Source organism: Bradyrhizobium sp. USDA 10063 (assembly GCF_054063735.1).
The window spans coordinates 4,829,413-4,884,528 of the sequence record NZ_JBSSGP010000002.1; the positions used below are offsets into that span (position 1 = coordinate 4,829,413).

Sequence of the window (55,116 nt, forward strand, 5' to 3'; positions counted from 1 at the left end):
CGCCGCCTTCCACCACAGCGGCTTGCCGTCCTTCAACGGCGGAAACGACCTGAGCCCATCGCCCTGCCCCGGCATCTCGATCTTGAGGACCTCGGCGCCATAGTCGGCCAGAAGCGTCGCCGCCAGCGGCGCGGCGATGATGGTGGCGATGTCGAGAACCTTCAACCCCTCGAGCGGCCCGGCCATCTCATGCTCCGCCGCGAAAGCGTGATGACTTCTCTTCGGATCGCCATCGGATCATTTCGTGGTCTTCTTCCTGGATTGTTCGCGTGGCTCGACGGTCGGCTCGGCTTCGTTGACGAGCGAGCGGATGCTGACGGCGAGAGCCTTGATACGCGGGCCGATCTCGGCTTCGAGCTGCCCGGGCTGCAGCCGGAACGCGGGAATTCCGCAATTGATGGCAAACGACTGCTTCAAGCGCCGCGCGTGAAACAGCGGCGCGGCGACCGCGTGAATCGACGGCATGTATTCGCCGTAGCAGGTGCAGAATCCCCGATCCGCGCATTGCTGAATTCCGGCGCGGTACTTGTCGCGATGCGTGGACCAGGAGTCCGCGTCATCGGTCTTGATCTGCCGCTCCAGCAGCGCAGAATCGGTTGCCGGCAACGTCGCGGCGGCCGCGCGTCCCATCGCCGTACTGACAACCGGAATGGGCATGCCGATGTCGGGGACGTGCGGTCCAACATCGCCTGATCGCGCGGACTCGACATAGACCATCGCCGTTCCGTCGAGCAGCCCGATCGAGACCGTGCCGCGTACGCTCTCCGCCAGCTCCTGCATCAATGGCCGCGCCACCTGACGAAACGGCATGCCCGCAAGCAGCGGGTGGGCCATGCGCAGCGCCCGCGCGCCAAGGCAGTATTTCGCGAGATCCTGGTCGTAACGGAGATAGCCGAGTTCGGCGAGCGTATGCGTCAGTCTGGCAACCGTCGGCCGCGGAATCCCCGTGCGTGCCGAAAGCTCCATGTTGCCGAGCATGGTCGCCTGGGCGTCGAAGGCCTCGAGCACCACGAGCCCCTTTGCCAGCGTTGTTGCGAAAGCCGCGTCGCCGGCGCTCTCGGCAAGCACCGCCTCCGCGGACGGAGATGGAATGAAGGCCGGTTTGCGCCGTGCGGAAAGGGTCATGCGGCTCTGCTAGACCAGATCAGGATTTTTGTCCATGTATTATCTCTATTCGTATATTTTGTCCATTATTCGGACATATCATGATAAGCTATTGATTTAGCTGCCTGGTATGGAGCGTTTACAGGAGAATCCGGCCTGTGGCGTCGAACGCGATGTGACCCATGGCTTGCGCGTCGACGCCTCTGGATATTGGCTCGTCTGGCCAAGCCGGGTGACGGCGGAAAGCTGCTTGACATTCGAATCAGAAGCCTCCCCTCGTCATTGCGAGCGGAGAGAGCGTTGCGCTCCGGCCTAAGCAACAATCAACACGGGGCAAACGATGGCTGGCCGGTTTTTCCCATTCGCAGCCTGGTGCGCGCTCCTCTGGTGTCTGCAGATCAACCCGGTTCTTCCGCGCGATGCCATCGCGGAAGCGGACGGCAACGTCTGGACCGCGATCATTCCCGACGCTTTCCCGCGATACGTCTACACGTGGCGCATGAGTCCGGACGGAAGCTACCGCGAGGACGGGCGTGATGCCGCAAGCGGCAGGCCGATCCAGGCCACGCTTTCGGGACATTGGAGGCTCGATGGAGCACGCATGATCCTGCGGCAGGAGGGATACCGCTTTGTCTTCGACGGGGTGGTGGCCGGCAATACCTATGCGGGCACGCTGTATCTCAACGACCGCTCCCTTTCGCGCTTCTGCGCCGCAAAGGGCGAGAAGCCGCCCGAGCGCTGTGGCAGCGGCGCCGGCGTTGCGATGACGCATGGACCGGATTGATCGGGCGATCGCGCCACGGTCGCCGGGATCTTCGCTCTACCACCGGCGACACCCGAATCAGGCGAGGCCGGAGCACACAGCCTTGCCGTGGTCGCCACAATGAAAAACCTCCGGCAGGGCATTGCCGGAGGTTTCGGAGGTTTAGCATTAAGAGGTCGTGTCTCAGCGAGACCTGACGGGCCGGCCATGCTGCACCGACTTGAGTTCTTACTACCTTAGAAAATTACCTGAGTAAATCATGTTTTTTCAACCATGCACTATGCCAACGTTGCGGAGGTAGTGAATGGTGAATGGCGAATGGCGAATAGGGAATGCGAGTGGGCATCGCGCACTTCCGCGACACCTCTCTTCGCTATTCGCGATTCGCCACTCACCATTCGCACATGAAAAATCCCCGGCAGTTGCCTGCCGGGGATTCTCTAGATTTGCTCCAGATCGGGCGGATCAGAAGTTGCGCTGAGCGCGGACCTGCAAGCTGACCGTATCCTGGTCCTTGTACTGGTAGAGCGTGGCCGGCTTCGGAGCCGGCACGCCGAGAACAGCACCGCCAGTGAACTTCTGGTCGAGGTGGAACCAGATGACTTCGGCCGAGAACGTCAGGTTCTTGACCGGGGTCCAGCGGGTGACCGCACCGAGCTGAGACACGCTGAAGTCCGGGTTGCAGCTATAGTCCGCAGTCACGACCTTGGTGCCGGTGTAGTTGGCGCAGATGAACGCCTTGGCCGTGTTGTCGTAGCTGACGTTTGAGTAGCTGCCGAACAAGCTGGTCGACCAGTACGGGTCCCAGTTGTGGTTGAATGCACCACGGATACCCCAGGCCTTGGTCAGATGGATCGAACCATCACCGCCGGCCGCGACCGGGAGATACACGCCATCAGTGGTCGCACCGAAGCCGACGCTCTGATAGGCACCGGGCATGCTCGTGCTACCGAACATCGCAAAGCTCGGCGAGGCCCCTGACGTCGAGATCACCTGCTTGGTGTCGCCGACGGCATAGGTCGCATCGAACTTGATGTCGTCGCCCGGGCCGGTCGGGATGTTCTTGATCTGCAACGCAGCCATCACCGCGCCGCCCCACTTGGTGTCCGGGTGACCCGAGATTTCCGACAGGGCCGTCGGCGCCGCACCGGGCAGACCAACGCCACCCGCGGGAGCAGCCGCCGTGTTCAGCGTGTTGTAGGAGCCGCTGACTTCATGCGCGGCGCCCGAAATCTGGAACAGACCCCAGGCCTGGTCGATGCGGACGTTACCGACGACGTCGGGAGCATGCACGCCCGCATAGGCGTTGGCGATACCGCCGGTCGCGGTGAGAGGCACCGTCAGGTTGGCGACCGCGGTACGGTTGAAGACGGTCGGATCATCGAGGCCGATGGTGGCCGAAATGCCGTTGCCGAACTGCGCGGTGTACTGGATGTTGTTCACGCCGGTGACGGTGTCATGACCGCCGAGCAGGTTCGACGAGATGTTGCCCGGATAACCATGCCACGGCGTCGCGAAGGCCGAAGACGATTTACCGAAGGTGAAGCCCGCGAACTGGATGAACACGTACTCGACCGCGACATAGCCGCCGCCGGGGGTGTCAAGCAACTGAGAACCCGCGACCGGGAGCGAACCGTTGATCGAGTTCGGGCTGTAGGTGGTGTTGCCGAGCGTCGAGAACTGGAAGTCGCCCTGAGCGAAGGTGCGGACGACGCCATATTCCGTCGCGGTGCGGGTATCGACCGTCAGCGCCATACGCGAGCGGGCGGCGAAGTAGTCACGGTAGCGGTTGCCTTGGCCGATATCACCGGACCACGCCTGCGCACCGTAGATGCCGCCGTTGAACGTGGCGTCGACGCGCAGATAACCACCGATCTTCATGCAGGTATCGGTGCCCGGGATGTACCAGAAACCGGCACCGTAGAGCGAACAGACCTTCACGTACTCGACCGCTTTGGCCTTGACGGGAAGATCGGCTGCCTGAGCCCCGCCCATGGCGAGCAGAGCCGCCGCTGAGCCGAGGATAAGGCTCTTAGCCACCTTCATTGTTAACCTCCAAGTAAGTGCTGTGCACGAACCCCCGTGCAAAGCGGATTAGACTGCCCTCGAAAAAAACGTTGAGGATCAACGCATCTCTCAAGCCGGTGGACTGATGCGAACCACCTGAGACGAGACGTCGGGAGCCCCCCTCCGTCGGAATGAAAGTTATGCATGTGCTATTTAGATAATCAAATTAGTTTACTCACTCATATATTGATTGCGAATCTGATGTGTCTTTTCGGCAACTAAGGTGCAGACGCCGGAAGACGCACTTGTTGCCAATTTCCCGTGCAAATTGACGCATATAACGGATTACCGGTGTCGTTTCCGCCGGACATCCGCTATGGAGTCTGCAAGGGGGATGAGTACGGTGCCGATGAATGAGTCCGCCACCAAGAGTCAGGATGTCATTCGGCGATTCGCCTGGGAGATCGCTGCGATCAGCGTTCATCTCGAGGAGATTCGTTACTTCTGGGCCAAGAAGCTCGGAATCAGCGGGCCGCAATGGATGATGATCGTGGCGCTTGCCGACCTCGATCAGGGCGACGGCGTGCCCGTCAATGCCGTCTCAAAAATGCTGCATGTCGATCCGTCGTTCGTCACGACCCAATCGAAGCTCCTGGAGAAGAAGGGTTTCGTCCGCCGCAGGCCGGCCAAGGAAGACGCCCGCATCGTGAAGATGTCGCTGACCGACAAGACCTATAAGCAGCTCGCGAGCCTGACATCGCAGCAGGAAAGCCTGAACGAGTTCATTTTCGCCGAATTCAGCCCGCGCGAGCTGGATGATCTGACCAACAAGCTCGCTGTCCTCAAGAAGCGGCTGGAGAAAGCGCGTCTGAAAGTCGCCGCGGATTTCTAGGGACACGACGGTCGGGGCGCGCTTGGAGGCTATGCTCCATATATTAAAGACTACGCCCCGATGCGGGACGCGATCCAATCGAAGATGAACTCCTTGGCGAGGATTGGATTGTCGGAGCGACCCTGCGCCGCTGCGGTCTCCGCGCCCTCAGATATTTCGAGCGTGACATCCCGGTCGCGCCGTCCAGCCCGCAACCGATCCGTCAATTCGGCGATTCGATCCGCGCTGAGCCCGCCGCGCTTGCTTGCAGCGACCAACAACGGACACCTGACGCGCCTCAGGATGCGGTCGGCTTCCAGCTCCGGACAAGGCTCGACGCCGAACGGCCTGTTCTGCGGATCCAGAAATGATCCCAAATGCAGATCCCAAATACCGCCGTCGCAAACGGCCGCGGCGAAGCGATGGTCGAAGGCGATGCCGCGCGCGACAAAGGATGAACTCCAGCCATCGGCGAGAATCGCGACCCGTCGCGCATCGACGTCGTCTCTGCCGATGAGATAATCCATGATGGGCCCAATGGCCCGCTCCGGCCTGTGGTGGAGCGATACCTTTTCGAACGACAAGCCCGTGCCGTCGCCCAGGACGTCCACTGCAAGCAGCGCCATCCCGCGCTCGGAGGCGTGGCGTGCGAGCTTGAACAGAAACTCTTCCTTGTGATGCCCGGGTTCGCCGATACAGATGACCACCGGCGCACCACCGCCGCTTGCGGGCGCCGGCAGATAATACCCTTGCAAGGTGAACTCGCTCAGCCAAGGTATCGAGACGACTTCGCCACGAGGCTCACGGCAGTTGAGATAGCTCGCGGCGCATTCGCGCATCGATGCCATCGCTGATTGCCGCTTGTCCGGCGCAAGATCAAACGGATAGGCAGCGGTAAGATAATAATTGATGGCGCGAAGCCAATTGCTCCTCGCCGTCGCAGGATGGCCTTGCGCTGCCGCTGATGACGCCCGCTCGCGATTTACCTCCGCGGCAGCGGCCCATTCCCGGTGCCAAGAATCGTCGCCATCGTCGCCGGTCAAATCGATGCGGCTGGCGGTGCGCCAGCATTCCGAAAAGGTCGCGCCGCCTTCCTGAGCGGAAGCCAATAACCGCGTGAACTCGAGCGAGAGATCCTCACGTTCAGGCCACCAGATCCACCCTTGCGGGCTCAGATCAGAGTCCATGGCCGGAGCCGCTTTCGCCCCGGAGAGAAGATCGCAAGGACTGCGATCTCCGCAATCGACAACCGGCAACAGCAATTAGCGCGCCCCCAATAAAAGTGTCAGCCAACTTCAACAGCCCAATGAGCGCATTACAAAACGTTCACGCGCGCTGTTCTTCCCCAACTCTGCGCATAGAAGAAGCGCGCCTTCTTTCGGCGCAAATCACATCGCTGTCAAAACGAATGATGCATGGCGGGGTTGCGCAACAGGAGGGAGCAGAAACATTGCGCGATGATTGCGGCCGACTGTGCTCACCAATTCATCACCATGACAGCACGGCGACCTGAGACGTTGCGAACTGCACCATGGCCGACAGAGAGACGACCAGCGTCAGCAAAAGGGTGAGAAGAATTCGGCGAGTGCTACGACAAGTTAGGCGATCGCGGCGCCTGCCGTCGTAGCAACGTCGCGAGTCAAACAGCGGACAAGTCAGACCGCGCAACCGGACGCGGCCTTTGGAATCTTCACCAGTGGCGGCGATAGTTCTTCGCGTAATCGGGGACGGCGATGCCGGGCCTCAAGGCCGGACAATTACGGGGCTCGCCGGCGGCGAGCTGGAGTGGGATCACGCCCGACCACGTGTCGAGTAAATAATCTTCCTCAGGGTCCACCACGCCCTGATTCCTGATCTTGACCGAGACTTCGGTCAGCGGAAAGCGCATGAACAGCGTGGCGGCGATTTCCTTCGGCTTCGGCGGACGCACCTGGTGGCCCGGGCAGATGTCCTCGATGAACGCCGCGACCAGGCGCTCCTTCTCGCCGTGATCGACGATCCTCTCGGCCGTCGCGAATATCATGACCGAGCGATAGTCCATGCTCATTCCAAACCCCGATCGTCCCGCAACGATCGAGTCGATCAGGGTGACCGTGATGCAGGCCGGGGCGCCGGCGGCCAACGCCGCGAGCGACTGATTGGCGGGGCTGCCATGGATGTAGGCGAAGTCGCCGATCCTGACGATCGCGGTCGGAAGCACGCGCGGCGCGCCATCGACCACGACACCGACGTGACAAACCAGCGCCTCGTCGAGGATGCGATACATCACCTCGCGATCATAGACGGCGCGCTCCGGATGAAGCCGGACGCGGGTACGTTCAGTCGGCGATAATTTCGAGCCTGTCATGGCTGCCCTCACATCGCGACGGCCTGACCGGCATCCTTGCGATGCGTCAGGTGATCGCCCTCATAGGCATTGCGCTCGGCTACCCGCTTGCCTGCGATGTAAAGCTCGATCGAGTCGTGGAGCGATTTCGGCACCAGCACGCCTTCGACCTCGGTGCGCTTGCGCGCCTCGTAGCGGCGATCGGACGGCAACCGGGCCCCCTCCTGTGCCAGCATCTTGCCGAACAGCAGTTCGGCGTGTTCGAGCTGGTTGGCGCGATCGCCGTTCGCCATGCAGCGGACCGGATCGATCGCGATCACAAGCTCTCCGCCGCACGGGGCGCCCGTGCTCGCCTGGTCGCGCTCGCCGGCTTCGAAGCTGAGGACATCGCCGAGCAGCGGCCCCGCCAGCAACTCCACCATCATCGCGATGTTGGAGCCCTTGAAGCCCCCGAACGGAAGCTGCGCGCCCGCCAGCGCCTGGGCCGGGTCGTTGGTCGGCTTGCCGTCCGGTCCAATGGCCCAGCCGTCGGGCAATGTCTTGCCGTCACGAAGGCGGAGCTGGATCTCGCCGCGGGCGCTGGCGCTCGACGCCTGATCGAACACGACCGGAGGTTTGCCGTTTCGCGGCCAGGCGAATGCCATGGGATTGGTGCCGAACAGCGGCTTTGTGCCGCCGGCCGGAGCGACATAGGGACTGGCGGCGACAAAGGCGAAGCCGACCAGGCCGTGCTCCGCCAGCCGTTCGACTTCCGGCCAAAGCGCGGCGACGTTGAGCGCGTTGTTCACCGCCATCGCCGCGATCCCCATCTTCTTGGCGAGCGCGGCCAGCGGCTCGGCACCGCGCTCAAGCGCCAGCGGCGAGAAGCCGTATTTCGCATCGACCTTGATCACGCCGGGCGCGAGTACAGACAGTTCGGGCTCGGCGTCTGCCGACGCCTGACCCGAGTGCAGCCCGTTCATGTAGAAGGGCAGCCGGAACAGGCCGTGATGGCGGCACTCGTCCCGTTCGGCCATGGTCACGGTATTCGCAATCGCATTTGCATGCGATGCACCAAATCCTTGCGCAAGCAGCGCGGCCTTGGCCGAGCTATGCACGTCAGCCAACGACATCCGGACGGCGTCCGACATCCCCTACTCCTTGTTTTCTTAGCTTTTCCGACACCAATGGCCGGACTGGCTTGAAAGAAGGATTTTGCATATTATGCAAATATCGTCCAGACTATTTCGTAATCAGCAAATGCCATTAATTTAATCCTGCACAAAAGTGCACAATATGCAAAATTGAGCGACGAGATATCGTAAACGTCGTCCCTGCCCAGCGAATCCAAGGAGAAACAAGATGCCGTCACTGATGACATTCCTCAGGCTCGCAGCCGTACCGATCGGCCTGGCGCTTGCTGCGCAACAGGGCCGGGCCGCCGAACCCGCCATCTCGGACGGTTTCGTCAAAATCGGCATCATGAACGACCAGTCCGGGCTCTATGCGGACCTGGCGGGTCCGGGCTCGGTGGTCGCGGCCAAAATGGCGATCGAGGAATTCGGCGGCACTGTCCTCGGCAAGAAGATCGAGCTCGTCTCCGCCGATCATCAGAACAAGGCCGACATCGGCGCGGCCAAGGCGCGCGAATGGTTCGACCGGGATGGCGTCGACATGGTCGCCGACTTCTCGAACTCGTCGGTCGGCTTTGCCGTGCAGGCGCTGGCAAAGGACAAGAACAGGATCGCCATCATCATGGCGGCCTCTTCCGACTTCACCGGCAAGGCCTGCACCGCGACCTCGGCGCAATGGGTCTACACCAGCTATTCCAATGGCTACAGCCTCGCCAGGACGATGACCGATGCCGGCGACAAGAGCTGGTTCCTCCTGACCGTGGATTACGCATTCGGCCATGCCTTCGCCAACGATATCCGCAAGGCGGTGACCGAAGGCGGCGGCACGGTCGAGGGCGAAGTGCGCCACCCGCTCAACACCGCCGACCTCAGCTCATACCTGCTGCAGGCGCAGTCATCGAAGGCCAAGGTGGTGGCGCTGGCGAGCGCCGGCGCCGACATGGCCAACGCGATCAAGCAGGCGGCGGAATTCGGCATCAACAAGAGTAAGACCTTCGTGGCGCCGATCGTCTTCATCACCGACATCCATGCGATGGGCCTCGCCAGCACCCAGGGCCTGCGCTTCGTCTCGGCCTTCTACTGGGACCGCAATCCGGAGACCCGCGCCTGGTCTGAAAAGTTCTTCAAGCTGCACAAAGCCATGCCGACCATGACGCAAGCCGGCGTCTATTCAGCGGTGCGCCATTATCTTCGCGCGATCGAAGCGGCCGGTAGCGATGAAGCGAGCGCGGTCATGGCGAAGATGAAGGAGCTGCCGGTGGACGACGTCTTCACCCGCAATGGCAGGGTCCGCGAGGACGGACTGTTGATGCACGACATGTACCTGATGCAGGTGAAACAGCCGTCCGAATCCAAGGAGCCGTGGGACTATTACAAGGTCCTGGCAACCTTGCCGGCCGACAAGGTGTTTCCGCCGCTGGAAGCGAGCGCGTGTCCGCTCATCAAGAAGTGACTTGAAGAAGTGACTTGCACATCATGATACGGCGCAGGCTCAAGCCTGGGCCGTTTTTACCGCCGATCTTGCGCCCGATGCAAATCACCTCTAGAGCAAATCCCGGTAAGCCATCACGATAGCTTTCGGGAGGGGCCATGGATCAGGCGCGGCTGATCGCCCGGCAACTAGGAGCGCGAATCCGCAAAGCGCGCACGGATCGGAAGCTCACGTTACAGGCGCTCGGCAACGATACCGGCCTCTCGGCGGCCTACCTCTCGCGGGTGGAGCGCGGCGAGGCGGCGATGTCGATCGCCAATGTGATCCTGATCGCGACCCGGCTGAACATACCGCTTCGTGATCTTTTCGAGGATTCCGGCGAGGTCCAGGCGCCCAAATACTACACGATCTCGCGCCGCCGCCAGCGCGAGACCTCTCCTCCGCACTCCGCCAATGGCTACGACTATCATTGGCTCTCGGGCGACCTCACAGACCCCAAGCTCAGCGCCTTCGTGCTTGATTTTCCTGTCACCTCGGACCTCGACATCAAGCTGCTGTCCCACGAGGGCGAGGAAGTCCTCTATGTGCTCGAGGGCAGGATCGAATTTCAGATCGGCGAGGAACGCTTCGTGCTCGACCAGGGCGATTGCGTCCACCTGTTCGGCGATCGGCCGCATATGGGCCGCAATGCCGGGCTTGGACCGGCGCGATTATTGATGGTGGTCACGCCGCCGGACGTGATCGAGCATCATTCGGAAGCTTAGCGCGCAATCCGGAAAAGTAGCTGTTCGAAAAAATTCCCGCTCAAATAGAAAATGAAATCGCGATCCGGTTTCGTCTGATCAAATCATGATCCAGACGATCAATCGGCGGCAAGCGTGCAGGATACGCAGGCGACCGCGGCCAGCGACATCTCGTAGGCCGAGCCTTTCGTGGATCGATGGGTCATCAGCAGGCCGGCTGCAATCACCATCACCACCACATAAAACGCAAACATGGCGCCGATCCATCTCCAGTCGATCCGGCTGGCATCGGGCGTGAGGCTTTCAATCAGGCTGCGCATGATTTCCCTCCTCATCAGGAATCGGCCAGCGGTATAACTGGCTTCCGCGGTGGGCCGTGTGACCTGGTTCACAAATCACCGAATGGTGCGCGCTAGTGAATGGGGATCTCCATGACCGGTCCGGAACTGAAAAAGCTCCGCGAGCATCTCGGCGAAGCCATCGGCCGGCCGCTCACGGTGGCCGACATGGCGAAGCTGTGCGGGCTGAAGGAGCCCGAGGGCGCCAACACCGTCCGCCGCTGGGAGGTGACGGGACCGAGCGCGCAAGTCGCCGATCTCCTGCGCGTGCTGGCGATGGCCAGCGACCACTATCCGATCCTCGAGAAGTTCAACGTATTCGACCGCCATGACGTCCCGGAGAAGGAACGGCCGGCGCGCAAGGCTCAATTCCGCGAGCAAATGCGCGAGGACATCCGGCGCAGGCTTGGTTAAGCAAGTTCTTGCGAGGTAAGCGCAGATTAAGCCTTCCTTCACCCTTCCTTAAGCCGCCGTTAAGCACAAAAAACAATTACCGGCCAATAGGTTGGGTTATGGACCGCGATCTCCCCGCGGTGACATCATTTTATTCAAATGCGGCCTTTACTCGCGCCATGGGGGCGCTGCGCGCAGCGTCTCATGTGAATCTCCGGGGAATGAAATGAAGAAGATCCTGCTCGCAACCGTTGCCCTCATGGCGCTCGCCGCAGCCGCGCCGGTCTATGGCGCCGATCTCGGCGCCCGCCCTTATTACAGCAAGGCGCCGGCGCCGGCTTACGCCGCGCCGATCTACAATTGGACCGGTTTCTATATCGGCGGCCACATCGGCGGCGCCTTCAGCGGCAGCGACAGCTTTAACGGCTTCGCGCTCGGCGATGATAGCACCCGCTTCCTCGGCGGCGTCCAGGTCGGCGGCGACTGGCAATTCCATCCGAACTTCTTGATCGGCGTCGAAGGCCAGTACTCCTGGCTCGGGGGCGACCAGGTCAACGCCGCGTTCCCCGGCGGCTTCGTCTATAACAACGACCAGCGCGGGATCGGCTCGATCACCGGCCGCGTCGGCTGGACCTGGGGCCCAGGCCTGGTCTACGCCAAGGGCGGCTACGCCTATTCCGACAACAACGAGACGCTGACGTTCGTCGGCGTCCCGACAGGCTTCGCGCTCAATGACAGCCACCGTAACGGCTTCACCGTCGGCGGAGGCATCGAATACATGTTCGCGCCCAACTGGTCGGCCAAGGCCGAGTATCAATATTACGATTTCGGCGACAGCCACTTCATCGCGCCGGCCCCGCTGGTGCCGTTCGGCAGCTTCCACAATGACGAGCACACCGTGAAAGCCGGCATCAACTACCGCTTCAACTTCGGCAATTTCGGCGGGCCGGTGGCCACGGGCTACTGATCGCAAGCCGAGAGATCTGAATGAGAGATCTGAAAAAGGCCGGCATTGCGCCGGCCTTTTTTGATTCTCGCGAGGTTGTAGATACGAGTCCTCTGCAAGCACTGCGCGATCAATTCCGACGTGCGGAACAAAGCCGTTTCAACGCGCCTTGCGCGGCAAAAATTGCAGCGCGGAGTGTTCGAGTTCCCGATTTTGTTAACCCGCCATCGCGATACTGCCGCGCGAGGATTTCAGGCTCAAGGACAGTGACTGCGGGGGCAGGCAGATGGCGTTACGATTCCGCTTCGGTAAATTGAAACTTAACGGCATCCGGCGTCCGCGATGGGGCGTCAGGGGCAGCCTGTTCGCGGCGTTCGCCGTCATCGCCGCCATGGCGATCGTGATCAGCGCGGGCGCTGCGATGGTGTTCGAGCAGCTCGGCAGGACCATGGGCGACCTCTCCGGCCGCGACATCCCGCGGCTTGCCGCGAGCCTGCAATTGTCGGCGCAAAGCGCCAGCCTGGCGAGCCAGGGACCGGCGCTGCTCGCCTCACGCACCGAGGAGGCCCTGAACGAGCGCTCCGCCAAGATGAAGGAAGCGCAGAAGCAGGCGCTGCAGAAGCTCGACGAGATCATCAAGCTCGGCGCCGACAAGGCGATTGGCACCGCGCTGACCGACACCGTCAAGAACATCGACGACGTGATACAGAGCCTCGGCTCGGCCGCGCGCGAGCGGCTGGAGACGGCGGCGTTGCACGACAAGCAGTATGAAACGCTGCGCAAGGCGCAGGCCAAGTTCGTCACGGCCTCGGCACCGGCGATGATGGACGCGCAGAGCCAGCTCCATGCCATCCTCGGCGCCGCCGAGCCGTCATCCGACGACGCGAGCAGCGCCGCCCGCGTCGTCGAGCAGCTCGGCAATGTGATCGCGAGCGGCAATCTGATGGCCTCCAACATGGCCGCGGCGCTGTCGGCGACCAACAGCGACACGCTGGAAGCGATCGAGAAGGATTTCAAGCAGGTGCTCTCGCAGATGAAATCCAATCTGGAGATGCTGCCGAAGAATCCCGGCACTAGGGCGCTGGCCGATGCCGCCGCAACGCTGCAGACGCTCGGCCAGGGCAAGACCGGCGTCTTCAAGGTCCGCCAGAAGGAATTGGACGCCACCGACTTCGGAGAGACCATCCTGGAAGAGACGCGCAAGCTCAATGTCGGGCTCGGCATCAGCGTTCAGCAGCTCGTCGACGGCGTGCGGAAGGCGACCGATACGTCTACCAGCCAGGCACGCCAGGAGATTTCGTTTGCGACCACGGTGATGCTCGCGCTCGGCGTCGCCACCCTGATCGGCTCGATCCTGTTCGTCTGGCTCTATGTCGGCCGCAGCATTCTCAAGCGGCTCAAGGGCCTGCAGGACTCGATGCAGCGGCTGTCGGCCGGCGATCTCGACACCGAGATCCCTCAGAGCCGCCAGGACGACGAGATCGCCGCGATGGCGAAGGCGCTGACGGTATTCCGCGAAAGCATGATCGAGGGCCGCGCGCTTTCGGCCGAACAGGACAAGGATCGCATCGCCAAGGCGGAGCGCGCTTCGCGCATGGAAGCCCGCATCGTCGAATTCGAAGCCACCGTCCGCAGCGCGCTCGACAGCCTGCAGAACTCAGCCAGTTCGATGCAGTCGACGGCACAGAGCATGTCGGCGACCGCCGACCAGTCCAGCGCGCTGGCGAACACGGTCGCTTCCGCAGCGGAGGAGACCTCGGTCAACGTGCAGACGGTGTCCGCGGGCACCGAGGAGCTCTCGTCCTCGATCGCCGAGATCGGCCGCCAGGTCGTGACCTCAGCCGAGATCGCGCGCAAGGCGGTGGAAGAAGCCGGCCAGACCGACGTCACCATGCAGGGCCTCGCCGACAACGCCGGGCGCATCAGCGTGGTGGTCGACCTGATCCAGACCATCGCCTCGCAGACCAACCTGCTCGCGCTCAACGCCACCATCGAGGCGGCACGCGCCGGCGAGGCCGGCCGCGGCTTTGCCGTGGTCGCCTCCGAGGTGAAGAGCCTCGCCAACCAGACCGCTAAGGCGACCGACGAGATCCGCCAGCAGATCGTCAGCATGCAGGAGGTGACGACGACGGCGGTTTCCGCGATCCGCAACATCAGCAATACGATCGGCGAGATCAACGACGTCACCACCGCGATCGCCGCCGCGGTCGAGGAACAGGGCGCGGCGACGCGCGAGATCGCCCGCAACATCCAGCATGCGGCCGGCGGCACCAGCGAGGTCTCGAGCAATATCGTCGGCGTCAGCAGCGCCTCGGCGGAAGCCGGCACCGCCGCCGGCGACGTGCTGAGCGCCTCCAACGAATTGCGCCGGGAGGCCGAGGTGCTGCGCGCCGAAATCGACGCGTTCCTGTCGAATATCCGCGCGGCCTGACACCGTCATTCCGGGGCGTGCGCCAGCACGAACCCGGAATCCATCGAGCGGCAGGATCCGGCGGAGAAATGGATTCCGGGCTCGATGCTGGCGCATCGCCCCGGAATGACAGGGGGCCATGCCCATTATCCGGACGGCTATCTGCTTTTTTGAGCTAGCGCCGGGCGGCAGGTACCGCTAAGCCGGTAAGCCATGCATTCGAAAACGGACAGCGTGCAGTCCTCGGCCGAGGCGCTGCGATACCCCTTCGAAAATCACCCCGGCCCGGACCAGGTCGTGGAAGTGATGCCGGGCGTGCTCTGGGTGCGGCTGAAACTGCCGTTCCGCCTCAACCATGTGAACATCTATCTGCTCGCCGATGACGACGGCTGGACCATGATCGATTCCGGGTTCGGCAACGAGGAATCGATCGGCGCCTGGACGACGCTGTTCGAAGGCCCGCTCAAGGACGTGAAGATCACCCGCCTGATCGTGACCCACTCGCATCCCGATCATGTCGGGCTTGCAGGGTGGATCGTCGAGCGGTTCGGCTGCGCGCTTCACATGTCGCAGGTCGAGTATCTGCAGTCGGTCTATCACCAGAACCGCGGCACCGAGGAGCGGCTGAAGGCGCAGCGGCTGTTCTTCCGCCGTCACGGCATGGACGAGGACCTCACCGACAAGCTGCTCGGCCGCGGCCAGGACTACCTGAAGCGGGTGTCGGTGCTGCCGCCGTCCTACCGCCGCCTCACGCATGGTGACGAGGTCGTCATCGGTACACGGCGCTTCAAGGTCATCACCGGCGGCGGACATGCGCTCGACCAGGTGATGCTCTATTGCGCCGCCGACAAGCTGTTCCTCTCCGCCGACCAGGTGCTGAGCAAGATCTCGCCCAACGTCAGCGTCTGGGCGGTCGAGCCGGAACAGAACTCGCTCGGCGAATATCTGGCCTCGCTGGCGAGCCTCACCACCACGCTGCCCTATGATGCGCTGGTGCTGCCCGGCCATGGCGTGCCGTTCTACGGCCTGAAGACACGGATCAAGCAGCTCGCCGACCATCATGAAGAACGTTGCCGGCTGATCGCCGAAGCCTGCCGGGACACCGCGAAAACCTCCAAGGAGCTGGTGCCAGTCGTGTTCCACAAGCACGTGCTGGACGCGCACCAGATGGGATTTGCCGCCGGCGAACTGATCGCCCACGTCAACTACATGCTGGTCGAAGGCCGGCTGACGGCCGAGGAGATCAACGGCGTGCTCTGGTTCCGCACAACCTGACGCCGGTCGGCGGCCCCTAAAGCGCGATGAGACAAGGATGAATCATCATCGCGCTTTAGGTTATTGTTTGAGCATGATCTTTCCGGAAAACCGCTCCACACTTTTCCGGATCATGCTCCAGCTCATTTCATCTGGGCAATCGCGTGCAGCGCCGCGATGTAGCCATATGGCCCCAGGCCGCAGATCACGCCGGTCGCCACGACGGAAATCCTGGAGTGCCGGTGATATTCGTCGCGGGCGTGGATATTGGAGATATGCACCTCCAGCACCGGCCCCTCGAACGCCTTGATCGCGTCCATGATGGCGACGGAAGTGAACGAGAAGCCGGCCGGGTTGATGATGATGGCGTCCGCATCCTGCCGGGCCGACTGAATCAGGTCGACGATCACCCCTTCATGGTTGGATTGGTGGAAGGCGATCTTCAAGTCCAGCCCGGCGGCCGCTTGCCCGCAGCTTTCCTCGATCTGCGCGAGCGTCGTTGTCCCGTAGATATGTGGCTCCCGTACGCCCAACAGATTCAGATTGGGACCATTCAGAATCATCACTCGTTTCATGGTGCGTCCTCCTCCTCGCAACCTTCGGTGGGCCATCTGGCGCAATGAGTTCCGTGGCCGACACCGTGCACCATATTGCAGGTCAGGGCCACGCCGGCCGGTAGCGCGATCAAGCTGTCGTCGAGGGATTTACGCCCCGGCTGCCGCGCTCGCGCAACGTCGTGCGAAGTCGAAAGCGGGCCCATGGCCTGTGCGACCCGGCCGGGCGTTCGGACGCGCGTAGCGCCTTGATCCACATCAAGATTTGTCCCGCCTCGGTGGACAATCTGTCCAATGCCCACCGCATGCCCAAACGTGGGATAGCGCATGGACATTAGAGCTGGAAAAGCTCTAAGAAGAGGCGGCCGCCCCGGCCGGGTTCTGCTCCAGGTTTTGCCCATGGATTACAGCCAGTTTTTCAGCGCCGCCCTCAACCGCCTCCATGACGAGCGGCGCTATCGCGTGTTTGCCGACCTCGAGCGGATCGCGGGCCGCTTCCCGCATGCGACCTGGCATTCGCCGAAGGGCCAGCGCAATGTCGTGATCTGGTGCTCCAACGACTATCTCGGCATGGGCCAGCATCCCAAGGTCGTCGGCGCCATGGTCGAGACCGCGACCCGCGTCGGCACCGGCGCCGGCGGCACCCGCAATATCGCCGGCACCCACCATCCCCTGGTGCAGTTGGAGGCGGAACTCGCCGACCTTCACGGCAAGGAAGCGGCGCTCTTGTTCACTTCGGGCTACGTCTCGAACCAGACCGGCATTGCGACGATCGCAAAGCTGATCCCGAACTGCCTGATCCTGTCGGACGCGCTGAACCACAATTCGATGATCGAAGGCATCCGCCAGGGCGGCTGCGAGCGGAAGATCTTCCGCCACAGCGACCTTGCGCATCTGGAGGAGCTGTTGCGCGAGGCCGGTCCCGACCGGCCGAAGCTGATCGCCTGCGAAAGCCTCTACTCGATGGACGGCGATGTCGCGCCGCTCGCGCAGATCTGCGATCTCGCCGAGCGCTATGGCGCCATGACCTATGTCGATGAGGTCCATGCGGTCGGCATGTACGGTCCGCGCGGTGGCGGCATCGCCGAGCGCGATGGCGTCATGCACCGTATCGACGTGCTCGAAGGCACGCTGGCGAAGGCATTCGGCTGCCTCGGCGGCTATATCGCCGCCAAAGCCGAGATCATCGATGCCGTGCGTTCCTATGCGCCCGGCTTCATCTTCACGACCGCGCTGCCGCCCGCGATCTGCTCGGCCGCCACCGCTGCGATCCGCCACCTCAAGACCTCGAACTGGGAGCGCGAGCGCCACCAGGAGCGCGCCGCCCGCCTCAAGGCGATCCTGAACGCGGCCGGCCTGCCCGTGATGTCGAGCGACACCCATATCGTGCCGCTGTTCGTCGGCGACCCCGAAAAGTGCAAGCGCGCGACCGACATCCTGCTCGAGGAGCACGGCATCTATATCCAGCCGATCAACTATCCGACGGTCCCCAAGGGCACCGAGCGGCTGCGGATCACGCCCTCCCCCTACCACGATGACGGCCTGATGGACGGCCTCGCCGAGGCCCTGCTGCAGGTCTGGGAGCGGCTCGGGCTGCCGCTCCGCAAGCAACCGCTGGCGGCGGAATAACCTTAACCACGCGCCACATCAGGAAGCGTCGTCTGGAACGGCGGCGCACGGTGCGCCGCCCGCCTGATCCCGCTATACTCTCCCGCCACGGCTCGCCTTGAGGCCGGGAAGGGAGATCAGCAGCGATGCTGCACGACTGGGGCGTCATCGCCGCCGCATTCGCCTATATCGGGTTCCTGTTCTTCGTCGCCAGCCGCGGTGACCGCTCGCCGCCGGCGCAGCGCGGCCGCGCGGGCATGGTGATCTATCCGCTGTCGCTCGCGATCTACTGCACCTCCTGGACCTTCTTCGGCTCGGTCGGATTTGCGACCCGCACCAGCGTCGACTTCCTCGCGATCTATGTCGGCCCGGTCCTGATGATCGGCTTGTGCACGCCGCTGCTCCGCCGCGTGATCGGCCTTGCCAAGTCGCAGAACATCACATCGATCGCCGACTTCATCGCCGCGCGCTACGGCAAGAGCCAGGCGGTCGCCGCCACCGTGGCGCTGATCGCGATCATCGGCTCGGTGCCCTATATCGCGCTCCAGCTCAAGGCGATCGCCTCCTCGCTGGAAACGATCCTGACCGAGGACAGGGCGTTTTCCTCGGTCCCGATCCTTGGCGACATCGCGCTGGTGGTGACGCTGGCGATGGCCGTGTTCGCGGTGCTGTTCGGCACCCGGCAGACCGACGCCACCGAGCACCAGCACGGCCTGATGCTGGCCGTCGCGACCGAATCCATCGTCAAGCTGGTGGCATTCCTCGCCGCCGGCATCTTCGTCACCTTCTGGATGTTCTCACCGACCGAACTGATCGAGCGCGCGATGAAGACGCCGGAAGCGGTGCGCGCGATCGAATATGTGCCGTCGATCGGCAATTTCCTGACCATGACGCTGTTGTCGTTCTGCGCGATCATGCTTTTGCCGCGCCAGTTCCATGTCAGCGTGGTGGAGAACTCAAGCCAGAACGAGGTCGGACGCGCGCGCTGGCTGTTCCCGCTCTATCTCGTCGCGATCAACCTGTTCGTGATCCCGATCGCGATCGCGGGGCTCGTCACCTTCCCGTTCGGCGCTGTCGACAGCGACATGTATGTGCTGGCGCTGCCGATGGAGGCCAACGCATCGCTGCTCAGCGTTGCCGTCTTCATCGGCGGGCTGTCGGCGGGCACCGCGATGGTGATCGTGGAATGCGTGGCGCTGTCGATCATGGTCTCCAACGACATCGTGCTGCCGATGGTGCTGCAGCGAAGCCGCGAAACGCTCGCCGGCCAGAAGGATTTCAGCGACTTCCTGCTGAGCGTGCGCCGCTTTGCGATCTTCGGCATCATGGTGATGGCCTATTTCTATTACCGCGCGCTCGGCAACACCCAGCTTGCCGCGATCGGGCTGTTGTCGTTCGCGGCGATCACGCAGCTTGCGCCCGCCTTCTTCGGTGGGCTGCTCTGGCGACAGGCGACCGCGCGCGGTGCCATCGCCGGCATGGTGGTCGGCGTCGCCGTGTGGATCTACACGCTGTTCCTGCCGAGCTTCCTGGAGAGCAGCACCACGGGGCTGATGCTGCTGCAGCACGGCCCCTTCGGCATCGAGGCACTGCGGCCGCGGGCGCTGCTCGGCACCGACCTGCCGCCGCTGCTGCACGGGGTGCTGTGGAGCCTTTCGCTGAACATTTTCACCTACCTCGTATTCTCGCTGGCGCGCGAGCCGACCTCGATCGAACGCCTGCAGGCCGACCTGTTCGTGCCCCACACGTTCACCCCGATCGCGCCGAGCTTCCGGCGCTGGCGCACCACGGTCACGGTGCAGGACATCCGGAGCACGGTGGCGCAATATCTCGGGCCCGAGCGTGCCGGTCATGCCTTCGAGGCGTTTGCGGCCGAACGTGGCGGCAGGCTCGACCCAGCGGCGCCCGCCGGTCTCGAATTGCTGCAGCATGCCGAGCGCCTGATCGCTTCCTCGATCGGCGCCGCCTCCTCGCGGCTGGTGATGTCGCTGCTCTTGCGCAAGCGCACGGTTTCGGCGAAGGCCGCGCTCAAGCTGCTCGACGATTCCCATGCGGCGTTGCATTTCAACCGCGAGATCCTGCAGACCGCGCTCAACCATGTGCGCCAGGGCATCGCGGTGTTCGACGTCAATCTGCAGCTCATCTGCTCGAACCGGCAATTCGCCGAGATCCTGGCGCTGCCGGCGCATCTGGTTCAACTCGGCATCCCCTTGCCCGAGATCCTGGAGTTCATGGGAGCGGTCAATCCGCAGGGCTCGGGCGACGCGCAGCTCATGCTGGAGAAGCGGCTCGCCGCCTACACCACCGAGGGCGAGCCTTACCTGGAGCGGCTGCCCGACCGCCACATGGTGATCGAGGTCCGCACCAACCGGATGCCCGGCGGCGGCTTCGTCATCACCTTCTCCGACGTGACGCCGAGCTTCGAGGCGGCCGAGGCGCTGGAGCGCGCCAACGCGACGCTGGAAAAGCGCGTGCGCGACCGCACCGAGGAACTCACCCGCCTCAACTCCGAACTGGCGCTGGCCAAGAGCGCCGCCGAGGACGCCAACATTTCCAAGACGCGATTTCTCGCGGCCGCCAGCCATGACATCCTTCAGCCCCTGAACGCGGCACGGCTTTACGTCACGAGCATGGTGGAGCGGCAGCAAGGCGGCGAGGATTCCCGCCTGGTCGAGAACATCGACGACTCCCTGGAAGCGATCGAGGAGATTCTCGGCGCGCTGCTCGACATTTCGCGGCTCGATGCCGGCGCGATGACGCCGTCGATCAGCCGCTTCAAGATCGGCGATCTCATGCGTTCGCTCGAAATCGAGTTTGCACCGATCGCGCGCGCCAAGGGACTGGAGCTGACCTTCGTGCCCTCTTCGCTGGCGGTCGAGTCCGACCGCTCGCTGCTCAGGCGGCTCTTACAGAACTTCGTTTCCAACGCGATCAAGTATACGCCGCGCGGGCGCGTGCTGGTGGGCTGCCGCCGGCGCGGCCGGTCGCTCAATATCTGCGTCTACGACACCGGCGTCGGCATTCCCGTGCTCAAGCGCGGCGAGATCTTCAAGGAGTTCCACCGCCTCGAACAGGGCGCGCGGATCGCGCGCGGCCTGGGACTTGGGCTGTCGATCGTGGAGCGGCTGGCGCGCGTGCTCAACCATGGCATTGCGCTCGACGCCAATGCCGGCGGCGGCTCGGTGTTCTCCGTGACGGTGCCGGTCGCGCTCGCCATCAATCATACGGGCCCGGTGACCAGTGCGACGCCACTCGCCAAGACCCCGATCAGCGGCGCGCTGATCGTCTGCATCGAGAACGACCCGGCGATCCTCGACGGTATGAAGACGCTGTTGACCGCCTGGGACGCCCGGGTGATCGCCGCCACTGATCCGGAAAGCGCGATCGGGGCGATCGACGCCGCGGGCGGGCGCGTCACCGGCCTTCTGGTCGACTACCACCTCGACCGCGGCAACGGCGTCGCCGCGATCCGCGACATCCGCCGACGCTTCGGCGAGGGGCTGCCTGCGATCCTCATCACCGCCGACCGCAGCCCCCATGTCCGCGCTGCCGCGCGCGAGGAAAACATCGCGGTGCTCAACAAGCCGGTGAAGCCGGCGTCGCTGCGCGCCTTGCTCGGACAATGGCGGTCCCAGCAAATGGTGGCGGCGGAGTAGGTGCGCGCTCCAATCTATCTCCTCACCCTGAGGAGGTCGCGTAGCGACCGTCTCGAAGGGCGAGGCCACCGACTGGACCTCATGGTTCGAGACGCGCTACGCGCTCCTCACCATGAGGGGCGACATTTTCCAGCGCGGCTGATCACCCCTGCGGCGTGCCTTGCCGCCATTGGCCGCCGGCGATCTTGGCGGCGGCGATCACGGCCTGGGTGCGGCTTTCGACGCCGAGCTTTTGCAGGATCGCGGATACATGTGCCTTGATGGTGGCCTCGGAGACGCCGAGCTCGTAGGCGATCTGCTTGTTGAGCAACCCTTCCGACAGCATCATCAGCACGCGGACCTGCTGCGGCGTCAGCGTCACCAGCCGGTCACGCAGCCGCGCCATCTCGGGGTCGCCGGCCAACGACAGGTCGGTGTCGGCGGGAACCCAGACGTCGCCGTCCATCACCTTCATGATGGCATCGCGAAGCGTGTCAACGCCGAAGCGCTTTGGGATGAAACCGGAGGCGCCGAAGTCGAGCGAACGGCGGATCGTGTCGGCATCGTCGGTGGCGGACACGATCACCACCGGAACCGCCGGATACTGCGCGCGCAGGTAGATCAGGCCGGAGAAGCCGCTGATCCCCGGCATGGTCAGGTCGAGCAGGATCAGGTCGACGTCGGCGTCCTTCTCGAGCAAGGCGGTGAGTTCATCGAACGAACCGGCCTCGGTGATGACGGCCGAACTCACAACGCTCGCGACCGCCTGCCGCAGCGCATCGCGGAACAGCGGATGGTCATCGGCGATGACGAGGCGGGTGGTTGCGCTGGTTGTTACGGTCATCTGTTCTGTGCGCCGACGAGAAATCGGGTAAGCATACAACTCGTTGCTGATCAAACAGCAATTCAATTGTCCACTGACAGGAACTGTCTTGCAAGGCAACCTTCCACTCGGAATCGCAAGGCAGTTAATACAGGCGCCAATTGCAAGGATGTTTGCAGGGATGCTGCAGCGCAACAATGGGCATTCACCCTCAATCCTTGAACAGCAGGCCGCGGGTTAGGTCATGGATCGCCGTGACCGCGTGCAGCGCCGTCCTCAGTCGATCGCGGTCGCGAGCCGACAATCGCTTCACGGAAACAATATTGGAGGGCGGAGTTCCATGGGCAATATCCTCGATCTGCTGAGACAGGATCAGCTCGAGAAAGACGCCGTGGGCCTCGACAAGCGCATCGAGATCGGTCTCGCCATGGCCAACCAGCGCCTTCACGCCAGCGAGTCGCTGCGATGTCGACCGGTCCATCACATGGTAGCGGATCGCCATCGCGCGCGCGGCGGCGACCACACCGAAAAGCCCGGCCGCCTTGAGATTGATGCGGCCGCCTTCGGTGCGGATACCACCCAGGAGTTTGAGGCTCGTGGGAATCTGGATGCCCTCGACCAGCAGCTTGGCAAACGCGACCTGCCCCTCGGCTGCCGCGAAAGCGTGCTGCCTCACGACGACCGCAAGGTTGCCGTCGCCGTGGACGGCACGCAGATCAAAAAAGATATCGACGGACAGTAAATCCCGGGGATCAGAGCGCGTGATCCAGTTGTCGATGCGTTCGCGCCACGTCGCGACGGAACCGCGCCAAGGCGCGTTCTTCGCCATCACGCCGCCCTTGCAATAGGGCACACCGACCTCATGCAGAATGTCCGCGACGAGAGCCCCGAACGCCGCGAACCAGCGATCCTCATCGCCTCCGGGTTCGCCTTGCTCGAAGATCACCGCATTGTCCTGATCCATCGCCAGCAGGCTTTCGCCGCGTCCGGCGGACCCGAGCACGAGTAATGCATATGGCATCGGAGGCTCGCCGTCGCCGCGCTCCCGCATGAGCCGCTCGGCGATCACGGCGGCCTGGCGGGAGAGGGCGCAGAGTTCGCTGGAAATCACTTCCGCGATCTGACGGCCGGACAATCCTTCCGCCAAGAGCACCTCCGCCACCCGCGGCAGCTTCGCCCAGGCAACCGCAAGCGCGCGGGCGTCCTCGGCATCCTCGATCTCGTCCCCGAGCGATATCGCCTCCCCGGCCCGCAGGCGCAGCAGGTCCCGCGCGGACAATGCACCGACCACGCGGCCGGCGTCATCGACAACGCCGAGATGGCGGATCTTGAGACGATTCATTCGGCTAATGGCGACGTAGACAAACGCATCCGCAGGAACCGAATCGAGCGGCCTGCTCATGATCTCACCAACCGGCAGTTCGAGCGCTGGAGCGCCGAGCCGCGCGATCGCCCGCAGCACGTCGCGCTCCGTGACGATCCCCGCCTCAACCGCCCTGGTTTCGTCCGGGTCTGAAGGAGGCCCGCGCACATACAAAGCCGAGATCTTTTCGCCCGCCATTCGCGCCAGGGCATCGATCAGCGGGACCTCCGACGGGACGAAGATCGCCGGCGTCCGCATGATGTCGCGGTTGCGGTGGCAGTAGGCGTAGGCGTCGAAGCGCCTCAGCGTCCGCTCTGCATCGATCCGGGCCGTCGCGTCGACCGCCTCGATCCAGCCAAGCCGCACCTGATCGTCGAGCACTGCGGTGAGCGCGCGACAGGCCCGTTCAGCTTCGGCAATGGTACGGATACCGTGCTCGCGCAATCTCGGCACCAGCCCCAGGAATATCCGCGCCGTCGTGATCGCATCGCCGAGCGCGGAATGCCGCTTGGCCACGTCGACGCCAAGCCAGACCGCGAGGTTCTCCAGCTCATATCCGCCCAGCTCCGGCGCGACTATCTCGGCAAGCAGCCTGGTATCGAGCGTTCGAGGCCGGGACCATGGCAAGCCCGCCAGATCGCATTCGCGCTTGAGCACCGCGAGATCGAAACCGATCATGTGCCCGATTACGATGGTCCGACCGAGAAACGCTTCGAAATGCGGCCAGACATCCACGAACAACGGCGATTCAGCGACGGTCGCATCGTCGATGCCATGAACGCGGGTCGCCTCGATCGGGATCGGCTGATCGGCCGGCCGCAGCAATTGACGAAACGAGCCGCCATCGACCAGCTTTCCGGCTGAGAGACGCACGCCGGCAAGCTCGATCACCCGCGCCTTGCGTGGATCGAGCCCGGTGGTTTCGGCATCGATGACAACGGCGTCGAGCGACAGAAGCGGGGCAGCGCCACTCGTCCTGTCCATGGACTTTCCCCTCAGAGCCGGGCCATGCGAAGCCGGTCGACAAACCGGGCATCGGCAGAGGCCGGGCGGTTCTACTTCAACAGCGCGCTGGTCACCGCAGCCGCATCGATGCGATCGACCAATTCGTCATGGATGTTGCACAGACTGACGCGCAGGTAGTTGCGCGTCGTCTGGAAGTCCCGTCCACGCAGCTTTTCGTGGATCGGCATCATGGAAAAATAGATTTCCGCCAGCGGCTCGGGAATGTCCATCACGCGCTTGGGCGCATACCCGCCAACCAGATCGAGCCGATGCTCCAGTTCGCGTCGAGCCTCCAGCCATGTGACCTCGCCGATCGACGGCGGCACCGGATACCGGTCGAAGACCGAGAGCACGACCAGGATGAGCTGGTCGAGAACCGCGCGGCGCTGCATCGCGGCGTGCGGCCGCAACACCCCATCGACCATCTCGCCGACCATCGAAAGGCCCAGCGGAAACGCCTGCCAGCGCGAATGCTCAACCGATTTGGCAAACCGCTCCTCGGCGAACAGGACCTTGGCGTAGTGCCCGGCGCGGGCGCGCGAATACTCGAAGATTCCCTTTTGCACGATGAAGGCGGATTGCGCGTCGATGAAATCGGCGAGCTCCTGCCGGGTGCGAATCGGCGGACGGGGACGAAACAACTTTTCGAACAGCTTCATCGCAGCCTGATCCTGCCAAACCGGCCGGAGCTACTTTCGCTCCTCGGCCCGTGCCTGCAAAGCGCAATGTTTCCAACGCAGCATCGTTGTTAGCAGTCGCAATAAATCTTACCCGCCGAAAGTCTAATTAGGCCCTGACCATTTGCGATGTTAGCCTGAATCACTCCTAAACTGGCACAAGACCGGTGGAGCCGCGGCGCGGGGGATGCCGCACTGATGGGATTGCAATCCCTCAACCGTTCAATCCCGGCGCATTTGCGGACCGGTTTTTGAGGGAGGAATTGCAACCCATGGCCGACTCACCAAGCATGAAAGAGAGAGAAGTAGCGCACTGGGCGAAGACCTCGCGCCTGATGTTCACGCATCTCGGCATCTGGTTCTTCTTCGGCTTCATCATCCACATGTTCGTGGTGCCACTCAACAAGATCGTCATCCCGATCCTCGGTTTTCCGCTCGGCTTCTATATGGCGGCGCAGGGATCGCTGATCGTGTTCGTGGTCATGCTGTTCGTGTTTGCGAAGCAGCAGGACAAGATCGACCGCGAATTCGATTTTGCTGAGGACGATTGAGGGGGAGGAGATCATGGCCACACAAACCGCTACCAGCACCTCGGACTTCATCAAGAATCTCGGCAAGATGTACGGCACCTACACAGGTGGATTCCTCGCATTCATCTTGTTGCTTGCCGTTCTCGAGCAGGTCGGCGTTCCCAACAAGATCCTCGGCTACCTGTTCGTATTCTTTACGCTCGCGGTCTACGCCATTATCGGCATCATGACGCGAACCGCCCAGGTCTCGGAGTATTATGTCGCCGGCCGGCGCGTCCCTGCGTTCTACAACGGCATGGCAACAGGCGCCGACTGGATGTCGGCGGCATCCTTCGTCGGCATGGCCGGCACTCTCTTCCTGCTTGGCTATGACGGCCTTGCCTGGGTGCTTGGATGGACCGGCGGCTTTGTGCTGGTGTCCATCCTGATTGGACCATATCTGCGCAAGTTCGGCGCCTATACGGTGCCCGACTTCCTGTCGTTCCGTTACGGCGGCAATTTTGCACGGTTTCTCGGCGTGATCGTGCTCGTTGCCTGCTCCTTCACCTATGTGACGGCGCAGATTTACGGCACCGGCCTTATCGCATCGCGATTCCTCGGCATGCAGTTCGAACTCGCGGTGTTCGCGGGTCTGGTCGGAATCCTGCTTTGCGCCATGCTGGGCGGTATGCGGGCGGTCACCTGGACGCAGATCGCGCAGTACATCGTGCTGATTGTCGCCTATCTGACGCCGATCGTGATCCTGTCCACCATGAAATACGGAGTTCCGATCCCGCAACTCACTTATGGGCAGGCGATCGCGGACATTACCGCGCGAGAGCAGCAGATGCTGGGGGCGGGTCTGGCCACGGCCGCGACGCTCAAGCCGCATATCCAGCCCTTCATCAACTATAGCCCGCTCAACTTCTTCGCGATCATCATGTGCATGATGGTCGGCACGGCGTCACTGCCGCATATCCTGATGCGCTATTTCACCACCCCATCTGTGCGTGAGGCGCGCCAGTCGGTGGCGTGGTCGCTGCTGTTCATCTTCCTGCTGTACTTCTCGGCGCCGGCCTACGCGGCCTTCTCGAAACTGGAAGTCTATACCAACATCATCGGCAGGGACCTGACGGCCATTCGCCCATGGTTGTTCAGTTGGGGCGAGCTTGGGCTGATCCAGATCTGCGGCAAGAACGCGGCCAACATCGATGCCGTCGTTGCGGCCTGCAAGGCGATCGCCGGACATCCCGGCGTGGTGCGGCTGCAAGACTTCGTCATCAACACGGACGTGATCGTGCTCTCCACGCCGGAAATCGCGGGCCTTCCATATGTGATCTCGGGTCTGGTAGCGGCCGGCGGCCTCGCCGCAGCGTTGTCCACCGCTGACGGGCTGCTGCTCGCCATCGCAAACGCGTTGTCGCACGACATCTATTACAAGATGATCGACCCCAACGCGCCCACCATTCGCCGTCTCACCGTGGCGCGCGTTCTGCTCGTGGGCGTTGCCGTAATCGCGGCTGCGACGGCCGCCACCAAGCCGGCAGACATCCTGGCCATGGTCGGCTGGGCGTTCTCGCTTGCGATGGCAGGCAACTTCCCGGCCCTCGTGATGGGCGTCTGGTGGAAACGCACGACGGCGACGGGTGCGATCTGCGGCATCATTGCCGGCTTCGGACTCTGCCTGTTCTATCTGGTGACGACCAGGTATTTCCCGGGCGCGGGCGTGAAGTATTTCGGCATGACGGCACTGACCAACCCGCTGACGGGAGCGCCGGTGGTCGATATTGCCAAAGCCATGGCGCTGCCCAACGCCATGGAAAGCTTCCCGACGCTCGCGCACCCGCTGGCGAACAAGGTTGGCTGGTTCGACCTTACCAACATCGCCTGCGGACTGTTGGGAGCTCCGCTCGGCTTCCTGGTCATCTATGTCGTCAGCAAGCTCGGTAGGGAGCCGTCGAGGGAAATGCAGGCCTACGTCGACGATATCAGAAGGCCGCGAGGCAGGACGGTGCTTGAGGAAAAAACCACCTGAGACGTCGTGACGGTTCACGGTCGGCAGACGGGGCCCTTCAGGGCCCCGTCTTTGTTTGACGCGCAATGGCCGTCTTGCCCGGACACGCTGCCCTTGCCATTGTTGCGCAAGAGGCTCGTTGCGAAAGTTGAGTTGCTCGTCCCACCGCGATGCGGCCCGGCTGCGAGGAGAAACGTCCTTGGATAGTGCAACGTCACTTGCTGCATACTGGTACTTCCATCTGCCCAATTTCCTTCTGGCGGCGTTGATGTACACATTGCTTGGCCGCGTCCTGCTTGGCCTGATGGTCGATGCGGACTCGCCCAACTACATCTGGCGGTTCTTTTGCCGCATCACCGATCCCGTCATCGCGGTCGTCGCGGTGGTGACACCGAGGGTCACTCCTCCGGTGGTACTTTGGCTGTTCGGGTTTGTCTGGCTGTTCTGGCTGCGGGTCGCGCTTCACTACACATTGCTGCTGTTCAAGCTCGCCCCACGACTCGGCGGAGCGGCACCATGAGCCGCAATTTCTACTTCATCGGAATTGCGTTCTTCGGAATGATCAACGGCATATTCAACCAGCTCTCGCTGATCTTCACGCTGCTGTACGTGCAGATGCTCGCCGGCCCCTTGCTGTTTGGAAGCCTGTCGCTGACGCTGATGTTCGCATCGCTGATGGTTTCCACCGCCACCGTCATTCTCGGCGGGATTCCGGCGGCGATCTACGAACGGATCACCGGTGCCGACGAGTCAAACAGTGTCTCGCTGTGGATATGGCTGGCAGGCACCGCAATTCTGGCGCTTCCCGCGGTCGGGAACTTTCTCAAGATCGGGCTGTAACCGTTGGTGCGCAGTGTTGAGGGCTGGCTGCGCCGGCGCTAGGCTCGCCCGCTCAAGCTGAGGTGGCAGATACTCTTTGTCAACGGAGTGGCGGCTCATGGAAGAGGTGCGCCGTATCGCCTATGAGACTGTGTTGCGCGCGTGCGGGTTCGCCTCGTTGGCTATCTTCTGCGTGATGATCGGCATGTCCTTCCTCCCGCGCGCCGCCTTTCAGGCGGGAGGTTTTCTGAGCATGACAATGACGCTTGTGCTCGCCTTCAAGGCCCGAGAGGCGCGATCCAAGGATCACCGCCGGACCGAGATGTGGCTCTATCTTCCCAAGGAGCTCCGTCCGCCCCAAGCCCATGCGCAGAAGACGATTTCAGCGGTGATGCGGGAGACCTATCTGCTGTTTGCGCGCTGGACCGCGATCATCTCCATCGTGATGTGGACGGTCGCGTTGGCCTTCTCCATCATTGGACTTTAGTCTGAAATTTGAAAAGGCGCGACGAGGCAAATTGTTTGCACTCTTATTTGAGCTGCAGGGCGCAGCCCGAGACGGCGAACATTTTCTAAGACCTTCGGCTGTCACGCGAAAATGCATTTTCCTCTCTTCAACCGGCGTCGCCCAACACTTGCGCAAGTGAGAGGCCGCCCACGCGCAAGGTCTGCGTCTGACGAGTTGATGGAACTCCTGCCAGCCGAAAGTACTATTGGGGCGTGCCTGCCAAACATGTAGGTGAAACCGCTGACAAATTGCGCGTCGATCTGCCACAGACAACGCATTTCAAGAAGACAGGCAGATCGACACAATCTAACAGGGAGCGGAAGCATTCAATGACGGCAACAACGATGACCCCGGCGCGTCCCGCCGGCATGACGAAGGACGAACGCTTCGTCATCCTTGCCTCCTCGCTCGGTACCGTCTTCGAGTGGTACGACTTCTACCTGTACGGATCGCTGGCCAGCATCATCGGCGCGCAGTTCTTCTCCGCCTATCCGCCGGCAACCCGCGACATCTTCGCCCTGCTTGCCTTCGCCGCCGGCTTCCTGGTGCGTCCGTTCGGCGCCATCGTGTTCGGCCGCGTCGGTGACATCGTCGGCCGCAAATACACGTTCCTTGTGACCATCCTGATCATGGGCCTGTCGACGTTCATCGTCGGCCTGTTGCCCAACGCCGCGACCATCGGCATCGCCGCGCCGGTCATCCTGATCGCGCTGCGCCTGCTGCAGGGCCTGGCGCTCGGCGGCGAATATGGCGGTGCGGCAACCTATGTCGCCGAGCACTCCCCGCAGGGCAAGCGCGGCTACTACACCTCATTCATCCAGACCACCGCGACGCTCGGCCTGTTCCTCTCACTGATCGTGATCCTGTTCACGCGTACCGCGACCGGCGAACAAGCCTTCGCCGAATGGGGCTGGCGCATTCCGTTCCTGGTGTCGGTGCTGCTGCTCGGCATCTCCGTCTGGATCCGGTTGCGGCTGAACGAATCGCCGGTGTTCCAGCGCATGAAGGACGAGGGCAAGAGCTCCAAGGCGCCGTTGACGGAAGCCTTCGCCAACTGGAGCAACGCCAAGATCGTGCTGCTCGCTTTGATCGGCGGCACCATGGGCCAGGGCGTGGTCTGGTACACCGGCCAGTTCTACGCGCTGTTCTTCCTGCAATCGATCCTGAAGGTCGACGGCTATACCGCCAACCTCCTGATCGCCTGGTCGCTGGTGTTCGGCACCGGCTTCTTCATCGTGTTCGGTGCGCTGTCCGACCGGATCGGCCGCAAGCCGATCATCCTCGCCGGCTGTGCGATCGCGGCGCTGACCTTCATCCCGATCTTCAAGATGATCACCACCAACGCCAACCCGGCGCTGGAAAAGGCGATCGAAGCTACCAAGGTCGAAGTGGTGGCCGATCCCAAGGGCTGCGGCGACCTGTTCAACCCGGTCGGCACCCGCGTCTTCACCGCGCCTTGCGACACCGCGCGGGCCTACCTCGCGCAGTCGTCGGTGAAGTATTCGACGACCTACGGCCCGGCCGGCTCCGGCGTGAAGGTCGTCGTCAACGGCAAGGAAGTGCCGTACGCCGACGCCAAGAGCTCCAACCCGGCGGTCCTGGCGGCGATCCAGGCGGCCGGCTATCCGAAGACGGGTGACGCCGGTATCGTGAAGATGTCGCATCCCTTCGACATCTTCCGCCCGCAGGTTGCGGCCGTGATCGGGCTGCTGTTCATCCTGGTGATCTTCGTCACCATGGTCTACGGCCCGATCGCCGCGATGCTGGTCGAACTGTTCCCGACCCGCATCCGCTATACCTCGATGTCGCTGCCCTACCATATCGGCAACGGCTGGTTCGGCGGCCTGCTGCCCGCGACCGCCTTCGCGATCGTGGCCTCTACCGGCGACATCTATGCCGGCCTCTGGTACCCGATCATCTTCGCGGCAATCACCGCGGTGGTCGGGTTCCTCTTCCTGCCCGAGACCAAGGACGTCGATATCAGCAAGACCTGAGACGAAGCGCGCTACCAGCGCTTGCTCGATCGGCCGCGGAGCGATCCGCGGCCGATTTGTTTTATTTCGTGCTGCCAACGAACTGCAGCACGACCTCGCGCCGGTGCGGCCTGGCGCGATGCTCGATCAGGTAGATCGCCTGCCAGGTGCCGAGCGCAAGTTCGCCATCCAGCACCGGAACCTGCAGTGAGGTGGACGTCAGCATGGTCTTGATGTGCGCCGGCATGTCGTCGGGACCTTCGGTGTCATGGCGCCATCCGCCATTCTCGGGTGCCAGGCGGCGCAGCACGGTCTGGAGATCCTCAAGCACGGTCGGATCGGCATTCTCCTGGATGGTCAGCGACGCCGAGGTGTGACGGATGAACAGCGTCACTTGCCCCTCCGCCCCGCACGCCTCGCGCAGGAATTTTGCGACCTCCGAGGTGAGGTTGGTGAAGCCGACGCCCGGCGTGTGCACCGTCAGCAGCGACGACACGATGGTGGTGGCACTGACGGTTGATGGGGCGCTGCGCGAGAGCGATCGGGTCGAGGTCATGAGCGAAACCGTCGTAGGAGGAATCAAATCTTCCCCGACGCGTCGCGCTGCACGCGGTTGGCCATCTCGACCAGGCGGCGCCAGGCGCGTTCGAGGAACGACATCATGCGGTCCATATCCTGATCGCTCGGCAATGGAATCTCGATCCTGCGTCCACCCTCCGCGACCTTCGGCTCGCCCTTCTTCAGCGAGTCCGATTTCGGCAGCGCCTCGTCGGTCTTGCCGGTGATGGTCGGATCGCGCTGCGCGAGCTCGGCCTTGAGCTTTTCGTTCTCGGCCTGCAGCCGGCCGATTTCCGCGTCCATCGCGGCGCGCTCGTCGGGTATGGCATAGCAGGCCCAGCCCGCACCCGCATTATTGTTGCAGGTCGAGACCGTGCCGGTCCTGGTGTCGAGCCGCAGCACGCCATCGGCGGTGGTCGACAGCGCGTAACGACCGTTCTCGGTATCCGGCCGGGATTGAGCAAAGGCCGCGCCGCTCAGGCCCAGGCTCAACGCCACACCGGTTAGGGCAGTGAGGACTTTCGAGGACGACATCGCCTGGCGCATCGGCTTGCTCCCGCCTCAGGAAAGGTTGGCCTATACATCCGACGTATAGGGCGGCCGGCCCGACTTCAATGCATCGGCCAGCAAATCCAGCCGATCCTGCCCCCAAAACACCTCGCCATCGAGCACATAGGCCGGCGACCCGAACACGTCGGCCGTTATCGCATCCTGGCGATTCTGCTCATAGGCCGCGCTGATTGCCTCCGAGGCGGAACGTTCCACCAGCTTGCTGCCGGGCAGGCCGGATTCGTCGGAGAGCCGCGCTACGGTCGCAGGATCGGCGAGGTCGAGCTGATCTTCCCAGACCGCGACAAAACCGCGCTTGAGCAAAGGATCGGGATCGAGCCCCGCCTCGATTGCGGCGATGACCACGCCATCGGCGAGGCGGGCATTGAACGGCCAGTGCGCCGGCTTGAGATGAAACTGCAATCCGCGCCGGTCGCGCCAGCGCTGCAGTTCCACCATCCGATAACGTTGCCGGACCGGGTGGCGCTTCAGAAGCGGAAGTCCGCCGGTCTCCGAGAACAGGTCGACCAGCACCACGGGCTTATAGTTCACCTTGAGATCAAAGCTGCCGACGAGATCGCGGAACGGCCGGTCGCCGATATAGGCCCAGGGAGATTGAAACGAGAAGTAGTAATCGACCTGGCGCGACATGACGGCTCCGGACGGGATTGGTGCGACGATGCATGCATCCCAACAGAGCGTCCGGACCGGCGCAAGACCGCCACGGCCTGAATGCCGGCTGTTGCGATGCGATGACAGGTCGCAGACATCTGGAATAACTCCAAATAAGTGCAGTCGAATCAATGCACTAACTGGTTGTTACGCAATCTTGACTTGATCGGACACGGTAAGTATGGTCCGCGCGGCTTTTGAGGGTGGCGGCGCAATTTCCATCAACCGCAGCATCGTTTAGTGTCTGCCGCATGGCGGAAAACAAAAACGACAACGCAAGTGGAAATCGCGACCAGTCGTCGTCCGACGAAGCTGCGCTTTCCGCAAGGCTCGGAAGTCTGGATCATCGGTTGTCCGAAATACGCGACAGCCGCAAAATCAGGACTGATCAATCCGGAACTGAAAGCGGAGACGGTGCCGCCAGAGCTTCCGCGATGGCGCTCGGTTTCCGCCTTTCCTCGGAATTGGTCGCGGGCGTTGTCGTCGGGGCGGTGATTGGCTGGGGATTCGACCGTCTGCTGTCGACATCGCCGTTCGGTCTCATCGTGTTCCTGCTGCTCGGCTTCACTGCCGGCGTGGTCAACGTGGTGAGGTCTGCGCGCGTAGCCTCAGGCAAGCGCTGAGCACTGGCGGAAGTCACGACATCTGTAATTCGATTGCCGGCGGGTAAGCCGGGGGACCAAGAGCCGCGCGGATGAAAATCGATCCGATCCACCAGTTCAACATCGAACCTCTCTTCACGATCGGCCATATCGGCAATCACACGATCGCCTTCACCAACTCATCGCTCTACATGTTCGTCGCGGTGGCGGTGATCTCGGTGCTGATGCTCGCCAGCGGTCGGCAACTGGTTCCCGGGCGTCTGCAGTCGGTCGCCGAAATCTCCTACGAATTCGTCGCCAGCACCATCCGCAGCACCGCCGGCGCGGAAGGCATGAAGTTCTTCCCGCTGATCTTCTCGCTATTCATGTTCATCTGCGTGTCGAACCTCGTGGGCATCATCCCCTACACGTTCACGGTTTCGAGCCATCTCATCGTCACCGCGGCGCTTGCGCTGCTCGTGTTCTTCACCGTCCTGATCTACGGCGTCTACAAGAACGGACTGAAGTTCTTCAAGATTTTCGTGCCGTCCGGCGTTCCGATCTACATCCTGCCGCTGGTCATGTTCATCGAGATCCTGTCGTTCTTCCTGCGGCCGGTCTCGCACAGCGTGCGTCTGTTCGCCAACATGCTGGCCGGCCATATCGCGCTGAAGGTGTTCGCGGGTTTCGTCGCGATGCTCGGCGTCTCGCTGGGCGCCGTCGGCTGGCTCGGCGGCGTGATGCCGCTGGCACTCACGGTCGCGCTGACCGCCCTCGAACTGCTGGTCGCCTTCCTGCAAGCCTATGTGTTTGCGATCCTGACCTGCATCTACCTCAACGACGCCATTCATCCGGGACACTGAGCGGTCCGGGGAATTTCCACCCACATCTGACTTTCTCTCCAAGGAGTACACTATGGAACCGGCAGCAGCTAAACTTATCGGCGCGGGCATCGCGTGCATCGGCATGGGCGGTGCGGGCGTCGGCGTGGGCGTCATCTTCGGCAACTACCTTGCCGCGGCCGTGCGCAATCCGTCGGCCGCCCAGGGCCAGTTCGGCAACCTGATCTTCGGCTTCGCCGTGACCGAAGCGCTCGGCATCTTCTCGCTGCTGATCGCGTTGCTCTTGCTGTTCGTTCCGCTCTGAGCGGCACACTCTTGCGCCGCCTGCGGGCGGCGTCCGTGACAGCTACAGGAGAACTCCATGGCTGAGAGTCATGGCGAAATATCAGGCCAGAAGGCCGGCGCCCACACCGAAGCCGATGGCGGCCACGGCGGAGGTTTTCCTCCGTTCGATTCGTCGACCTTCGCCTCGCAACTGGTGTCGCTGGCCATCGCCTTTGTCGCGCTCTACATCATCGTGTCGCGTTTCGCGCTGCCGCGTGTCGGCGGCGTGATCGAAGCGCGCCAGAACATGATCGAGGGTGACCTGGCGGAAGCGCAGAAGCTCAAGGACGAGTCCGCCGCTGCGCTGAAGGCTTATGAGAACGACCTGGCGGCCGCGCGCTCCCGCGCTCAGGCCATCAGTGCAGAGACCCGCGAGAAGCTGAACGCGGCCTCCGAAGCCGAACGCAAGGCGCTGGAGGACAAGCTCGCAGGCAAGCTCCACGACGCCGAGAAAACCATCGCGGCGACGCGGGCGGCGGCGATGAGCAATGTCCGCGGCATCGCGGCGGATGCGGCGACCGCGATCGTGCAGCGGCTCACGGGCGTGGCGCCGGATGGCACTGCGGTGAACAGCGCCGTCGACGCCTCGCTGAAGGGACAAGCCTGATGCTCACCGAACCGGAAACCTGGGTTGCGATCGCCTTCGTCATCCTGATGGTGGTGTTTGCCTATCTCGGCATCCATCGCACGGTGCTGAAGGCGCTGGACCACCGCAGCGAACGCATCAAGGCCGAACTCGACGACGCCCGCCGTCTGAAGGAAGAGGCCGCAAAGCTGCTCGCCGAATACAAGGCCAAACGCTCGACTGCCGAGCGCGAGGCCGAGGAGATCGTCGCGAGCGCCAAGGCGGATGCCGAACGCATCGCGGCCGAGGCAAAAACCAAGATGGAAGATTTTGTCGCGCGGCGGACCAAAACCGCCGAGAACAAGATTGCGCTCGCCGAAGCCCAGGCTTTGGCGGATGTCCGTGCCGCCGCGGCGGATGCCGCCGTGACGGCTGCGTCCACCATCCTGTCGCAGTCGGTCAAGGGTTCCATCGCCGACGACCTCCTGGCGAAGGGAATCGCCGAGGTTCGCTCCAAGCTGAACTGAGCGGTCTCAACGCAAATCAAAAAGCCGGCGCGAGACGATCGCGCCGGCTTTTTTGCTATCCGATGTCATCGCCCGCGAAGGCGGGCGATCCAGTAACCCGCGACACCAGTGATTGAGCCGAGAAGCCGCCGCGTACTGGATACCCCGCCTTCGCGGGGTATGACGAGTTCGGCGTGCTGGCCACGCAGCCTCCGCTACTTCTTCCGCACCGCCTTCGGCTTTGGCTCGGGCTTCAGGGCCTGCGGGTCGAAACCGATATAGAAGATGTAGTTCTCGGCAACATCGGCCGACGGCGCCGGAAAGGTCATGTCCTCGGCCACCAGCGTGAAGGGCTCGCTGCCGGATTCGCTCATCGTCACCGTGGTCTGATAGGCCTTGGTTGCGATCGTCTTTTCCGAGACGCCGCCCTGCACCACGGCGACGCGCAGCGGCACCTGGACGGTCGGCGGGGCGCCGGCGGGACCAACGATGACCCGGCCCTGGATGCCGATCCTCGCCGTGATCTCGCCGCCATTGAGCGCGCATTCGCGCGCGGTGCGGGTGATCGTCGCCTGGAACCGCAGATCACTGCCAACCGGCTCCTTGCCGGGCGCCCCCACCGCGTAAGTCGAGGCGCCGGACCGGATCGCCACCGGCGGACAGAGGACGTCCGATTCGTTGCTCGGACCCTCGGCCGGCGCCGCCGGCTTTTCCGCCGGCTCCTCAGACTTGCCGCCGCCGAACAGGCTCTTGAAGCGATCGGTCAATGACTGTGCGGCCGCTGGCGCGGCCAGGGTGCCACAACCAAGCGCAGTCGCCACCACAGAGGCGAACGCGGCCCTGATCACACGATGTCTTGCCATGCGAAATCCCTGCCATCCCATTTCCCGGGCGGCGTTATAGCAGCGCAATGGCGGCGAACCCAAGGCGCTAACCAGGGCGCTAACCGAGGCGCGAGGAACCCGGGTGCTAACCCCGGAAATCCTCATGCAACAGGCCAAACAGCAGGTGATCCTGCCAGATGCCATTGATGCATAGATAGCGCCGCGCCAGGCCCTCGCGGGTGAACCCGCATTTCTCCAGGACGCGGATCGAGGGCGCGTTGGATGGGATGCAGGCGGCCTCGATACGGTGCAGACTGAGCTCTCCGAACAGCGAGGGCAACAGCACCCGGAGCGCCGTGGTCATGTAGCCGCGATGCGCATGGGGCTCACCGACCCAATAGCCGATGGTGCCGGCCTGCACGATGCCACGACGGACATTGGCAAGCGTGATGCCGCCGATCATCACGCCGTCCACTTCGCGGAAGATGATGAAGGGATAGGAGCGGTCGGCGGCGATGTCTTCGGCGTAGCGGCGCAGGCGGCGGCGGAAGCCCGCCCGGGTCAGATCATCGGACGGCCAGATCGGCTCCCAGGGAGTGAGATAGGCGCGGCTCGATTCGCGCAACTGCGCCCATTGCGGAAAGTCGGACATTTGCGGCGCGCGTAGCAGCAGGCCCTGACCGCGCGGCATCAGTGCGGCCGGTCCGCTGGATGGCAAACGAAACAGGGCCATGCCCTTGAACTCCCTGCCCGCTATCGGGGCTGCCTGTCTATCTGTTTGGGCATGATCTTTTCGGAAAACCGGAAACCGTTTTTCCGGATCATGCCCTAGTGCAGGAGCGTCTTCGCCTTCGACCGAGTCAATCCTTCCGCAAAAGACACTGCCGTGTCCAGACCTCTGCCGCTGCCGAGTGCCACCACCGCGGGCCGGCTGCGCGCGAGCAGCGCACGGGCTGCATTGCGGGTCGATTCGACGCTTACCGAATCGATCCGGCTCACCAGCTCGTCCACCGTCAGCGGCCTGCCATAGGCTAGCACATGGCGTGCCAACTGTTCGGCGCGAGAGGAACAACTCTCCAGCGCCATCAACAGCCCCGCCTTCATTTGCGCCTTGGCGCGGGCGACCTCGGCCTCCGTCAGGGTCTCCACGGCCTCATTGATCACGTCCACGATCACTTCCATCATTTCCGGCGCATCCGACGGATCGGTGCCGGTGTAGAGGCCGAAAAAGCCGGTATCGCTATAAGGGGCGTGGAAGGTGTAGATCGAGTAGCACAGGCCCCGCTTCTCCCGCACCTCCTGGAACAGCCGCGACGACATCCCGCCGCCGAGCGTGTTGGTGAACACCTGCAGCGAGAACAACGACAGGTCGGTCTGCGGCACGCCTTCCAGCGCCAGCGTCAGATGCGCCTGTTCGAGGTCACGGTGCACGACGCGGGAACCGCCTTGGCCGAACATCGCCGGCAGCGGCTTTGGCGCAGGCGTCGCATCGAAGCTTGCGAACCTTTGCGCGGCCTCTTCGACGAGCCGCTTGTGGTCCACCGCGCCGGCGGCCGCGATCACCATATCAGGCCCGCGGTAATGGGTTGCGAGGTAGCCCCGCAGCATGTCGCGATCGAACCCCTTCAGCGTCTTGGCAGTGCCTAGCAGCGAACGGCCCATCGGCTGGTCCGGATAGCAGAGCTCGTTCAGGTGCTCGAACACGACGTCGTCGGGCGTGTCCTGTGCCGCGCCGATCTCCTGGACGATGACGCTCTTCTCGCGCTCGAGTTCATCAGGCACGAAGGAGGGGTTGGCGAGGATGTCGGCAAGCACATCGAGCGCCAGCGGAACGTCCGCCTTCATCACCCGCGCGTAATAGGCCGTGGTCTCGGTCGAAGTGCCGGCGTTGAGATCGCCGCCCACGGCCTCGATCTCCTCGACGATCTCGCGCGAGGAGCGCCGCGTCGTGCCCTTGAACGCCATATGCTCGAGGAGGTGCGAGATGCCGTGCTCGTTCGGCTGCTCGTCGCGTCCACCGACGCCGGCCCACACGCCGAGCGCGGCCGTCTCCAGATGCGGCATGGTGTCAGTGACGATGGTCAATCCGGATGGCAGCTTGGTGACCTCAACGCTCATCCGGTTACTCCCTGCTTGGCGGCGCGGCTCACCGACAATACGAACTTTTCGACTTCCGCCTGATCGCTTTTCATCACCTTGAGGTGTTCGGGTTTGGTCATCAATCCATCGAGCCAGGCCGGCAATTGCGGCCGCACCCCGCAGGCGGCCTCCACCGCATCGGGGAACTTGGCCGCATGCGCGGTCGACAGCACGATATTGGGAATCCTCGAATCGGCGCTGTCGCGGTCGGCGACCGCCAGCGCCACCGCGGTGTGGGGATCGACGAGATCCCCGGCCTCGCGCCAGGCGGCGCGGATCGCTGCCGCAGTCTCGGTCTCGTCGGCCTTGCCTGCGTCGAACTCCTCGCGGATCGCCGCCAGCGTCGCAGCCGGCAACACGAAGCGGCCGGACTGCTTCAGGGAGTCCATCAGCCGCCGCACGCTGTCTGCGTCGCGTCGGCTTGCCTCGAACAACAGCCGTTCGAAATTCGAGGACACCTGGATGTCCATTGACGGCGAGGTCGTGGCGTGAACCTCGCGCACCTCGTAGATGCCCGTCTTCAGCGTGCGCGGCAGGATGTCGTTGACGTTGGCCGCGATGCGCAAGGACCGGATCGGCAAGCCCATGCGCTTGGCAACGTAGCCTGCAAAGATGTCGCCGAAATTGCCGGTCGGCACCGTGAAATCCACCACCCGGGCCGGCGCGCCGAGCGCAACCGCTGAGGTGAAATAGTAGACCACCTGCGCCACGACACGCGCCCAGTTGATCGAGTTCACGCCCGACAGCGATACGGCGTCGCGGAAATCGTGATGGTTGAAGAGCCCCTTCACGATCGCCTGGCAATCGTCGAAGGTGCCTTCGATCGCCAGCGCATGGATGTTGGCTGCACCGGTCGTCGTCATCATCCGCCGCTGCACGTCGGAGATGCGCCCCTGCGGGAACAGCACGACGAGGTCGACATTTTCGAGATTGGCAAAGGCCTCGACCGCAGCCGCCGCCGGTATCGCCTGATGTCGCGACCACGATCGTGGTGCGCTGTGAACGCTTCGCCAGCACGTGATCCATCAGCCGCGAGATCAACTGCATCGCGACGTCCTTGAACGCCAGCGTCGGGCCGTGGAACAGCTCCAGCAAGAATTGATTCGGGCCGATCTGGTCGAGCGGTACGACGGCGGGATGGCGGAACGTCGCATAGGCTTCGTTCGCCATGCGGCCGAGATCGGGATCGGAAATCTCACCGCCCGCGAACGGCCTGATGACATCAACCGCGACTTCCCAATAGGGCCGTCCAAAGAAGCCGGCGATGGTTTCGCGCGACAGAACCGGCCAGCTTTCGGGCACATACAGGCCGCCGTCGCGGGCGAGCCCGGTCAGCATCACATCACAGAAACCGAGAGCCGGGGCCTCTCCCCGGGTCGAAACATACCGCGTCAAACCGCCCTCCAAAGGCTCAAGCCTTTATCTTAAGCCTTTGATATCATGGAATTTATCGAGTTCGCGCTACGCGGACTCGAAAAACCACCATAAAGGGTTTTCGCCCCAAGGGGAAACCGCTTCTTGTGCGGCGCTGCCGCAAGGCGCGGCCGGCCGGTCGGCCTGTCGAAGGCGCACCGCCACATGCGCAGAGATGCGCTGACCCGTCGACGGCTTCGCAACGATTGCCGCCTTTCTCGGGCGCCTCCATAGCGCTCGTATTCGACGACCTACCGGCAAAAACCCGCCGGAACCATTGCCGCTTCTTCCCGTTTATGTCCGCCGTCGAGGCAAGGGGAGCACCGATCGGCGACGCCGCCGACGCTCCGGCACATTAGAGGAAAGGAAGAAGATGAAACGGATACTGTTGATCGGCGCTGCGCTTGTGGTGTCACTGCTGGGCTTGACTGCATCGGCTTCGGCAAGGCTCGGCATTGCGCCGATGTCCACGAACGACACGCTGATCCAGATCAGGGGCGGGCACGGACACGGCTGGGGGCATGGACACGGATGGGGGCACAGGGGTGGCCGCGGGCATCATTACGGCTGGTATCGCGGGCGCGGGCATCACTACGGCTGGCGTCACCGCCGCTATTACTAGGAATCGCCGGTACTAGGAATCGCCTGCGTAGCCCTGCTGTTCCCGAATTGCCCCGGCAGAGGCGAATGCAAGCGATGAGAACGGTCGCGCCTTCAGGCGCGACCAGTTCCGCAGGCGATAAAGTCAGCCCAGTGCCATTTCGACGGCGATACGGATCAGGTCGGAATGATTCTTGGCGCCGAGTTTCTGCTTCAGGAGCGAGGTGGTGTTGGCAACCGTCTTGTAGGAGATGCTGAGCGCCGCGGCGACCTCGCCGATCTTGTCGCCCCGGCCGAGCAGCCGCAGGATCTCCAGTTCGCGTGGCGACATCAGCGAGGCCGGATTGGCCTTGATGGCGGCGCCCGAAAAGGTCACGGCCTCGGCAAGATGCGGCGAAATGAAATTGTCCCCTGCGGCGACCCTGCGGACGGCTTTCACGAACACCCTGGGATCGTCGGTCTTCGAGACATAGCCCTGTGCGCCGGCCTCTACCGCGCGGACCACGAAGGCCGGATCGTCGTTCATGCTGAACATGATGATCCTGGCCTCCGGATCGTCCTTGCGAATCCGGCGCATCAACTCGAAGCCGGAAACATCCGGGAGGTTGATGTCGATCACGGTAACATCGGGCTTCTTGCTGACATAGGCCCGGTGACCCGACTTGGCGTCAGTGGCTTCCTCGATCTTTACCGAACTGTCGGAAGCGAATAGCGATCTGCACCCGGACAACACCACCGGGTGGTCGTCGACAATCAATATTCTTGTGGCCGGTTTCGGCCTATCTTGCATCACTTGCATTGTGTATCCAGAACATAAATCCCCGGGAACCCGTGAAAAGGGAAAACCACCGGAGCGAATTAGAATTATCCAAATGTGGAATAGGTGTTCGCTTCGGACGCGGTTCTTCCTCCCGCTCGGTATCATGTTCGTAGCCGCGCTCCTAGTTGGAGCGATCTCGCTGCAGCTTTTCGCGCCGGCGCAACTGTCGGACGAGGGCGCGGCGGCCTCACGTTCGGCCATGGTGGTTGCCGACGCGCTCAACAGCGCGCTTCGGACGTCGGCCAACCCGCAGGCGACGCTGGATGCCTTTGCCCAAGCGTTAGGGACGTCCGAAGCCGTCCGCTTCCAACCCGCTGGTGCAAGCCAGCCGCTGCAGCCGCCGGTCGAGGTGCGAACCCCGATCGGACGGGTGCCGAGATGGTTCGTGAACCTGCTCACGATACCGGAGGTGGGGGCATCGTTTCCCATCCGGATCGAAGGAAGGCAGGTCGGCGAGATCATTTTCTCGCCCGACCTGTCGGCCGATATTTTCGAGAAGTGGATCGGCTTTGTTGCGATCACGGTCTCCGCGGTCGCGCTGACCCTGCTCACCGGTTTTATCGCCTCTTTCACCGCTGGCGCCGTGCTGCGTCCCCTGCAGGATCTCGGCCAGGGCCTCACCCGCATGCGCGGGGGCGATTATGAGCAGTTCATTCGCCCGTCGGGCCCGCCCGAGATCCGCCAAAGCGCGGAAGAGGCCAACGAACTTGCCCGTACGCTGAGCCAGCTCAGCCAGGACAATCGAGGCCTGCTGCGCCGGATCGTCTCGCTGCAAGACGACGAGCGGCGCGATATGGCGCGCGAACTGCACGACGAACTCGGACCGCTCTTCTTCGGCATTCGCGCCAAGACGGTCGCGTTGCTCGAAGCGATCCCGCAAGGCGAGGCGCCGCTTGCCGCCTCCGCCGAGGGCATCCTGCAATCGGTCGAGGCGCTGCAGCAGGCCAACCGCCGCATCCTCGACCGGCTGCGGCCGCTCTACATCCAGGAGTTGGGGCTGCAGAAGAGCATCGAGACCTTGCTGCAGTACGCCCGCGCGCAGGCGCCCGGGCTCAAGCTCGTCTCGCACATCGACGACAGGCTGAATGCGATCGAGGGTCTGCTCTCGCAGACCGTCTATCGCGTGATCCAGGAGAGCATCACCAACGTGCTGCGCCACGCCCGCGCCAGCTCGGTCACCGTGGAAGCGTCGATGAAATCGGCGGAGCTGACCGTGGAGGTATCCGACGACGGTATCGGCTTTCCCAAGGACTGCGTCTTCGGCCGCGGCCTGACCGGGATGCAGGAACGGGCGCGCGCGCTCAGCGGCACGCTCGAGCTGGTGCGCGAAGACGGACGGACCATTGTACGTTGCCACCTGCCGGTCGACGGCGCGCTTGGCTGATCGCCCGTAGCCCGGTTGGAGCGCAGCGCAACCCGGGCTACGGGGCTGCGGTTGCATGCTCTAGGCGCGGCGCTGGCCGCGCATCCACAATGCAAACGCGATCAGCACCGCAACGGCGAGCGTGAACCAGGTGATGGCGTATTGCATGTGGTCGTCCTTGAGATTGACCTTCAGCGGTCCGGGCTTCGGAATGCCGCTGTCGGGCACGGGCGACTCCAGATCGATATAGAAGGGTGCGATCGACCTGCCCTCGCCCCAACCGAGCGCGGCGGCCATCGCGAGATGATTGCGCACGAACCACAGGCGCTTTGCCGGACTTTCCTTCGGCGTCAGCGAGCCGGCGGCCTCAGGAAAGCGGAGATAGCCGGTCAGCTTGACCGGTTCGCCTGTGATCAGCGGAGCAACCGCGCGGTCCTCTTGGGCACGATCCTGCATCGTGTTCTGCACAAAGCCGGCATTGACCACCACGATCTCGCCACCAGGCAGGCGCGCCGGGAGAAACGCCCAGGTGCCGGGACCGGAAATGTCGTCGCGGACCGCGGAGCCGGAGCTGAACACCATCGCATCCGGCAGCTTCGCATAGGTCGCCGTGAGCGTGACGCGGCGGAATTCGTCGCTCACCGGGCGGAGCGCGCCCCATTGCGAAGGCTGCGGCAGCGCGTCGGGCGCCGCTGCCAGGCGCTCGTTGAGGGCCGCGATCAGGGCATGCTTCTCGACCCGGCGCTGCAATTGCCAGATCCCGAGGCCTGCGAACACCACTACCAGGATCAACGTGAAAATGCCGAAGCCGGCGGCACCGCGCTGGTGCGAGGGTGGTGCGGTCATTTCTGCTCGCGCTTGATCAGCCGGCCCTCCGCCGCCTTGTGGTGGAACTGGAGCGCGATCAGAAGCGACTTCATCGAACGCAGCGGCAGCAAGGTGGTGACCACGATCAACGGCAGCCAGAGCACCGCATGCACCCAGAACGGCGGCTGGTACTTGACCTCCACGATCAGGGCGCAGGCGACGACGATCGCGCCTGCCAGCATGATGATGAAGATCGCCGGCCCGTCACCGGAATCGATGAAGGCATAGTCCAATCCGCAACTCTCGCAGCGCGGAGCGAGCGTGAGGAAGCCCGCATAGAGCTTGCCCTTGCCGCAGCGCGGGCAGCGGCAGGCAATGCCGCGGAGCGCGCTCTCGGTGATCGTCGGGGGAGTGTCGGCAGGCATCAGTGGCGTTCGATCTTCACTTGCGGAAAACAAAAGGGCGGCCGTCTGGCCGCCCCTTTTAGCACATCGCTGCGGGCTAGTGCGCGGCGTGCGCCATGGTTTCGGCGCCGCGGCCCCAGACGTAGATGCAGATGAACAGGAACAGCCAGACCACGTCGACAAAATGCCAGTACCAGGCGGCGAACTCGAAGCCGAGGTGCTGCTTCGGCGTGAAGTGGCCGGCATAGGCGCGGAAAAGGCAGACCAAAAGGAAGATGGTGCCGATGATCACGTGGGCGCCGTGGAAGCCGGTCGCCATGAAGAAGACGGAACCGTAGACATTGCCGCCGAACGAGAACGTCGCGTGGGCGTATTCATAGGCCTGCACGCAAGTAAACGCCGCGCCGAGCAGCACGGTCAGGATCAGGCCGTATTTGAGGCCCTGGCGGTCGTTCTCGAGCAGCGCATGGTGGGCCCAGGTCACCGTGGTGCCGGAGGTGAGCAGCAGGAGCGTGTTGAGCAGCGGCAGGTGCCAGGGATCGAAGGTCTCGATGCCCTTCGGCGGCCAGGTGCCGGGCACGGCGCAGGCGCCGGCAGCGGTGCCGGGACCGCAGCCGAACACCGCGTCGCGGGTGGCATGGACGGCGTCGGCCGGGAACAGCGCGGCGTTGAAGAACGCCCAGAACCAGGCGACGAAGAACATCACCTCGGAGGCGATGAACAGGATCATGCCGTAGCGGTGATGGAGCTGCACGACGCGGGTGTGGTCGCCCTTGTACTGGGCTTCGCGGATCACATCGCCCCACCAGCTCGCCATGGTGTAGAGCACGCCGATCACGCCGATGCCGAACACGATCGGCGCGCCCGTGAACATGTGGTGCATCCAGCCGATGGCGCCGAAGCACATGACGAAGGCCGAGATCGAGCCGACCACCGGCCACGGGCTCGGATCGACAAGGTGGTAATCGTGATGCTTGACGTGCGCCTCAGCCATTGCGTTCTCTCCGTTCGCGTGCCGTCAGGCACGTATTCGTCTCAGAAATTCAAAGATTGCCCTTGCGCTTGTCGCCTTCGCCGGAGGCCACCGGCCTCGGAGACGGATCGCGCACGGAATAGAAAGTGTAGGACAGGGTGATCGATTTCAGGCTGTCGTTCTCGTGGTCGGCGGCCAGCGCCGGATCGACGTAGAACACCACCGGCATCTCGCGCTTCTCGCCCGGCGCCATGGTCTGCTCGGTGAAGCAGAAGCAGTTGATCTTCTGGAAATAGGCCCCGACCGTCAGCGGCGCGACGTTATAGGCCGCCTGCGCCGTCGTGGTCCGCGCCGACTGGTTGGTCACGGTGTAGAAGACGGTGACGACCTCACCGATCTTGACCTCGACAGCGTTCTGCTCGGGCTCGAACTTCCAGGGCAGGCCCGGCGCGACATTGGCATCGAAGCGCACCTCGATCTTGCGGGCGAGCGGTCCTTCCGCCGGCGCCGAGGTCGCGACCTGAGTGGTGCCGTTGAAGCCGGTGGCGCGGCAGAACCAGTTGTAGAACGGCACGGCGGCGTAGGCCGCACCGACCATCAGCACGACGACGAAGCCGCAGATCGAGGCGACCATCGCGTCACGCGTCAGCGCGCGGCGCGACACCTTTTGGCTCGTGCTCGGCGGCTTGGGCGTGGTGGTCTCTTGCGCCATCTCGATCACATCTCAGATCGGCCGCACCAGGACGGCCGGGCCCTTGACCAGGGTGACCGCGAAGAACAGCACGACCAGCACGCCGAGCGCGAGCGCAATGGCGATCGAACGATGGCGGCGGCTCTTGAGCTGCGCCTCGGTAAGGACAATTCCCTCTGGCTCGCGTTTGTCATCCATTGCGTGCCCATGCGCCCCCTACCCGATCCATGATGCAACGGTGCGGAAGGCAACCTCGATCAGCAAGGTCGCGAACAGCGCGAACAAATAAAGGATGGAGAAAGCAAACAATTTGCGGCAGGCGCGATTGGCTTCCTTGCCCTCGCGACGGCGATAAACGTCGACCGCAAGCCACAGCATGCCCGTCCCGAGCAGCAGCGAGGCGACGCCATAGATGGCATCGAAATAGCCGAGCGGCCACGGCGCCACCGCGACCGCAACGAGCACGATCGTGTAAAGCAGGATCTGCAGCCGTGTCGCATCGGGACCGGCGACCACCGGCAGCATCGGCACGCCGGCGCGGGCGTAGTCGTCGCTGCGGAACAGCGCCAGCGCCCAGAAATGCGGCGGGGTCCAGAAGAAGATGATCAGGAACAACAGCACGGGCTCAACCGACAACGAGCCGGTTGCCGCGGCCCAGGCCACCACCGGCGGCAACGCCCCGGCGGCGCCGCCGATCACGATGTTCTGCGCGGTCCAGCGCTTCAGCCACATCGTGTAGACCACCACGTAGAAGAAGATCGTGAAGGCCAGCAGCGCGCCCGCGAGCCAGTTGACGAGGATGCCGAGCGTCATCACCGAGAAGAACGCCAGCGTCAGGCCGAAGGCGGTGGCTTCTCCACTTGTGATGCGGCCGCGCGGGATCGGCCGGTTGGCGGTGCGGGTCATCAGGGCGTCGATATCGCCTTCATAGGCCATGTTCAGCGCACCGGAGGCGCCGGCGCCGACCGCGATGCAGAGGATCGAGGTGAAGGCCAGCACCGGATGGAACTGGCCAGGGGCGATCATCAGGCCGACCAGCGCGGTGAAGATCACCAGCGACATTACCCGCGGCTTCAACAGCGCGATGTAGTCGCCGACCTCGGCCTCGGAGATCCGCGGCAACTCGATGGCGTGGTGATCGACAACCGACACGATGGTCTCGTTCCCTTAAAGCAAGCTAGAGAGCGCGACGCGCCCGTGAAGGGCGCGCCGCTGTTTCTTAACTACTGCACGCGCGGCAGCACCTCGAACTGGTGGAAGGGCGGCGGCGAGGACAGCGTCCATTCCAGCGTGGTGGCGCCGGCGCCCCACGGGTTGGCGGCGGCCTGCTCCTTGCGGACGAAGGCGTCGATCACACCATAGATGAAGATCAGCACGCCGAAGCCCGAGATATAGGAGCCGACCGAGGAGACCAGGTTCCAGCCCGCGAACGCATCGGGATAGTCGACATAGCGGCGCGGCATGCCGGAGAGACCGAGGAAGTGCTGCGGGAAGAACACCAGGTTCACGCCGATGAAGGTGAACCAGAAGTGCAGCTTGCCGATGGTCTCGCTGTACATGTAGCCGAACATCTTCGGGAACCAGTAGTACCAGCCCGCGAAGATGCCGAACACGGCGCCGAGCGACAGCACGTAGTGGAAATGCGCCACCACGTAGTAGGTGTCCTGCAGCACGCGATCGACGCCGGCATTCGCCAGCACGACACCGGTGACGCCGCCGACCGTGAACAGGAAGATGAAGCCGATCGCCCAGATCATCGGCACCTTGAACTCGATCGAGCCGCCCCACATCGTGGCGATCCACGAGAAGATCTTCACGCCGGTCGGCACCGCGATCACCATGGTCGCGGCCACGAAATAAGCCTGCGTCGCCGACGACATGCCGACGGTGTACATGTGGTGAGCCCACACCACGAAGCCGATGCCGCCGATCGCGACCATCGCATAGGCCATGCCGAGATAGCCGAACACCGGCTTGCGCGAGAAGGTCGAGACGATCTGGCTGATCATGCCGAACGCGGGCAGAATCAGGATGTACACTTCGGGATGACCGAAGAACCAGAACAGGTGCTGGAACAGCACCGGATCGCCGCCGGCATCGGGCGCGAAGAAAGCCGTGCCGAAGTTACGGTCGGTGAGCAGCATGGTGATGGCGCCGGCGAGCACCGGCAGCGACAGCAACAGCAGGAACACCGTCACCAGGATCGACCACACGAACAGCGGCATCTTGTGCAGCGTCATGCCGGGCGCGCGCATGTTGAAGATCGTGGTGATGAAGTTGATCGCGCCCAGGATCGAGGACGCACCGGCCAGGTGCAGCGACAGGATCGCGAAATCGACCGCCGGTCCCGGATGGCCCGAGGTCGATAGCGGCGCGTAGATGGTCCAGCCGGCGCCGACGCCATTGGCGCCCGGCTCGCCCTCGACGAAGGTCGAAATCAAGAGCAGCGCGAAGGAGGCCGGCAACAGCCAGAACGAGATGTTGTTCATGCGCGGGAACGCCATGTCGGGCGCGCCGATCATCAGGGGCACGAACCAGTTGCCGAACCCGCCGATCATCGCCGGCATGACCATGAAGAAGATCATGATCAGGCCGTGCGAGGTCACGAACACGTTGTAAGTGTGGGATTCGTGGAAGATCTGCACGCCCGGATACATCAGCTCGGCGCGGATCGCGATCGACATCGCGGCCCCGATGATGCCCGCAATGACCGCGAAGATAAGGTACATCGTGCCGATGTCCTTATGGTTCGTGGAGTAGAGATAGCGGCGCCATCCGGTCGGATGGCCGTGATCATCATGGGCGTGATCGTGTGTCGCTGCGCCTGTTGCCATGTCCTAGATCCTTAAGCCAAGTCCCTTTTGGACCTTTGCGGTCCCATCGCCCTTATTCCGAAGCGCGAAGCCCGCCCCTCGGGCTTGTTGCCTTACTGCGCCGCCTGACCGACCGAGGCGTACGAACTCGCCGGGTTGCTGGCAAATTTCTTCTTGGCGGCGTCCACCCAGTTCGCGAACTCCTGATCGTCCACCACCCGCACCGCGATCGGCATGAACGCATGGTCCTTGCCGCACAGTTCGGAGCACTGGCCGTAATACATGCCGGTCTTGGTGGCCTTGAACCAGGTCTCGTTGAGACGGCCCGGGATCGAGTCGATCTTGATGCCGAAGGCCGGCACCGCAAACGAGTGGATAACGTCCGCGCCGGTGGTCTGGATCCGGATCACCTTGTTGACCGGCACCACCATCTCATTGTCGACGCCGAGCAGCCGCGGCTGCTTGTCCTGGGCAAGCAGCGAATCGAACTCGAACTTGCCGTTATCCGGATAGGCGTAGGACCAGTACCACTGCTTGCCGGTGACCTTGACGGTCAAGTCCGACTTCGGCACGTCGAGCTGCAGGAACAGGAGGCGGAACGACGGCACCGCGATGCAGACCAGGATCAGCACCGGAACCAGCGTCCAGGCCACCTCGATCAGCGTGTTGTGGGTGGTCCTGGAAGGGACCGGATTGGCGCGCGCGTTGAACTTCATCACCACGATGACCAGCAGCGCCAGCACGAACAGCGTGATCAGCGTGATGATCACCAGCAGGAAGTTATGAAACCAGACGATGTTCTCCATCACCGGGGAGCCCGCCTGCTGCAGCGTGGTTTCCCACGGCGCCGGCTGCCCCAATTCGGCGAATGCCGTCCCGCCGGTCGCGAGCGACATGCCCGCCACCGCACCCCCCAGCAACCGCCGGCCCATCAGGCCCATCGACATCCTCATGCCGCTCGCGCTCCCTATGATTTATCCCCTAGCATCCCCGCCGGACGGCGAAGATGCAGCACGATCCGCCCTGACAAACGGCCTGCCGGACGTACCTTCGGAAAGTACGGGAGCCAGATCGTTAGAACGCGTCGAAATCCAGCCTCTCAAACCATAATTCGCAGGCGCTCGCAATGCAGTAGTAGGGCCCCAAGCCATGCGCGATCGGCTATTCCCGCGCTGTGACATTTTCTCGATAAATCAGGCGATAGCGCCACTCCTGCAGGCGACGCCGCTTGACAGGGCGAATGCTGGATGTACCCAAATGCCGGGCGCCCCGCAGGAACCTGATTCGCGCAAAGAGCCTCACCACGGCGCGAGATTTGCTTGGGGATCGCCTTCAAGGCGCCGTCATTGCGGTATCAGTCGTTTTGCGTGCCGCCGGCTGCCGGGCCCTGCACCGGCCCTTGGCCGGGGAAACCGAGCCGGCCTAGCCGGACACCAAAGGATCGACCCGGATGGGCGCTTCGAAACATCACGGCGGACGTAGCTGGAATGCCACCCACTGGCTGGGCGGCCTGCTGGCGCTCGCGTTCATGTTGGGCCTGACCCAGGTGGCCCACGCCCAGGGTGCGGTGCGCTCGGTCCATGGCGACTGGCAGATCCGCTGCGACACCCCGCCAGGCGCCCAGAACGAGCAATGCGCCCTGATCCAGAGCGTGGTCGCCGAGGACCGTTCCAATGCCGGCCTCACCGTGATCGTGCTCAAGACCGCCGACCAGAAGAGCCGCCTGATGCGCGTCGTCGCACCCTTGGGGGTCCTGCTCCCCTCCGGGCTCGGCCTGAAGCTCGACAACCAGGACGTCGGCCGCGCCGGCTTCGTCCGCTGCCTGCCCAACGGCTGCGTCGCCGAGGTCGTGATGGACGACAAGCTGCTCGGCCAGCTCAGGAGCGCCAAGACCGCGACGTTCATCATCTTCGAAACGCCCGAAGAGGGCATCGGCTTTCCGCTCAGCCTGAACGGGCTGGGCGAGGGCTATGACAAGTTGCCGTGAGGGACGAAAGTCCTCGCAACATCGGACGCGTCCTGGTCACCTGGCAGTGGCGTAGTAATCGAAAAGCCGGCTCGCTTCGGCGGAGAGCCAGTCTGCTTCACCGCTGATATAGCCTTCGACCTGCCCGCCAATGCCGAGCAGGAAGGAGATCGGCATGCCATACAGCGCGAACGGCGTGTCGGCTTCCCCGCTGGCGCCGGCACGTGCGACCAGGCCGCCGGGGTCGAAGCCGACCGCGAGGCGGCGAAGCTTCAGCTCCTTCACGAAAGGCGCGACCTTCGATCGATCGCGATCGGTCGCAATCGCGATGACCGCGAGGTCGGCGCGGCCGCCCGCCGCCAGCAGGTCCAACATCGGCAATTCGGTCCGGCAGGCCGGACACCAGGTCGCCCAGAAATTGACGAGCACCACCTTGCCCCGGAGCGACGTCAGATCCAGCACGCCGCCGGAAAGACGCGGGATTGGCACGGGCGGAACCTGTCTCGCGCCGCGAATCTCTATGAACTGGCTCCGGGCTGTTGCGAATGGTGGCGGCCCTCCGGCCTCGGCGCTATTCGACATGGCTGGCACTGCGAGCGCGGCGCCCGCGCCGATCAGCCGCGCCACGACGCTGCGGCGAGTTGCCGTCCGATCCGACATCATGAGGAAGGCTCCGCTAAAGCGTGATGACTTTTCTTCAAATCGTCATCTCGCTATAGTTCCCTGTTTGAGCATGATCTCTTCGGAAAACCGGTACCCACTTTTCCGGATCATGCTCGAGGCAGTATTGGTCCGTTTGTCACGACCGGATGTACGACCAGCCGTCTTCCTGCAATTCGATGATACGCCCGGGACCGCTCGGCACGAGATCGACGTTATCGATCAGGGTGATCGGATGCCCCTCGCTGCGCTGCATGCCAAGCTTCGTCGCCTCGCAGACCACGAAACGAATGTTGGGATTCACCGCCCTCACCACCTGCAGCAGATCCTTCACCGGCGAAGTGTCGGTCCGGAGCATGTGAACGCCGGCGTTGTAGGCAACGACCTCGATCGTGAACGCTTCGTTCCGCTCTTGGTAGTATTTCGGAAGATTGAGCGAGGTCGAGATCAGCGCCCGCATGGTCGTGGGATCATCGGTGTTGATCGGCAATACGAGCCGATGCATCCGAACCGGCGCGGCCTTCGTCTGCGGCTTTGGCGCCGCCGCCTCCGACCCCGTCAGCAGCAAGGTCGCGGTCAGCGGCATCGTGAAAGCCAGGAGCAACCCAACGGCCACCGTCAATTTGCGGTGAGCAAGACGCATCGCGGCAGCTTCAACGATTGCTGGCAAGTGAGGCGAGCTGGTCGCGCTCCGCATAGGCGACAACCGCGCTCAGCACCATCAGGACGATCGCCGGGACCGGCGAGCCGCCGATGACGAACAGATGGGTGATCACCGCTCCGATCATGATGCAGACCAGCAGCAGCGCGCCGAACGCCGCCCTGCGCGGCAGGAGCAGCAGGATCGCCCCCATGACCTCGAGTCCGCCGGTGACGTAGCGGAACCATTGCCCGAGCCCTATGTGCTGGAATTCCTCGACCAGCATGGGGACGCCGTAAAGCTTCGCGCCGCCAGCGGCCACAAAGACCAGCGCCAGCAATCCCCTGACAACCCACAGGCCTAACGAGGTCCAGCGCGGCCGGGCAGGTGCAACAATCGTCGATGACATCGAGAACTCCCGAAATGTGAGAAGCGGCCGGCTGTCAGAACGCTCTGCAGCCGCGTAAAGCCCCGGGGGGACTGTGCAAGCCAAAATTCGGGACTAGGATGAAAATGACAAGTAGGATGATTTTTCTGGTGTAGTATGAAAAAGCAGACTAATGGCCTTTCATCCTCCGATTGCGCCTCGACGCGGGCCAAACAGCAGCTCCAACGAGCCTTCCGCGTGCTGTCCGGCAAGTGGAAGGGCGAGATTCTTTGGCAGCTGGTCAAAGGCAAGCAGCGGTTCGGGCAATTGCGGCGCTCCATCCCGGACGTGACGCAGCACATGCTGACCACGCAGCTGCGGGATCTTGAGAACGAAGGCTTGGTGAAGCGCACGGTGTTTCCCGAAGTGCCGCCGCGCGTCGAATACGAGATGACGCCTGCCGCGAAGGACTTGAAACCCGTGTTCGACGAGCTGTTCCGCTGGGCCAATGCACACGGCAAGCTGGAGCCCGACCCGCCTCCAGCGGACTCTGCCAGCAACCGCCGGCGCGCCGGTCCGCGCGATCACCCCTCGCGTCCTGCCCGATGACTGCCTACATTCACGGGCAAACGTGAATAGACAAACCTGAAATATGAAGGATCGGACATGTCCGACATCAAGTCGTCTCTGCTCGACCGCGCCAATCTCGACCGCGATGCCGTACGCCGCGAGGTCGCGCGGGGCTTGCAAGGGGCTGACGACGGCGAATTGTTCCTGGAATTCGGGCAGACCGAGGCCCTGGTGTTCGACAACGGGCGGTTGAAGCAAGCGACCTACGACACCAGCCAGGGGTTCGGCCTGCGCGCTGTGAAGGACGACGCGGTCGGCTACGCCCATTCCTCCGACGTCTCGCTGCCGGCGCTGATTCGCGCGGCCGATGCGGTCCATGCGGTGCGCGGCGGCTACTCGGGCAGCTTCGCCGCGGCGCCCGCACACACGAATGTGAAGCTATATGGCGACGAGAACCCGCTGGATGCGCCGGGCTTCGAGGCCAAGGTCAAGCTGCTCGGCGAGATCGATGCCTATGTCCGCGACAAGGACCCGCGGGTGCGGCAGGTCTCCGCGAGCCTGACAGCGACCTGGCAGGTGGTGGAGATCGTCCGGCCGGACGGCGAGAGCTATCGCGACATCCGCCCCCTGGTGCGGGTCAACATTTCCGTGGTCGCGGGCCAGGGCGACCGGCAGGAGAGCGGCAGCAAGGGATATGGCGGCCGCGAAGGTTACGCGCGTTTCATCGAGACCAAGGCCTGGCGCGATGCCGCCGACGGCGCGCTGCGCGAGGCGCTGGTCAATCTGGAATCGATGCCGGCCCCGGCCGGCGAGATGGACGTGGTGCTGGGCGCCGGCTGGCCCGGCGTGATGCTGCATGAAGCCGTCGGTCACGGGCTCGAGGGCGATTTCAACCGCAAGAAGACCTCGGCGTTCGCAGGCCTGATGGGCCAGCAGGTCGCCGCCAAAGGCGTCACCGTGGTCGACGACGGCACGATGGCCTCGCGCCGCGGCTCGCTCTCGATCGACGACGAGGGCACGCCGACCAACCGCACGGTGCTGATCGAGGACGGCATCCTGGTCGGCTACATGCAGGACCGCCAGAACGCGCGGCTGATGAACATGAAGCCGACCGGCAATGGCCGGCGGCAGAGCTATGCCCATGTGCCGATGCCGCGCATGACCAACACCTACATGCTGGCCGGGAACAGCGATCCCGCGGAGATTCTCGCTTCGGTGAAGAACGGCATCTATGCCGCCAATTTCGGCGGCGGCCAGGTCGACATCACCTCGGGCAAATATGTGTTCCAGTGCACCGAAGCCTACAAGATCGAGAACGGCAAGCTGGGCGCACCGCTGAAGGGCGCGATGCTGATCGGCAACGGGCCGACCGACCTCAACCGCATCACGATGGTCGGCAACGATCTCGCGCTCGATACCGGCATCGGCACCTGCGGCAAGAACGGGCAAGGCGTCCCGGTCGGCGTCGGCCAGCCGACGCTGCGCATGGAGCGGATCACCGTAGGAGGAACCGGCTAGTGAGCAACAACGAAGTGGCGGTCAGCAAGCCGACAAGCTGGCGTTCGCAAGCAGCCCAACTCGCGGCGATCGTCGCTGTCGTGTTCCTCGCCAAGGGCGCGATCGCCGAGCCTTTCTACGTGCCGTCGGGCTCGATGGAGCCGACGCTTCTGATCGGCGATGCGCTGGTCGCGTCGAAATATCCATACGGTTACGGCACCGCCTCGCTGCCGATCCAGATCACGCTGCCGGAGACGAGCGGCCGGCTGTTCGGCGAGCCGCCGAAGCGCGGCGACGTCGTGGTGTTCCGCTGGCCGGGCGACCGTTCGCAGGCCTGGGTCAAGCGCGTGGTCGGCCTGCCGGGCGACCGCATCCAGATGCGGCAGGGCCAGCTCTTCATCAACGACCATCCCGCGACATTGAAGGCCGACGGCATCGGCGATGCCGAGGACGACCGCGGCAACACCGAGACCGCCTATCGCTATATCGAGACGCTGCCGAACGGCGTCAGCCACGCGATCTTCAAGATGCGCGACAACGGCCGCCTCGACAATACGCCTGAGGTCACCGTGCCGCCGGGAGACCTGTTCGTGCTCGGCGACAACAGGGACAATTCCGCCGACAGCCGCGTCTCCGTACGCGACGGCGGCGTCGGACTGTTGCCGATCGACAACCTGATCGGCCGCGCCGACGCAGTGGTCGGCTCCTGGGACATGGGCATGCGCAGCCAGCCGGTCTGGACCTGGCCGTCAGGATTCCGGTTCGCGCGGTTCTTCACCTCGGTG

At 63.5% G+C, this 55,116-nt stretch carries 56 protein-coding genes and 1 pseudogene (2 of these 57 cut by a window edge); 27 read left to right on the top strand and 30 right to left on the bottom strand.

Features of this window, described 5'->3' with window-relative positions:
* Both ACVJGD_RS24845 and ACVJGD_RS24850 read right to left on the bottom strand, forming a co-directional pair.
* Positions 1–186: the 5' end (the start) of a CaiB/BaiF CoA transferase family protein gene (locus ACVJGD_RS24845; protein ID WP_456636772.1), read on the bottom strand. 1,011 nt of this gene lie to the left of the window's left edge; 186 of the gene's 1,197 nt are visible here — the first part of the coding sequence; it begins with the start codon at positions 184–186; its stop codon lies off the left edge, out of view.
* 51 nt (positions 187–237) lie between these two features.
* On the bottom strand, positions 238–1,125 hold the full coding sequence (locus ACVJGD_RS24850; protein ID WP_456636773.1) for an IclR family transcriptional regulator: 888 nt from the start codon (positions 1,123–1,125) through the stop codon (positions 238–240).
* A gap of 319 nt (positions 1,126–1,444) precedes the next feature.
* Here ACVJGD_RS24850 and ACVJGD_RS24855 point away from each other — a divergent pair, with 319 nt between their 5' ends.
* A complete protein-coding gene (locus tag ACVJGD_RS24855; RefSeq protein WP_456636774.1) occupies positions 1,445–1,888 on the top strand; it encodes a hypothetical protein in 444 nt (147 codons plus the stop codon).
* Between the two features lie 444 nt (positions 1,889–2,332).
* On the opposite strand, the gene ACVJGD_RS24860 is transcribed toward ACVJGD_RS24855, so the two are convergent.
* Positions 2,333–3,913, bottom strand: a complete 1,581-nt coding sequence (locus tag ACVJGD_RS24860; RefSeq protein ID WP_456636775.1) for a porin — start codon at positions 3,911–3,913, stop codon at positions 2,333–2,335.
* Positions 3,914–4,283: 370 nt separating this feature from the next.
* Between ACVJGD_RS24860 and ACVJGD_RS24865 the strand changes: the two genes are divergently transcribed.
* On the top strand, positions 4,284–4,766 hold the full coding sequence (locus tag ACVJGD_RS24865; protein ID WP_456636776.1) for a MarR family winged helix-turn-helix transcriptional regulator: 483 nt from the start codon (positions 4,284–4,286) through the stop codon (positions 4,764–4,766).
* 50 nt (positions 4,767–4,816) lie between these two features.
* Here ACVJGD_RS24865 and ACVJGD_RS24870 read toward each other — a convergent pair whose 3' ends face one another.
* The 3 genes from ACVJGD_RS24870 to ACVJGD_RS24880 form a co-directional block, all read right to left on the bottom strand.
* Positions 4,817–5,932, bottom strand: coding sequence for an alpha/beta hydrolase family protein (locus ACVJGD_RS24870; RefSeq protein ID WP_456636777.1), 1,116 nt, complete (start codon positions 5,930–5,932; stop codon positions 4,817–4,819).
* Positions 5,933–6,435: 503 nt separating this feature from the next.
* Complete coding sequence (locus ACVJGD_RS24875; RefSeq protein WP_456636778.1) at positions 6,436–7,092, bottom strand: pyridoxamine 5'-phosphate oxidase family protein; 657 nt, start codon at positions 7,090–7,092, stop codon at positions 6,436–6,438.
* A gap of 8 nt (positions 7,093–7,100) precedes the next feature.
* Positions 7,101–8,201, bottom strand: coding sequence for an Ldh family oxidoreductase (locus tag ACVJGD_RS24880; protein ID WP_456636779.1), 1,101 nt, complete (start codon positions 8,199–8,201; stop codon positions 7,101–7,103).
* Between the two features lie 211 nt (positions 8,202–8,412).
* Between ACVJGD_RS24880 and ACVJGD_RS24885 the strand changes: the two genes are divergently transcribed.
* Both ACVJGD_RS24885 and ACVJGD_RS24890 read left to right on the top strand, forming a co-directional pair.
* Positions 8,413–9,636 (top strand): ABC transporter substrate-binding protein, encoded by a 1,224-nt coding sequence (locus ACVJGD_RS24885; protein ID WP_456636780.1) that lies wholly within the window; start codon positions 8,413–8,415, stop codon positions 9,634–9,636.
* A 137-nt stretch (positions 9,637–9,773) separates the two neighbouring features.
* Positions 9,774–10,379: a helix-turn-helix domain-containing protein gene (locus tag ACVJGD_RS24890; RefSeq protein WP_456636781.1), complete on the top strand. Its 606-nt coding sequence runs from the start codon at positions 9,774–9,776 to the stop codon at positions 10,377–10,379.
* 98 nt (positions 10,380–10,477) lie between these two features.
* Here ACVJGD_RS24890 and ACVJGD_RS24895 read toward each other — a convergent pair whose 3' ends face one another.
* The gene (locus tag ACVJGD_RS24895; protein ID WP_456636782.1) at positions 10,478–10,678 is read right to left on the bottom strand and encodes a hypothetical protein; all 201 of its coding nucleotides are present in this window, start codon (positions 10,676–10,678) and stop codon (positions 10,478–10,480) included.
* Between the two features lie 111 nt (positions 10,679–10,789).
* On the opposite strand from ACVJGD_RS24895, the gene ACVJGD_RS24900 reads away from it, so the two are divergent.
* From ACVJGD_RS24900 to ACVJGD_RS24915, 4 genes are all read left to right on the top strand, one after another.
* Positions 10,790–11,110, top strand: a complete 321-nt coding sequence (locus tag ACVJGD_RS24900) for a helix-turn-helix domain-containing protein (protein WP_456636783.1) — start codon at positions 10,790–10,792, stop codon at positions 11,108–11,110.
* A gap of 205 nt (positions 11,111–11,315) precedes the next feature.
* The gene (locus ACVJGD_RS24905; RefSeq protein WP_456636784.1) at positions 11,316–12,056 is read left to right on the top strand and encodes an outer membrane protein; all 741 of its coding nucleotides are present in this window, start codon (positions 11,316–11,318) and stop codon (positions 12,054–12,056) included.
* A 265-nt stretch (positions 12,057–12,321) separates the two neighbouring features.
* Positions 12,322–14,466: a methyl-accepting chemotaxis protein gene (locus tag ACVJGD_RS24910; protein WP_456636785.1), complete on the top strand. Its 2,145-nt coding sequence runs from the start codon at positions 12,322–12,324 to the stop codon at positions 14,464–14,466.
* A 192-nt stretch (positions 14,467–14,658) separates the two neighbouring features.
* On the top strand, positions 14,659–15,720 hold the full coding sequence (locus ACVJGD_RS24915) for an MBL fold metallo-hydrolase (protein WP_456636786.1): 1,062 nt from the start codon (positions 14,659–14,661) through the stop codon (positions 15,718–15,720).
* Between the two features lie 122 nt (positions 15,721–15,842).
* Here the strand turns inward: ACVJGD_RS24915 and aroQ are convergent, their stop codons facing one another.
* Positions 15,843–16,274 (bottom strand): type II 3-dehydroquinate dehydratase, encoded by a 432-nt coding sequence (aroQ, locus tag ACVJGD_RS24920; protein ID WP_456636787.1) that lies wholly within the window; start codon positions 16,272–16,274, stop codon positions 15,843–15,845.
* 378 nt (positions 16,275–16,652) lie between these two features.
* On the opposite strand from aroQ, the gene hemA reads away from it, so the two are divergent.
* The gene (gene hemA, locus ACVJGD_RS24925) at positions 16,653–17,882 is read left to right on the top strand and encodes a 5-aminolevulinate synthase (RefSeq protein ID WP_456636788.1); all 1,230 of its coding nucleotides are present in this window, start codon (positions 16,653–16,655) and stop codon (positions 17,880–17,882) included.
* 125 nt (positions 17,883–18,007) lie between these two features.
* Complete coding sequence (locus ACVJGD_RS24930; RefSeq protein WP_456636789.1) at positions 18,008–21,517, top strand: PAS domain-containing hybrid sensor histidine kinase/response regulator; 3,510 nt, start codon at positions 18,008–18,010, stop codon at positions 21,515–21,517.
* Positions 21,518–21,659: 142 nt separating this feature from the next.
* On the opposite strand, the gene ACVJGD_RS24935 is transcribed toward ACVJGD_RS24930, so the two are convergent.
* The 3 genes from ACVJGD_RS24935 to ACVJGD_RS24945 form a co-directional block, all read right to left on the bottom strand.
* Entirely contained in the window at positions 21,660–22,340 is a 681-nt protein-coding gene (locus tag ACVJGD_RS24935; RefSeq protein WP_456636790.1) for a response regulator, read from the bottom strand.
* Between the two features lie 190 nt (positions 22,341–22,530).
* Entirely contained in the window at positions 22,531–24,666 is a 2,136-nt protein-coding gene (locus ACVJGD_RS24940; RefSeq protein WP_456636791.1) for a DUF294 nucleotidyltransferase-like domain-containing protein, read from the bottom strand.
* 71 nt (positions 24,667–24,737) lie between these two features.
* Entirely contained in the window at positions 24,738–25,346 is a 609-nt protein-coding gene (locus tag ACVJGD_RS24945; RefSeq protein WP_456636792.1) for a hypothetical protein, read from the bottom strand.
* Positions 25,347–25,636: 290 nt separating this feature from the next.
* Between ACVJGD_RS24945 and ACVJGD_RS24950 the strand changes: the two genes are divergently transcribed.
* The 6 genes from ACVJGD_RS24950 (at position 25,637) to ACVJGD_RS24975 (ending at position 31,208) form a co-directional block, all read left to right on the top strand.
* A complete protein-coding gene (locus ACVJGD_RS24950) occupies positions 25,637–25,915 on the top strand; it encodes a DUF4212 domain-containing protein (protein WP_456636793.1) in 279 nt (92 codons plus the stop codon).
* Between the two features lie 13 nt (positions 25,916–25,928).
* On the top strand, positions 25,929–27,908 hold the full coding sequence (locus ACVJGD_RS24955; protein WP_456636794.1) for a sodium:solute symporter family protein: 1,980 nt from the start codon (positions 25,929–25,931) through the stop codon (positions 27,906–27,908).
* Positions 27,909–28,086: 178 nt separating this feature from the next.
* Positions 28,087–28,407, top strand: a complete 321-nt coding sequence (locus tag ACVJGD_RS24960; RefSeq protein ID WP_456636795.1) for a hypothetical protein — start codon at positions 28,087–28,089, stop codon at positions 28,405–28,407.
* Positions 28,404–28,727 (top strand): hypothetical protein, encoded by a 324-nt coding sequence (locus tag ACVJGD_RS24965; RefSeq protein WP_456636796.1) that lies wholly within the window; start codon positions 28,404–28,406, stop codon positions 28,725–28,727. The genes ACVJGD_RS24960 and ACVJGD_RS24965 overlap by 4 nt, the downstream gene beginning before the upstream one ends.
* A gap of 232 nt (positions 28,728–28,959) precedes the next feature.
* Positions 28,960–29,193, top strand: coding sequence for a hypothetical protein (locus tag ACVJGD_RS24970; RefSeq protein ID WP_456636797.1), 234 nt, complete (start codon positions 28,960–28,962; stop codon positions 29,191–29,193).
* A 389-nt stretch (positions 29,194–29,582) separates the two neighbouring features.
* Complete coding sequence (locus ACVJGD_RS24975) at positions 29,583–31,208, top strand: MFS transporter (RefSeq protein WP_456640361.1); 1,626 nt, start codon at positions 29,583–29,585, stop codon at positions 31,206–31,208.
* Positions 31,209–31,269: 61 nt separating this feature from the next.
* On the opposite strand, the gene ACVJGD_RS24980 is transcribed toward ACVJGD_RS24975, so the two are convergent.
* From ACVJGD_RS24980 to ACVJGD_RS24990, 3 genes are read right to left on the bottom strand one after another with little or no spacing between them, the layout of a single operon-like run.
* Complete coding sequence (locus tag ACVJGD_RS24980) at positions 31,270–31,743, bottom strand: secondary thiamine-phosphate synthase enzyme YjbQ (RefSeq protein ID WP_456636798.1); 474 nt, start codon at positions 31,741–31,743, stop codon at positions 31,270–31,272.
* Between the two features lie 23 nt (positions 31,744–31,766).
* Positions 31,767–32,291: a hypothetical protein gene (locus ACVJGD_RS24985; RefSeq protein WP_456636799.1), complete on the bottom strand. Its 525-nt coding sequence runs from the start codon at positions 32,289–32,291 to the stop codon at positions 31,767–31,769.
* Positions 32,292–32,321: 30 nt separating this feature from the next.
* Positions 32,322–32,945, bottom strand: coding sequence for a DsbA family protein (locus ACVJGD_RS24990; RefSeq protein ID WP_456636800.1), 624 nt, complete (start codon positions 32,943–32,945; stop codon positions 32,322–32,324).
* Between the two features lie 272 nt (positions 32,946–33,217).
* Between ACVJGD_RS24990 and ACVJGD_RS24995 the strand changes: the two genes are divergently transcribed.
* From ACVJGD_RS24995 to ACVJGD_RS25015, 5 genes are all read left to right on the top strand, one after another.
* Positions 33,218–33,589: an AtpZ/AtpI family protein gene (locus ACVJGD_RS24995; protein ID WP_225116915.1), complete on the top strand. Its 372-nt coding sequence runs from the start codon at positions 33,218–33,220 to the stop codon at positions 33,587–33,589.
* 71 nt (positions 33,590–33,660) lie between these two features.
* Positions 33,661–34,410 (top strand): F0F1 ATP synthase subunit A, encoded by a 750-nt coding sequence (locus tag ACVJGD_RS25000; protein ID WP_456636801.1) that lies wholly within the window; start codon positions 33,661–33,663, stop codon positions 34,408–34,410.
* A 52-nt stretch (positions 34,411–34,462) separates the two neighbouring features.
* Positions 34,463–34,693, top strand: a complete 231-nt coding sequence (locus ACVJGD_RS25005) for a F0F1 ATP synthase subunit C (RefSeq protein ID WP_027537362.1) — start codon at positions 34,463–34,465, stop codon at positions 34,691–34,693.
* 57 nt (positions 34,694–34,750) lie between these two features.
* Complete coding sequence (locus ACVJGD_RS25010) at positions 34,751–35,320, top strand: F0F1 ATP synthase subunit B family protein (protein ID WP_456636802.1); 570 nt, start codon at positions 34,751–34,753, stop codon at positions 35,318–35,320.
* Positions 35,320–35,805: a F0F1 ATP synthase subunit B family protein gene (locus ACVJGD_RS25015; protein ID WP_456636803.1), complete on the top strand. Its 486-nt coding sequence runs from the start codon at positions 35,320–35,322 to the stop codon at positions 35,803–35,805. The genes ACVJGD_RS25010 and ACVJGD_RS25015 overlap by 1 nt, the downstream gene beginning before the upstream one ends.
* 194 nt (positions 35,806–35,999) lie before the next feature.
* Here the strand turns inward: ACVJGD_RS25015 and ACVJGD_RS25020 are convergent, their stop codons facing one another.
* The 4 genes and pseudogenes from ACVJGD_RS25020 to thrC all read right to left on the bottom strand — a co-directional run bounded on the left by ACVJGD_RS25020 (position 36,000) and on the right by thrC (position 40,142).
* Positions 36,000–36,647: a hypothetical protein gene (locus tag ACVJGD_RS25020; RefSeq protein ID WP_456636804.1), complete on the bottom strand. Its 648-nt coding sequence runs from the start codon at positions 36,645–36,647 to the stop codon at positions 36,000–36,002.
* Positions 36,648–36,753: 106 nt separating this feature from the next.
* Positions 36,754–37,341, bottom strand: coding sequence for a GNAT family N-acetyltransferase (locus ACVJGD_RS25025; RefSeq protein ID WP_456636805.1), 588 nt, complete (start codon positions 37,339–37,341; stop codon positions 36,754–36,756).
* A gap of 95 nt (positions 37,342–37,436) precedes the next feature.
* Positions 37,437–38,726 carry a M16 family metallopeptidase gene (locus tag ACVJGD_RS25030; RefSeq protein WP_456636806.1) on the bottom strand — a complete coding sequence of 430 codons (1,290 nt, stop codon included), beginning with the start codon at positions 38,724–38,726 and terminating at the stop codon, positions 37,437–37,439.
* A pseudogene (gene thrC / locus ACVJGD_RS25035) lies at positions 38,723–40,142 on the bottom strand (threonine synthase). The gene ACVJGD_RS25030 and the pseudogene thrC overlap by 4 nt, the downstream one beginning before the upstream one ends.
* 391 nt (positions 40,143–40,533) lie before the next feature.
* On the opposite strand from thrC, the gene ACVJGD_RS25040 reads away from it, so the two are divergent.
* Complete coding sequence (locus ACVJGD_RS25040) at positions 40,534–40,782, top strand: hypothetical protein (protein ID WP_456636807.1); 249 nt, start codon at positions 40,534–40,536, stop codon at positions 40,780–40,782.
* A gap of 123 nt (positions 40,783–40,905) precedes the next feature.
* Here ACVJGD_RS25040 and ACVJGD_RS25045 read toward each other — a convergent pair whose 3' ends face one another.
* A complete protein-coding gene (locus ACVJGD_RS25045) occupies positions 40,906–41,550 on the bottom strand; it encodes a response regulator transcription factor (RefSeq protein WP_456640362.1) in 645 nt (214 codons plus the stop codon).
* 133 nt (positions 41,551–41,683) lie between these two features.
* Here ACVJGD_RS25045 and ACVJGD_RS25050 point away from each other — a divergent pair, with 133 nt between their 5' ends.
* On the top strand, positions 41,684–42,964 hold the full coding sequence (locus ACVJGD_RS25050; RefSeq protein WP_456636808.1) for a histidine kinase: 1,281 nt from the start codon (positions 41,684–41,686) through the stop codon (positions 42,962–42,964).
* A 60-nt stretch (positions 42,965–43,024) separates the two neighbouring features.
* Here ACVJGD_RS25050 and ACVJGD_RS25055 read toward each other — a convergent pair whose 3' ends face one another.
* The 8 genes from ACVJGD_RS25055 to coxB form a co-directional block, all read right to left on the bottom strand.
* On the bottom strand, positions 43,025–43,789 hold the full coding sequence (locus ACVJGD_RS25055; RefSeq protein ID WP_456636809.1) for an SURF1 family protein: 765 nt from the start codon (positions 43,787–43,789) through the stop codon (positions 43,025–43,027).
* Complete coding sequence (locus ACVJGD_RS25060; RefSeq protein WP_456636810.1) at positions 43,786–44,175, bottom strand: DUF983 domain-containing protein; 390 nt, start codon at positions 44,173–44,175, stop codon at positions 43,786–43,788. The genes ACVJGD_RS25055 and ACVJGD_RS25060 overlap by 4 nt, the downstream gene beginning before the upstream one ends.
* Positions 44,176–44,251: 76 nt before the next feature.
* Complete coding sequence (locus tag ACVJGD_RS25065; protein WP_456636811.1) at positions 44,252–45,148, bottom strand: cytochrome c oxidase subunit 3; 897 nt, start codon at positions 45,146–45,148, stop codon at positions 44,252–44,254.
* Positions 45,149–45,197: 49 nt separating this feature from the next.
* A complete protein-coding gene (locus ACVJGD_RS25070) occupies positions 45,198–45,839 on the bottom strand; it encodes a cytochrome c oxidase assembly protein (RefSeq protein ID WP_456636812.1) in 642 nt (213 codons plus the stop codon).
* 12 nt (positions 45,840–45,851) lie between these two features.
* The gene (locus tag ACVJGD_RS25075; RefSeq protein ID WP_454616405.1) at positions 45,852–46,016 is read right to left on the bottom strand and encodes a CoxF protein; all 165 of its coding nucleotides are present in this window, start codon (positions 46,014–46,016) and stop codon (positions 45,852–45,854) included.
* A gap of 18 nt (positions 46,017–46,034) precedes the next feature.
* Positions 46,035–46,970 carry a heme o synthase gene (locus ACVJGD_RS25080; RefSeq protein WP_456636813.1) on the bottom strand — a complete coding sequence of 312 codons (936 nt, stop codon included), beginning with the start codon at positions 46,968–46,970 and terminating at the stop codon, positions 46,035–46,037.
* Between the two features lie 71 nt (positions 46,971–47,041).
* Entirely contained in the window at positions 47,042–48,652 is a 1,611-nt protein-coding gene (gene ctaD / locus ACVJGD_RS25085; protein ID WP_456636814.1) for a cytochrome c oxidase subunit I, read from the bottom strand.
* Positions 48,653–48,744: 92 nt separating this feature from the next.
* The gene (gene coxB, locus ACVJGD_RS25090) at positions 48,745–49,584 is read right to left on the bottom strand and encodes a cytochrome c oxidase subunit II (protein ID WP_456636815.1); all 840 of its coding nucleotides are present in this window, start codon (positions 49,582–49,584) and stop codon (positions 48,745–48,747) included.
* Between the two features lie 497 nt (positions 49,585–50,081).
* Between coxB and ACVJGD_RS25095 the strand changes: the two genes are divergently transcribed.
* On the top strand, positions 50,082–50,618 hold the full coding sequence (locus tag ACVJGD_RS25095; RefSeq protein ID WP_456636816.1) for an invasion associated locus B family protein: 537 nt from the start codon (positions 50,082–50,084) through the stop codon (positions 50,616–50,618).
* Positions 50,619–50,654: 36 nt separating this feature from the next.
* On the opposite strand, the gene ACVJGD_RS25100 is transcribed toward ACVJGD_RS25095, so the two are convergent.
* The 3 genes from ACVJGD_RS25100 to ACVJGD_RS25110 form a co-directional block, all read right to left on the bottom strand.
* Complete coding sequence (locus tag ACVJGD_RS25100; protein ID WP_456636817.1) at positions 50,655–51,260, bottom strand: TlpA family protein disulfide reductase; 606 nt, start codon at positions 51,258–51,260, stop codon at positions 50,655–50,657.
* A 136-nt stretch (positions 51,261–51,396) separates the two neighbouring features.
* Complete coding sequence (locus ACVJGD_RS25105) at positions 51,397–51,900, bottom strand: DsrE family protein (protein ID WP_456636818.1); 504 nt, start codon at positions 51,898–51,900, stop codon at positions 51,397–51,399.
* Between the two features lie 10 nt (positions 51,901–51,910).
* Positions 51,911–52,306: a DoxX family protein gene (locus ACVJGD_RS25110; protein ID WP_456636819.1), complete on the bottom strand. Its 396-nt coding sequence runs from the start codon at positions 52,304–52,306 to the stop codon at positions 51,911–51,913.
* 216 nt (positions 52,307–52,522) lie between these two features.
* Between ACVJGD_RS25110 and ACVJGD_RS25115 the strand changes: the two genes are divergently transcribed.
* The 3 genes in view from ACVJGD_RS25115 to lepB are tightly spaced (at most 57 nt apart) and all read left to right on the top strand, a layout consistent with a single transcriptional unit that may run on beyond the window.
* Positions 52,523–52,873, top strand: coding sequence for a winged helix-turn-helix transcriptional regulator (locus tag ACVJGD_RS25115; protein ID WP_456636820.1), 351 nt, complete (start codon positions 52,523–52,525; stop codon positions 52,871–52,873).
* A gap of 57 nt (positions 52,874–52,930) precedes the next feature.
* Complete coding sequence (gene tldD / locus ACVJGD_RS25120; protein WP_456636821.1) at positions 52,931–54,352, top strand: metalloprotease TldD; 1,422 nt, start codon at positions 52,931–52,933, stop codon at positions 54,350–54,352.
* Positions 54,352–55,116: the 5' portion of a signal peptidase I gene (lepB, locus tag ACVJGD_RS25125; protein WP_456636822.1), read on the top strand. Its footprint extends 6 nt past the window's final position; the window shows 765 of its 771 coding nt (coding positions 1–765); its start codon is at positions 54,352–54,354; its stop codon lies beyond the right edge, outside the window. Before tldD ends, lepB begins: the two co-directional genes overlap by 1 nt.

What these genes read in the sequence shown, in the direction of transcription:
- ACVJGD_RS24850 (WP_456636773.1), bottom strand. Translation starts at nt 1,125, where the DNA reads ATGACCCTTTCCGCACGGCGCAAACCGGCCTTCATTCCATCTCCGTCC.
- ACVJGD_RS24855 (WP_456636774.1), top strand. Translation starts at nt 1,445, where the DNA reads ATGGCTGGCCGGTTTTTCCCATTCGCAGCCTGGTGCGCGCTCCTCTGG.
- ACVJGD_RS24860 (WP_456636775.1), bottom strand. Translation starts at nt 3,913, where the DNA reads ATGAAGGTGGCTAAGAGCCTTATCCTCGGCTCAGCGGCGGCTCTGCTC.
- ACVJGD_RS24865 (WP_456636776.1), top strand. Translation starts at nt 4,284, where the DNA reads ATGAATGAGTCCGCCACCAAGAGTCAGGATGTCATTCGGCGATTCGCC.
- ACVJGD_RS24870 (WP_456636777.1), bottom strand. Translation starts at nt 5,932, where the DNA reads ATGGACTCTGATCTGAGCCCGCAAGGGTGGATCTGGTGGCCTGAACGT.
- ACVJGD_RS24875 (WP_456636778.1), bottom strand. Translation starts at nt 7,092, where the DNA reads ATGACAGGCTCGAAATTATCGCCGACTGAACGTACCCGCGTCCGGCTT.
- ACVJGD_RS24880 (WP_456636779.1), bottom strand. Translation starts at nt 8,201, where the DNA reads ATGTCGGACGCCGTCCGGATGTCGTTGGCTGACGTGCATAGCTCGGCC.
- ACVJGD_RS24885 (WP_456636780.1), top strand. Translation starts at nt 8,413, where the DNA reads ATGCCGTCACTGATGACATTCCTCAGGCTCGCAGCCGTACCGATCGGC.
- ACVJGD_RS24890 (WP_456636781.1), top strand. Translation starts at nt 9,774, where the DNA reads ATGGATCAGGCGCGGCTGATCGCCCGGCAACTAGGAGCGCGAATCCGC.
- ACVJGD_RS24895 (WP_456636782.1), bottom strand. Translation starts at nt 10,678, where the DNA reads ATGCGCAGCCTGATTGAAAGCCTCACGCCCGATGCCAGCCGGATCGAC.
- ACVJGD_RS24900 (WP_456636783.1), top strand. Translation starts at nt 10,790, where the DNA reads ATGACCGGTCCGGAACTGAAAAAGCTCCGCGAGCATCTCGGCGAAGCC.
- ACVJGD_RS24905 (WP_456636784.1), top strand. Translation starts at nt 11,316, where the DNA reads ATGAAGAAGATCCTGCTCGCAACCGTTGCCCTCATGGCGCTCGCCGCA.
- ACVJGD_RS24910 (WP_456636785.1), top strand. Translation starts at nt 12,322, where the DNA reads ATGGCGTTACGATTCCGCTTCGGTAAATTGAAACTTAACGGCATCCGG.
- ACVJGD_RS24915 (WP_456636786.1), top strand. Translation starts at nt 14,659, where the DNA reads ATGCATTCGAAAACGGACAGCGTGCAGTCCTCGGCCGAGGCGCTGCGA.
- aroQ (WP_456636787.1), bottom strand. Translation starts at nt 16,274, where the DNA reads ATGAAACGAGTGATGATTCTGAATGGTCCCAATCTGAATCTGTTGGGC.
- hemA (WP_456636788.1), top strand. Translation starts at nt 16,653, where the DNA reads ATGGATTACAGCCAGTTTTTCAGCGCCGCCCTCAACCGCCTCCATGAC.
- ACVJGD_RS24930 (WP_456636789.1), top strand. Translation starts at nt 18,008, where the DNA reads ATGCTGCACGACTGGGGCGTCATCGCCGCCGCATTCGCCTATATCGGG.
- ACVJGD_RS24935 (WP_456636790.1), bottom strand. Translation starts at nt 22,340, where the DNA reads ATGACCGTAACAACCAGCGCAACCACCCGCCTCGTCATCGCCGATGAC.
- ACVJGD_RS24940 (WP_456636791.1), bottom strand. Translation starts at nt 24,666, where the DNA reads ATGGACAGGACGAGTGGCGCTGCCCCGCTTCTGTCGCTCGACGCCGTT.
- ACVJGD_RS24945 (WP_456636792.1), bottom strand. Translation starts at nt 25,346, where the DNA reads ATGAAGCTGTTCGAAAAGTTGTTTCGTCCCCGTCCGCCGATTCGCACC.
- ACVJGD_RS24950 (WP_456636793.1), top strand. Translation starts at nt 25,637, where the DNA reads ATGGCCGACTCACCAAGCATGAAAGAGAGAGAAGTAGCGCACTGGGCG.
- ACVJGD_RS24955 (WP_456636794.1), top strand. Translation starts at nt 25,929, where the DNA reads ATGGCCACACAAACCGCTACCAGCACCTCGGACTTCATCAAGAATCTC.
- ACVJGD_RS24965 (WP_456636796.1), top strand. Translation starts at nt 28,404, where the DNA reads ATGAGCCGCAATTTCTACTTCATCGGAATTGCGTTCTTCGGAATGATC.
- ACVJGD_RS24970 (WP_456636797.1), top strand. Translation starts at nt 28,960, where the DNA reads ATGACAATGACGCTTGTGCTCGCCTTCAAGGCCCGAGAGGCGCGATCC.
- ACVJGD_RS24975 (WP_456640361.1), top strand. Translation starts at nt 29,583, where the DNA reads ATGACGAAGGACGAACGCTTCGTCATCCTTGCCTCCTCGCTCGGTACC.
- ACVJGD_RS24980 (WP_456636798.1), bottom strand. Translation starts at nt 31,743, where the DNA reads ATGACCTCGACCCGATCGCTCTCGCGCAGCGCCCCATCAACCGTCAGT.
- ACVJGD_RS24985 (WP_456636799.1), bottom strand. Translation starts at nt 32,291, where the DNA reads ATGCGCCAGGCGATGTCGTCCTCGAAAGTCCTCACTGCCCTAACCGGT.
- ACVJGD_RS24990 (WP_456636800.1), bottom strand. Translation starts at nt 32,945, where the DNA reads ATGTCGCGCCAGGTCGATTACTACTTCTCGTTTCAATCTCCCTGGGCC.
- ACVJGD_RS24995 (WP_225116915.1), top strand. Translation starts at nt 33,218, where the DNA reads ATGGCGGAAAACAAAAACGACAACGCAAGTGGAAATCGCGACCAGTCG.
- ACVJGD_RS25000 (WP_456636801.1), top strand. Translation starts at nt 33,661, where the DNA reads ATGAAAATCGATCCGATCCACCAGTTCAACATCGAACCTCTCTTCACG.
- ACVJGD_RS25005 (WP_027537362.1), top strand. Translation starts at nt 34,463, where the DNA reads ATGGAACCGGCAGCAGCTAAACTTATCGGCGCGGGCATCGCGTGCATC.
- ACVJGD_RS25010 (WP_456636802.1), top strand. Translation starts at nt 34,751, where the DNA reads ATGGCTGAGAGTCATGGCGAAATATCAGGCCAGAAGGCCGGCGCCCAC.
- ACVJGD_RS25015 (WP_456636803.1), top strand. Translation starts at nt 35,320, where the DNA reads ATGCTCACCGAACCGGAAACCTGGGTTGCGATCGCCTTCGTCATCCTG.
- ACVJGD_RS25020 (WP_456636804.1), bottom strand. Translation starts at nt 36,647, where the DNA reads ATGGCAAGACATCGTGTGATCAGGGCCGCGTTCGCCTCTGTGGTGGCG.
- ACVJGD_RS25025 (WP_456636805.1), bottom strand. Translation starts at nt 37,341, where the DNA reads ATGGCCCTGTTTCGTTTGCCATCCAGCGGACCGGCCGCACTGATGCCG.
- ACVJGD_RS25030 (WP_456636806.1), bottom strand. Translation starts at nt 38,726, where the DNA reads ATGAGCGTTGAGGTCACCAAGCTGCCATCCGGATTGACCATCGTCACT.
- ACVJGD_RS25040 (WP_456636807.1), top strand. Translation starts at nt 40,534, where the DNA reads ATGAAACGGATACTGTTGATCGGCGCTGCGCTTGTGGTGTCACTGCTG.
- ACVJGD_RS25045 (WP_456640362.1), bottom strand. Translation starts at nt 41,550, where the DNA reads ATGCAAGATAGGCCGAAACCGGCCACAAGAATATTGATTGTCGACGAC.
- ACVJGD_RS25050 (WP_456636808.1), top strand. Translation starts at nt 41,684, where the DNA reads ATGTTCGTAGCCGCGCTCCTAGTTGGAGCGATCTCGCTGCAGCTTTTC.
- ACVJGD_RS25055 (WP_456636809.1), bottom strand. Translation starts at nt 43,789, where the DNA reads ATGACCGCACCACCCTCGCACCAGCGCGGTGCCGCCGGCTTCGGCATT.
- ACVJGD_RS25060 (WP_456636810.1), bottom strand. Translation starts at nt 44,175, where the DNA reads ATGCCTGCCGACACTCCCCCGACGATCACCGAGAGCGCGCTCCGCGGC.
- ACVJGD_RS25065 (WP_456636811.1), bottom strand. Translation starts at nt 45,148, where the DNA reads ATGGCTGAGGCGCACGTCAAGCATCACGATTACCACCTTGTCGATCCG.
- ACVJGD_RS25070 (WP_456636812.1), bottom strand. Translation starts at nt 45,839, where the DNA reads ATGGCGCAAGAGACCACCACGCCCAAGCCGCCGAGCACGAGCCAAAAG.
- ACVJGD_RS25075 (WP_454616405.1), bottom strand. Translation starts at nt 46,016, where the DNA reads ATGGATGACAAACGCGAGCCAGAGGGAATTGTCCTTACCGAGGCGCAG.
- ctaD (WP_456636814.1), bottom strand. Translation starts at nt 48,652, where the DNA reads ATGGCAACAGGCGCAGCGACACACGATCACGCCCATGATGATCACGGC.
- coxB (WP_456636815.1), bottom strand. Translation starts at nt 49,584, where the DNA reads ATGAGGATGTCGATGGGCCTGATGGGCCGGCGGTTGCTGGGGGGTGCG.
- ACVJGD_RS25095 (WP_456636816.1), top strand. Translation starts at nt 50,082, where the DNA reads ATGGGCGCTTCGAAACATCACGGCGGACGTAGCTGGAATGCCACCCAC.
- ACVJGD_RS25100 (WP_456636817.1), bottom strand. Translation starts at nt 51,260, where the DNA reads ATGATGTCGGATCGGACGGCAACTCGCCGCAGCGTCGTGGCGCGGCTG.
- ACVJGD_RS25105 (WP_456636818.1), bottom strand. Translation starts at nt 51,900, where the DNA reads ATGCGTCTTGCTCACCGCAAATTGACGGTGGCCGTTGGGTTGCTCCTG.
- ACVJGD_RS25110 (WP_456636819.1), bottom strand. Translation starts at nt 52,306, where the DNA reads ATGTCATCGACGATTGTTGCACCTGCCCGGCCGCGCTGGACCTCGTTA.
- tldD (WP_456636821.1), top strand. Translation starts at nt 52,931, where the DNA reads ATGTCCGACATCAAGTCGTCTCTGCTCGACCGCGCCAATCTCGACCGC.